Source organism: Novosphingobium sp. NPDC080210 (genome assembly GCF_050281025.1).
Lineage (GTDB): Bacteria > Pseudomonadota > Alphaproteobacteria > Sphingomonadales > Sphingomonadaceae > Novosphingobium.
In genome coordinates, this window is record NZ_JBNNWL010000005.1 from 55,763 (window position 1) to 103,648 (window position 47,886).

The following is a 47,886-nucleotide window of genomic DNA, read 5'->3' on the forward strand; positions in this document are numbered from 1 at the left end:
GCGGAATTGCCGGTGCACAGCACCAGCACGGAAAAAGGACTGGTCATGGATTCTCTCAGCAGCAGCCGGACTTGGCAGGGGCAACTTGCGGCGCGCAGCACGCAGAGGATGCCGCGTTCCCGGACGAAAGCTCCCCGAAATCGGGGCTATCGCCATAGACGGTGCTGTCTCCCGTGGTCAGAAAGGCTTCCCAGACCACGCCATCGGGGTCGGCAATCCAGCTTTTTTCAGACCTGGCGTAGCAGCAGGTCGTCGCGCCTTCTTCCAGCACCGGGCCCTTGGCGGTCTTGAGCCGGCCATAGACCTCGGCCAGTTCGGCCTGATCCTCGACCTGCAAGCCCAGGTGCTCCACGCCCTTGGCCGCGCCATCCTTTTGCGAGATGGCAAAGTTGATCCGTGGATCGTCCAGCATCCACTTGGCATAGTCGTCTTTCACGACAGTCGGGGCAGAGCCGAACAGGCCGGAATAGAAAGCGACCGATGCATCGAGGTCGGCCACGCCGACGTGGACATGAAAACGCTTCATGCGACATCCTTCTCAGGCTTGGAGGTTGGGCTGCATCCTGCATCGGCAGTGCAGGGCACTCCGAGGCAGCAGTTTTCGGTCATGTAGGACATGAGCGCGTTCATCGCCGGATAGTCGGCGGAATAGATGATCGAGCGGCTTTGCCGGCGCTGGATGACCAGCCCCGCATTCGTCAGCTGCGCCAGATGGAAACTCATCGAAGAAGCCGGAACCGCCAGCGCCTCTGCCAGGGCGCCAGCAGCCATGCCTTCCGGCCCGGCCTGAACCAGCAGGCGATAGGCCGCCAGCCGGTGTTCCTGGGCAAGGGCGCCCAATGCCCTGATAACCGCCTGTGCTTCCATTTCGATATTCCCATTATTCGAGAATCATCGAAATAAAGAGACTGCTCACGCTGGTCAAGAGCGCTCCTTGACGCGGCGGCAAAACGCGCATAATCGCGCCATTCCCTGAACAGGGGCGCTTAGCTCAGTTGGTAGAGCATCTCGTTTACACCGAGAGGGTCAGCGGTTCGAGCCCGTTAGCGCCCACCAGGTTCCCTGATTCCCTGACGAGTGAACTCACTTCGCTTCCGCGATCAGGGCGAGGGTTTCCGCATCGCCCCATTCCTTCGGCCCGGCCACGCGCCACACTTCGCGTCCTTGCGAATCGTACATGACCGTAATCGGCAGAGTCTCCGCGCCGAACTGGAATGCCAGGTCGTTCTTGGGGTCCAGCCAGGGTTCAAGCCGCGTCACGCCGCGCTGCTTGAGGAATTCGCCGGCCTTTTCCGGCTGGCCTGAATCCTGGTTGACTGCCAGCACCTTCACCTTGCCGTCCAGCGTCGCGGCCAGCTTGTCCAGCGCGGGCAGTTCCGCCACGCAGGGCGCGCACCAGGTGGCCCAGAGGTTTACCAGCACCGGCTTGCCCTTCAGGCTTTGCATGTTGAGCTGCTTGCTCGCTGGATCGGACAGCACGAAATCGGGTAGTTCATTGCCCTTGCGGCTGCGGTCGACCACGCCGGTTGCGGCGGGGGCTGCATTACCTGGCGCGGCAGTCGATGCTTGCGGTTGCGCCTGCTGCCCGCTTTCCCTATCGCACCCGGCAACCAGCAGGGCAGATCCAAGGATAGCGGCGTTGAGCAAGCGGGAAGACAGCACGGGCGGCTCCAATTCGATGTGGGGCGGGCGGTTCGCCGAAGGACCCGCCGCAATCATGCGCGAGATAAATGCCTCTATCCCCTTCGACAAGGCACTGTGGCGGCAGGACATCGCCGCGTCAAAAGCCCATGTGGACATGTTGGCAGCCCAGGGAATCGTCTCGGCGGATGATGCCGCGCTGATCGCGGGCGGGCTGGATCAGGTTGCCGCCGAGTACGAGGCTAACGGCGTTCCGGAAAACTGGGACCTGGAAGACATCCACATGACCACCGAAAGCCGGCTCGCCGAGCTGATCGGTCCAGCGGCAGGCCGCCTCCACACGGCGCGGAGCCGCAATGACCAGGTAGCGACCGATTTCCGCCTGTGGGTGCGCGATGCGATGGACGCTGCCGATGCCGGGCTGAAGGCACTGCAAGTCGCGCTGGTGACCCGCGCGGGCGAGCACGCCGCCTCGATCATGCCGGGCTTCACCCATTTGCAGACCGCGCAGCCGGTGACTCTGGGCCACCACCTGATGGCCTATTACGAAATGGCGGCGCGGGATCGCTCGCGCTTTGCCGATGCGCGCGCGCGGCTGAACCAGTCGCCGTTGGGGGCTGCGGCTCTGGCCGGAACGGGCTTTCCCATCGACCGCCACCGCACTGCCACAGCGCTTGGCTTTGCCGAGCCGACCCGCAACAGTCTGGATTCCGTTTCGGACCGCGATTTTGCGCTCGATTACCTGATGGCAGCGGCGCAGACCGCGCTGCACCTGTCGCGCCTGGCCGAGGAGTTCATCATCTGGGCCAGCCAGCCGTTCGGCTTCGTCGTCCTGCCCGATAGCCTGTCGACCGGCAGCTCGATCATGCCGCAGAAGAAGAACCCCGACGCGGCAGAGCTGGTGCGCGGCCATTCCGGGCGGATCGTGGGCTGCCTGACCAGCCTGATGATCACGATGAAGGGCCTGCCGCTGGCCTATTCCAAAGACATGCAGGACGACAAGCCTCCGGTGTTCGAAGCGGCCAGCCTCCTGACCCTGTGCCTTGCTGCCATGACGGGCATGGTCGAAGGCGCCAGGTTCCGGACCGAGCGGATGCGCGCGGCGGCGGAACTGGGCTATGCCACGGCGACCGACCTGGCCGACTGGCTGGTCCGTCAGGCCAACATTCCCTTCCGCGAAGCCCACCACATTACCGGCGCGGCGGTCAAGCTGGCCGAAAGCAAGGGCTTGGCGCTGGACCAGCTGGGCCTTGACGATCTTCAGGCCATCGATGCGCGGATCGACGAGCGGGTCTATGCCGCCCTCTCGGTCGAAGCCTCGGTCGCAGCGCGGGCCAGCTATGGCGGAACCGCGCCGGATCAGGTAAGGGCGCGGGTGGCCGAAGCGCGCGTGGCGCTGGGCCTGGAGTAAGCCCTGATGCGCCGCCTTGCCGTTTCAGCCCTGATCCTGCTGCTTGCCGGTTGCGGTGCCTCGGCCCCGCTCAAGCCTGCTGCAGGCAAGGAACTGCCGGTTGCGCCTTATGGCCGCGAAGGGCGGCAGACTGCCGAAACCCTGCTTGAACCCACCCCACAGGCCGCGCCGGAACGCAGCGTCGAACTGCGAAAACGTTCCGAGAAACGTTTGCAAGACCCGTTCGACCTGCCTCCTTCCGACGAAGAGTAAATTCCATGGACCATTTTGAATATCGTGACGGCGTGCTTCATGCCGAAGACCTGCCGCTGACCGCCATTGCCGAAGCCGTTGGCACCCCGGTTTACGTCTATTCGCGCGCCACGCTGGAACGCCATGCCCGCGTGTTCCGCGAAGCCCTGTCGATCCTGCCGCGCGTCCACATCGCCTTTGCGATCAAGGCCAATCCCAACCTGGCCGTGCTGCGCGTGATGAAGCGCGAAGGGCTGGGCGCGGACGTCGTCTCCGGCGGCGAAATGGCGCGCGCCCTGGCGGCGGGCATGCCGGCGCAGGACATCGTCTTTTCCGGCGTGGGCAAGCAGCACCATGAAATGATCGCCGGGCTTGAAGCCGGGATCGGCCAGTTCAACCTGGAGAGCGAGGAAGAAGGCATCGAGCTGGCGGCCCTGGCGGCACAGCGCGGCCTGACCGCGCACTGCGCGCTGCGCGTCAATCCGGACGTCGATGCGCGGACCCACGCCAAGATCTCGACCGGCAAGGCCGAAAACAAGTTCGGCGTGCCGATTGACCGCGCCTGCGAAATCTACAGCCGCCTTGCCGCGCTGCCCGGCATGGATATGCGCGGCGTGGCGGTCCACATCGGCAGCCAGCTGAGCGAGCTGGAGCCGTTCGAGGAAGCCTTTGGCAAGGTCGGCGCGCTCGTCGCCGAACTGCGCGCCAATGGCCAGACGGTCACCCACGTCGACCTCGGCGGCGGGCTGGGCGTGCCTTACAAGGCGGGCGAAGTGTTCCCGACGCCGCAGGCCTATGCCGAAATGGTCGCCCGCGTGACCAAGGACTGGGACGTCACCCTGATGTTCGAACCGGGCCGGGTGATCTGCGGCAATGCCGGGGTGCTGCTGACCAAGGTGGTCCGCGTCAAGCGCAGTTCCAACCAGGTGCCGTTCGTGATCGTCGATGCGGCAATGAACGATCTGGCCCGTCCGGCAATGTACGGCGCATGGCACGATTTCGACGCGGTGAAGCCCACGGGCGAAAAGATGACCGCGCATATCGTCGGCCCGATCTGCGAAACCGGCGATACCTTCGCCATGGACCGCCAAATCGACGCGATCCAGACCGGCGACCTGGCCGTGTTCCGCACGGCGGGTGCCTATGGCGCGACCATGGCCAGTTCGTACAACAGCCGTGGTTTCGTGGCCGAAGTGATGGTCGATGGGGACAAGTGGGCCGTCGTGGCCGACCGTATCCTGCCCGAAGCCATCACGGCGGCGGAACGCGTGCCGGACTTCCTGGACTGAACCGATGCATTCGCTGCCGCTTCTCCATCGCCTGACCGGGACCGCTGTGATCCTGCTGGGCGAAGGAGACGCGGGCGATGCCAAGCGGCGGCTGCTGGATCGCGCCGGGGCGAAGATTGTCGGCGAGGACGATGCTGCCGCGCGGCTCGCCTTCATTGCACTGGACGAGCCGGAAGAGGCGGCGGCGCGGCTGAAAGCGCGCGGGTTGCTGCTCAACGTCACCGACCGGCCCGAACTGTGCGACTTTACCGTGCCGAGCATTCTGGAGCGCGGTCCGGTGCTGATCGCGGTCGGGACCGGCGGCGCTTCTGCTGGCCTGGCCAAGGCGCTGCGGCTGCGGCTGGAGGCTTTGCTGCCCGCCTCGCTGGGAGCCTTGGCGGAGGGGCTTCAGTCAGCGCGGACCGCGATGCGCCAGCGCTTTCCCCAAGGCGCGGATCGGCGCCGGGCGCTGGACCTTGCCCTGGCAGAAGGCGGCGCGCTCGATCCGCTGCGGGCCGAGAGTGCGGGGCGGCTGTCTGCCTGGCTGGAAGGCGCTGCGGCGGGGCAGGAAGGCTTGTTCGAATTTACCGTCCACGGCGACGATCCGGACGACCTGACCCTGCGCCAGGCGCGCTGGCTGGGCGCGGCCGATCTGGTCGCCTATGAAGCGGGCGTTGCTTCCGCAATCCTCTCCCGCGCGCGGGCCGATGCGAGCCGTCTGGAACTGGCGCGTGGGGCTCCGGCTCCGCTCGCGACTGGGCTGACCGTGGTTATTCGGCGGGGCTGAGCAGGATCTTCATCTGGGCCAGCGCAATCGGCTTGGCCCGGTCATCCTGCCAGCATTCGGCATTGACCAGCGCGACGCGGCGTCCGGCGCGGGTCACGCTGCCCATCGCGAAGGTGCGTTGTTCGGTGCCGCCGCGCATGAATTCCACCGCCACGTTGACCGGCTTCAGCTTCATCGTCTCGCCGCGCCGCTCCATTTCGGCGCGCAGCGCTGCCATGCAGGCCATTTCCATCAGCCCGCTCATCGCGCCGCCGTGGAGGAAGCCGGGGCGTCCGGCGACGCGGTCAGAATAGTCGAAGTAGAGGACCGGGTTGCCGTCCTCGTCATGGTCGATGTCGATGCCCAGGGCGTCGGCGTAGGGGGGAAGGCCGTTTCCGATCACAGGTAGGTTCCGTGCGTTGCCATGAAGGTGCCGGTGACGTGGGCGATCGGGTCGTCCTGGTCGCCATCGTAGGCGATGCCGCGAATGAAGCTGATCGTGCGGGTCAGCTTGTAGCATTCGCCGCGCCCGATCACGGTGCGCCCCGGCACGGCGGCGCGCATGTAATCGACCCGCAGGTCCAGCGTGGCATGGGGGACGAACCGCTTGCTCAGCGTCCAGACCGCCATCGAGGTGGCATTGTCCATCAGGCTGATGATCGGGCCAGAGGCCAGCACGCCGGTTTCGGCCACGCCGACCAGCTCCTCGCGCCAGGGCAGGCTGAGTTCGACCCAGTCCGGGCCATGCGCGTGATAGGCGATTCCCAGCCAGCCGCCATGGCCGTGGCGCGTCGTCAGCTTGGAAGCGCGGGCCGGATCGAAGACAAAGTCCGGCGGCAGATCGTGCAGGTTTTTCGGCTTGTCCATGGCGGTTTCTCTGCTGCTGCCGGGGGGCGATTACAATCTTAAAATTCAGAGCGCCTGTTTTCAATCACTTAGCCCATATCAGCGGGAAACATGAATCGAAAGATCGCAATGGTTTGCCGTTTGCCGGGAAACACACCCCAGGAGGCCCGAACAATGACTGAAACCGCAATCCGCGAACTGAATGCAATTCGCCTGCCTGTGAACAACGAACTTGGCGACCAGATCGTAACGGCATGGCTCAAGCAACATCTTGAGTGGGCGCAGGACAGCTTCGACAAGGCGACCACCCGCGAGGACAAGGACGATGCGGAACTGGACCTGATCGCCATGCGCCGGGTGCTGAAATACGCCGGGGGCGGTGATGACTAAGCGTAAGCCATACCCCGCATGGATATGCTCCGACTGCGGCGACAAGTGGGGTCGCAGGGAATGCCACTTCGCAACGTGGCACACCGACCCTTGCGACATATGCGGCAAGACAACGTGGGTCACGGAGCCACGCGACTACGGCCACCTCAAGGAAGGATGGGAGAAGGCATGACTGATCCTAGCAAATTGGGAGCGGCGCTCCTGATATTTGGGAGTGAAGGCGATGACTGACATTCGCATCGAATGGCTAACTGCCAGCACAGACTGCGACCAAGCCGGTTGCAGCGGCGGCTACTCCGAAGGCGCGCGGGTCTGGTTCGACGGTGAACTGGCGCTCGACCTTCCGCCAGAACCATCCTGCTACGGCTCGACATTCTACGATCAAGAGCAAGTGTTCGGCCTGATCCTAGCCAAGCTGGGACATAACCTTGTGGAGACTAGCTATGACTGACGAAGCAAAGGCGCTGGTGGAGCAGCTTCGGCGGTGGGAAGTGACAAGTCAATTGTTCGGCAAAGCCGCCGACCTAATCGAAACCCAAGCCCGCGAGATCGAGCGGTTGCATGGGGCGTTGAAGCAGATCGCCGCTCCCTGCATCGTCCGTGTCGGCACCGACAAGCAGAATTATCAGCGGTGGCGTGACCTTGCCACAGAGCGAGTGGACTTCGCCCGCGCAGCACTAGGAGAGAGCAGTGACCATTGAAATACCCGCTTGGCTGCTCTGGACGCTTGGCCTGTTGGTCGGCGTTCCGGCACTTGTCGCGCTGATCGCTCTGGCATGGTTCGGCTACGTGGCATTGACTGCGGTAGGTAAGGGGATTTGGAGATGACCAGTGAACTACGCCCTGCGGTGGAAGTGGCGACCGAGATTTGCGGATGTGCTTACGCCGATCAACGCAAGCGCGACATTGCCGTGATCGAAGCCGACCGTGAAGCAGTCCGCGCCCCGTTGCTGGCCGAAATTGAGCGGCTGACAATTCAACTTGAGGTGGAAAGCGAACCCTCGCCATATTGCCCAATTTGTGGATCGTGCGGGGAAGATGGCTGCTGCGGACCACAACGCTGCCTGTATCCCACTGCCGAGCAAGCAGCCGAACTCGCCAAGTTCAAGGCGCTGGCCGAGACGCTGGCGGGGGCTTTGGAAGAGATACAAAATCTTCACTACGGCACCGAGGCGTATAGCCGGGTGGTCGCTCGCATAGCCCTGCGCCAAGTTCGCAACCGCTTCGGCCCTTCGTGGCTGGCTGATCAGCACACTTCGGAGTTCCAATCATGACCACCATCAAAGACACCCACCTGTTCACCGCTGCTTGCCTCTGGGAGGCGGCGCTGGATGCCCTCAACGTGGCCCGCCCGGTTGCCAAGGGCGGCTTCGAGGATCGCCTTCGCCAGTACCAAGGGAACTACGGGACCGCCCAGCTACGCGACGATGTGGCCCGCTTGGCTGTCGCTTGCGATGACGCATGGGATGCCCTCGATCCTGATGAGCAGGACGATGCTGGCTCCTTCGACTGGGAATTCTGCCCCAGCTGGCTCGAAGAGAACTTCTTCAAGATGACCGGAGTGTACTGACATGACCCAGTACAACCCAGAGGCAGTCCAGCAGCAGATCGAGCGGGACCGCCGCCGCAAACCTAGCAGATGCAAAGGAACCCACCCCATGACCAACGAAGCGATAGAGGCCGCTGCTTTGCTGCCTTGTCCGTTTTGTGGAGGCGATGCAACGCCTGACTACAGCAATATTGAGGGTGAAGCTGCATACCACTTTCATTGCCAGAATGGCGACTGCCCTGCATGGCCTAATGTTCAAGGCTATACCGAAGCCGAAGCCATCGCCGCATGGAACACCCGCGCCGCAGCCCCGGCGCTCATGGCGGAAGGCGCGAGGTTGGAGCGTGAGCGGATCGTGGATTGGCTGAAAAGCTGTCCGCATCCAGTCGCAATCACCATACGCGCCGCCATCGAAGCAGGCGAACACCTCCCCGCAACCATCGTGAAGGAACACAGGAGCGCAGACGATGCAGGGCATTTGCCGCGAGCGGATTGAATACGGCGACTATGTTCTCTGCCGTAACGGTGAAGTGGTGAAAGCCTCGCCGGACGTTGCGAACGGAATCGCGCCACCCGTCCCAAAGTGGAAGCACCGGACGACACATTACTCGGAAGGCGACCTAATGCGACCGAAGCCGATTGAGGGATTGGGCCTGCGCAACCTACACGCCATCGCTTCTGGACCAATCATGGACGCCTGCCGCATCTATCTGCCTGCGGGCAGGCTTTCCGAAGCTGAGTATCAAGAGCGCCTGAAACTTGATTTCGCGCGGGCTGGCATAGGGAGCGCAGACGATGACCGTGACTGACGAGGATCGTAAGGCGGCAATCCGCTTTCTTGAAAGTGCCTGTCGTAACTGGCGCAACCTTGGGCCGCTTAGCAATGATGACATTGCGGACGTTGCCGGTGCTTTGGCTCGATACACCAAGCCTATGGAGCAAGCCGCCTACGCCGCAGGGCTGGAACGTGCGGCGGTGATTGCGGAAAAGATGCGAGATCGGTGCGACCCAAAAATGAGCCAGCCAGAGGCCATTAGGTATGACGAAGCAAACGTCATCGCCACCGCAATCCGCGCAGAGAAGGAGAAGACTAATGACCTGTAACTGCATCGCAGACTTCAACGAAAAGCTGGGGCCTGAACAAGAGTTAGATGTTTCCCTCGCGTATAGCCGCATCACAAACACGATGACGCTTCAAACCTACACCGGGTTGCTCCGCAAAAGCACGGGAAAGCTAGAAACACGCTCAAAGTTCCCGCGCTTGGCCGCGCACACTTTCTGCCCGTTCTGTGGAACGGCGTATGAAGGAGAGAAGGATAAGACATGACCGAGGATAAGGCGCTGGTGAAGCGGCTGCGGGCTTGGGAGCCACTGGTGTCCACAGGCTATGAAGTTCCCGCCGCTGGTCAAGCTATATACGAAGCCAGCGACCGCATCGAAGCCCTGACTGCCGAGAACGAGCGGCTGCGGGAGGCGTTGAAGGGCGTTCTTGATCTGCAATTCGGTGCAGAGGGTTACGCTAAAGTCATCGCCCGCGCCGCACTGGAGGGGAAGCAATGACCGACCTGTTCGCAATGGCCGTGTGCCTGCTCTACATGGCGATTGGCTATATCTACGGCAGGGGTTGAGCCAGCCCTTCCTTGATAAGCCTATCCCCCCACTCATTCACCGCCTTGAGCCGCAGCGTATTGGCGTTCAAGGTTTCGAAGTCTGACCTTGATACCACGATGGCATCGGCACCGGGTCCGTTACGGCTTTCGGCAACTGCACCTTCGGTGGCGGAACCGGCTTGTCGGGCGATACCTTCACAGACCGAGCGCACCCGGTTGCGGTCAGCATAAGCATTGGCAAGGCGCAGAGCGTCATTAAGCGCGAGAGAGTATTCACGGTCGGTCCTTTCCGCTTCGGCCTTGTATGCGGCCTCTGTGGCTTGATTTAGGGCAATCTGCGCAGCCTTCGCCGCCTTTGACGCGGTTTCCATGTTAGAAATTATGGCCTGTTTTTCTAACAGATCGGCCTTTGCAGAATTGAGCCTATAGGTTTGAATAGCAACGGCAATCAGCAGCGGCAGAGCAAGCATGAGCCAGCGCCATTTTTTGACTAGGGCAATGGCCGCGTCTAGCCCGATGAATAGCGCGCTCATTCTGCGACCCCTTTGACCTTACCCCACTCTCGCACCGCAAAAGCCGCCGTTGCCGCTGTCACGTAAGCCGCCGCTTCCGCCATATTCGGCACCTCCCAGTTAACCAGCGGGATCACGACAAGGTTGACGATAGCGCCGCCCGCAATGCCGATGCACGTGATGGGCCTCCACCACTTCCTAACTGCGCACAATAGCACTTCCTGCCAGCGCAGGATCGTCGCCTTAACGCCCATAGAGTTCAGCCTCCGCAGCACGGCGGCGCGTAAGGCCAGCCAGAACCTTGCCAGCCGCTTTGTTCCAACGCCCGTATTCCGCCTGCGCCCCGGCATAATCCCCGGCGCGGTGCTTGCGCAGCAACGTGGAACGCGCGATTGCCCCGGTGTTGTAGTGGAACGAAACCATCGCATCGAACTGGTTTTGCGTGGTCGGAGCGCCTGCAACCGCTTGTGCCACCTCGCGTTCAAACCGCGCTAAATCGCGCACTAGCTGGGCATCGCATTGCGCCTGCGTCCAGACTGTGCCGGGAACGATTGGCTTGCCTTCTGCATCGGTGGTGCTGCCCCATCCGATAGTCCAAGGCTTGCCGCCTGTGCCGGGGTCGGGATAGGCTTGGAACCGGCCCTGCCCGATTGGCTTGTGACAGCCTTCGAATTGCTTGATGAGCGCAACGCCCGCCGCGCCGGTTTTGGTCGGCGCTTTGACCGGATCAGGCGATTCCGGCACGATCCGCGCTTGCTGGGCCGGTTCGCACTTGGTTTCCGGTTTGCCGCCGAATAGCTTTTTAAGCAGCCCCATTACGTCCTCCGTTGCATCATTACGCCGATCAATTCGACCTCGCGGCCCAAGTCCTCCGGCGCGACCCCGGCAAGCAGCGCGTTGACGATCCGTTCGAGCAGTTCCGCGTTGGCCTGCGCGTGGTCGGTGATCGTTTGCATTTCGTCGGCGGTCATGCTGCTGCCTCCTTTCGCGCTTGATCGAGCATCGACAGGCCGCAGCGAATGCGACTGATCTCGCCATGATCGCGGTGGTAGATGATCGCTTTCATATCGCGGCCCGAGCGATAGCCCTGATGCCGGTGCCAAGCGTCGTTAGCGGCCAGCGTACGGTGCGTTTCGACCGTGCAGCCGGGGTGATCCTTTAGCTGGTCGTGGTGGAAGTGGCCGCAATGCCAAACGCGCCAGGTTGCCGCTGCCCAATCCTCCGGCGCGTCCGCTGCCATGATAAGCGGGAGATCGGCCAGCTTTGCCCCGTCGCCATGCGTCGAGGCAATCAGGGTCTTGCCGAAGCGGTAATAGTAGAAGCTGGCCGGGGTCATTTCGACAAGGACGCGCGGCTCGTTCGAGAACATGGCATCGAGCGCGAGGGACAGCATAAAGGCTTGGTGCGGGTCGTGGTTGCCCCGGTTATTGCGCACGATCACGCGGCCATGCTTTTCGAGCAGGCGGCGAATGCACCGCACCATTGCCCGCAGGCCCACTTGAGCGATCAGTTGAAACCGCCCGTCAACGTCTAGGCTGTTGCCCGATTGCGGGGTGCGGTTGCTGCTGTTGTCCGCATGGTAGAAGTCCCCAAGATTGAGCAGCATAGCCGTCTCACTTGAGGGAGTGAGTGAACAAAGCCGGTCAACTGCCGCGAATGTCAGTTCTTCGGCAATCTTGAGGTCGAAATCCTCGCCGACTTCCTTCGCCCATGTCAGCAAGCCGAAGTGCGGATCGCCCATGGGGATCAGCGTCAACAGGTCCGCGTCGTAAACGGCGGGCGGCGTGGTCGGGATCAGCGCGCCTTTAATGTCCTCGATTGCGTCGGCCATCGCCCCGCGCACGATTTCGAGCGCATCCTCGTTTCCGGGGCTTTGCCGTTCCCATGTCCGCTCAACTTCGCCGGTCGGGCCGCGCTGGACCGTAACCTTGCCCATGCGATAGCCGGGAGCCGTGCCGCTCTCGAAATGGCCTGGCGCGACACCGCGCCGCGCAGCCTCGCGCAAACGGTGTTGAATGGTCGAGCGCGACATTCCGAGCAGCTTTGCCGCCCCTAGTTCCGATCCCGCCTCGCGCTTGGCCTCAACGGCCTGGCGGAGAACGTCGTCGCTTAGTGGCGGCGAGGCCATAGGTTTACCCCTTGCGTCTCGAAAGCCACCCCTGGACGGTCGCGCTTTCGTAAATGCGGATTGCCGTCCAGAGGATCGTAAGCAGCGCTGCAACGTGAGGTAGCATTTCGGCCAGCGTCCCTAACAAGGTGGTGACAGAAAGAGCGTCGGCCAAATGCTTCGCGCCGTTCGGGATTTCGTCCCAAAGTTGCTTGATGGTCATTGCGCTAGACTTGATCGTTATTGTCGCGCTCGATCCGAATACCGGGCCCGCCGCCCTGGCCTTCGGAGTTCTTGCGGATTGAACGAACGACGAAATAGACGAGAACCGCGAGGGCGATCAGGGTAACAAAGAATTCCATTGCACTTCCTCCTTTACGTGTAAGCAAAGATCACGCGGCCAGACCCGCCAGCCGTGCCGCCAAGCCCTCCCGAACCGGGCGAAACGTCGCCGCTACCGCCCGCCGCTGGTGATTGGCCGCTGAAACTGCCGGAGCCTGTCGCACTGTTTGTGCCGCCCTCGGCCAGCACGCCGCTGCCGCCTGTGATATTGAGAACGCCGCCCGACGCTGTACCGCCAGCGCCGACCGTTGAGGTGGCCGACGCCCCGCCCCCCCCGTTCGCGGTCATGGAAACCGAGCCGCCCGAAACGGTGCCAGAGACGCTAGAGTTGCCGCCCGTTCCACCAGCCGAAGGGCTTGTAGTCGCCGGAGCAGCGCCAGCAGCGCCGACCGAATAGGTAAAGGTGTTCCCGCCTACGACCGCGATGGTGCGTTCGGAATAACCCCCGGCACCGCCACCGCGCGGCGTGCTGTTCTGCGTGTTACCGCCGCCGCCGCCGCCCCAAACCTTGATCGTGACTTGGCTGGCCCCGCTTGGCACGGTTTCAGTCGCGGAGGTTCCGCTATTGTAGGTTCGCGTTAGCGGCGCAAACCCCCCTGCGGTTAGAATGGCAAGGACGCCGCCCATTAGGTCAACCCCGACCCGGCGATCCACCAGCGGGTTGCCGTTTTCTTCGACAGGGTAGCGCTACCGCCAGCCGCAAGCGTTCGCGTCCCGGTTGCTAAGGTTGGCGACCATGCAAGGGTGTCGGTCGTGATAGCAATCGACCAGTTTTGATTGCTGTCGTTCGTAATGACAATGACCGTGCCGATCGGGAACGCGACGGAACCGTTCGCGGGGATCGTGACAGTCTGCGCAGCGGTGGTGCCGGAAATATAGATTTCCTTGGCGATATCAGACAGCGCCAGAGTGCGCGATGCGGTGATCGCCACTTGCGGCAAGCCGATATAGCCGGGGTTGGCGGCTGCAGGTGCGGCAGGCGGCGTAACGGTTCCGCCATTGATTACCGGCGCAGTCAGCGTCTTGTTAGCCAGCGTGTCGGTCGTATTGCGCCCGACCAGCGTATCGTTTGCATTCGGTATCGTGATCGTTGCAGTGCCGGCGGCGGCGTCCAGCGTGTTGCCATTGATCTTGAAAACGTTACCGCCCGCCGTGTCGAGCGTCTTATTGGTAAAGGTCTGCGATCCGTCCAGCGTGGCGACTGTGCGCTGTGCCGTGCCATCGCCAAAGGTAAGCGCGCCCGACGAATAGCCAATGCGGCCCGAAACCGTGCCGGATGCCGTTCCAGAAATAACCGGCGTGGTTAGCGTTTTATTGGTCAACGTTTCCGAGCCGGTCAGCGAAACACCGCCGCCAGATACGGCCAGCGAAATTGTCCAAGCCGCCAGCGTGCCGGTCCCGCCGATCGCGGAAACGCTGACGGTCAGCGCGCCGGTTGAATTGTTATGCGCCGTGACCTGGCCATCCATATAGTTCGCCGGGGTCGCGGTCGAGGCGATGCGGACGGATTGGCCGATCTGGAAATTCTTGCCCGTCTCGATCGTAAGCGATTTCGAGCCGGTGCCGATTGCCAACGAAGTCGTCGAGGTGGCCGAATAGTCGGTGCCGGTAATCGTTCCCGGCAGCGCGGCACGGTATGCGTTGAGTTCCTGCTGGAACGTTGGCAGCGCGAACAGGAAGGCATCGGCATTCGCGTTGAACGTTGCCGGAGTGTCATTACGCGACGGCGGGGTCGGCAATGCAGTGATTACGGGAAGCGTCATGTCAGACCCTCGATTTCAATGGTGAGGAAACTTTTTGTCGGATAGGAAATTTCGACAGCCCAATCGCGCGCCCAACCATAGGTCCAGGTCATCGCGTAATCGTCCGAACCGAGCCAAACGACAGGCGTGGCGCGAACTTCTGCAAGCAGGTTAAAAAGCGCATCGACAACGTTGTTTTCGCAAACGATCCGGTAGGTGTTCCGCTTGGCGAATGCGCGTTCGACCAGCGTATAATTGCCGAAATCGTCGGTTTCCTTGCGGCTGTAATCTTGAATGCCGCCCTTCGCGCCGTATGTCGTATCGCCAAGGTCGCGGGTCTGGCCGAGAACAAACGTGCCGCAAGATGTCGCGCCGCTGTCGTTGCTGATCTGCACCGTGACGTTCGGGTTTCCGTAAAGCGGGAGGTCAGTCAGGACCAGTTCGCTATCGAAAACGATTTCCTCGGTAAAATAGGCGTACCAGCTAGTAACGCCGCTATCCGACCGCAGGCTATAGGTCTTGTCATAGACTGTGCCATAAGCACCGGCAGTCATGATAACGCGCACAGAGGTTGCAGTCAGGCCGAACAGCGCCAGGCCATCGACGCGTGAATTGACGCTTACGGTCGTATTGATGCCGCCAGCATTGACCGTCGCTGTGCCATTCTTTGTATCGAACATGGCCCAGCGATTGACCGGGCCAAGATCGAGCCACTTAGATGCATCGTCGAGCGCATTGCCAACGTTGCTTGCAGCTAAACTTTCATATCTGCGATAGGTAGGCGCGACGCCAGCCGTAGACATGACGGTATCGCCAACACCATAGGACGCGCTTGCGCTGTATTCCGGCGCATCGTCTAGCGCGACATTGCTGGTCAGGTTGCCAGGCGTGATTGTGAATGGGCGAAGGAGTTTCATTGCGCGACCACCTGCACCTGGATCGGCTCTGCCGGGTTGGTAATGACGGGCAAGCCATTGACCTCAAACCGCTGCCACATTCGCGCGACAGTCCCGGTATTCTCGACGATCTGCGTTTGCAGGGTCGCCAGTTCTTCCTTGAGGCTTGCAAGAATGTTCGCGCTATTGTTGATCGCGTCGATCTGCGCCTGCGCGTAATCAACCTGCGTTTCAGCGGCGAAGATTCCCTTATCGACCGATGCCAGCACGGTCCCAAGCGCGCGGCGGTATTCGAGATCAGAACCGGCATTAAGGCGCACGGTGTCCATATAGTTCGACGCAGCGCCGCGCAGTTGACCGAGCGCGGTTGCATCGCCGTTTGCTGCTGCCTGCGCGATGGTGCGGAACTGCGAGGCGATATAGCCGAACGATTGTTCACCCTGCCCGCCGAGCAGTTCCTTGCGAAATGCCTTCAAGTCCTCGGCCAGCGGTTCGAACGTAGCGATTACCTTTTGCGCGTCCTCTAGCTGGTAGATCATGGTTTGCAGCGGTTGCAGCGTTCCCTTGAGGCCAGCCAGTTCGAGCAGGCGCGATGCGGCCAGCGCGTCCTCTTCCTTGCCGAGCAGTTCAAGGATGCGGATTTGCATTTCGATGGGATCGCGGACCTTATCGACCAGTGCGGCCTTTGCATCGTCCTGCGCTTCCTTGCGCTTGATCGCCAAAAGCTGCTCAAGCTGCGCGTAATCCTCGGCGCTTGCTCCGGCTTCGGCAAAGATCGTGCGCAGATCGGCAAATTGCTTGTTCAGCTTGTCCAGCGCAGCACCGAGCGGGTCGGTGTTTGCTTTGAGTTCGTTGAATACGTTTTCGAACTTGAGCGCCTTGGCAACTGCGGCTTCAAGTTCACCGCCAGTCCTAAGCAACCGCTGCGTCCCCTCGCGCACGCCTTGGATCGCCCCGTCGGCGATTGCATTGGCGATGGCCCAGCGGATCGCGCCTTCCTGGTCCTTCTTGAAGTCGATCGTGTCTTTCTGCCAATCAGTACCGATCCGGCCTTTGACCGTGCCCGGGTTGACGTTCCAGTTGCCATTGGTGAGGCCGATCGAGACGGCATAGTTGCCGACCGATCCGCCAAGCTGCGAGGCAATGTTTTCCAGCGTTCCGGCTATACCGTTCGCCGCAGTATTGGATGCAGCCCCGTATTCGCTGCTATTTTTTGCCGAGACGATCTTGCCGTTTTGGATTGAGGCCGCGCCATATTTAGTGCCATTGAATAGCGAACCAATGGTCGAACCGATCAAAGAGCCGATAAATTTGCCGATTTCACCGCCAGCGGGTCCAGCGAAAGCATAGCCGATGGCATAACCGCCAGCGCCGCCAATTGCGCCGCCGATCTGCGATCCTTTTTTGTCTTTCCCATATAGGATTTGACCGATCGCGAGGCCCGTTCCGGCACCTTCAAGCAGTTTTATGAATGACCCATCGCGTCCGAACACTTTATCAAGCGCGTTTGAGAACGTTTCGCCAAGCGTGCGGCTTATCCGGTCGCCGTTCTTGTCGGTTCCTGTCCATGAAATCCGGCTCAACTGCGAGAGGATCATCCCGGTCGGGCCGCGCACGCCCGAATAATCGCCGGTCTTTATCGCATCATAGACCGAACCAATATCACCAAGCACTGACCCCATGCCGCCAAGGCGATCAAGTCCGTCGATGACGCCGCGCAATTCATCGCTTAGGCGCTTGTTTGCCTCGGCCTCGTCGATGGCCGCTTGCGTGCGCTCGCGCTGGTTCTTGATTAGTTCATCCTGCACCCCGCGCAGGGCTTCGGCATCATTCGAGGCCCATGTCTTTTGGGCCTCTTCCATGGTCTTGAATAGACCATTCATCGCAGCCGTAGAGAACTTTTCGTATTCCTTGGCGAACTCTTCGGCAGCGTCCTTGCCCGCCTTGCCAGCAGCTTTTTTCGTGCGTTCGCCGATGATCTCGCCAGCTTTCTTGCCGAGGCGATCCTTGGCTGCGTCGATGGTGTTCTTTTCCCAGGTCTGGATAAATTTGTCGGCGGCACCTAATGCGTCGTTAAAACCCTCTTTGAAGCCGCCCGCGAATGCCTTGCCTGCGTCCGCGCCTGATCCGGCATATGGATTGTTGAGACGAGCGAGCGAGACCTTCCCGATCGCGCCGACGTTTATGCCCGCCATTTTAGCCGCAGCCATAAGCGGATTGGCAAAACTGATTAGGGAATTAAGCGCGTCAATCGAGCGGTTGATAAGACCTTCAACCGCCGAGATCGCTAGGTTCGCAGCGCCGATTGCAGCCTCGCCGAGAACGCTAGGCAGCTTATCCCAAACAGCAGTTATCCCGCGATAAGCCCCAAAGAACGATCCATATATCGTTGCCGCAGCGAGTTTGCCGAAATTGAGAATATTCTTGAACGCTTTGCTTGCGAATTCGGCGATCGACGAAAACACTTTGTCGAGGCCGAGGCCGTCGCTGATCGTTTTCCAAAGCCCCTTGATCGCATCGCCTGCCGTGATCCCGACCGGGCCGAGTTCCTTCATCTCCTTTTGGGTCAGCCCTAGCCCCTTCACGAATTCGTCCAGCTTGGCAGTCTTTTCGATCTCGTTTGTGAATAGCGCCAGACCGCCCGCCGCAGCGCCGACAGCGGCAGTGACAGCCAAAAGGATCGGGTGCGCGCGGGCGAATGAAGTTGCGCCCGATGCCATGTTCTTCGCCAGATCACCCGCCGACATTCCGGCTTCTTTCATAATCGAGGTTATCTGCGGTCCCTGCATAGCCAGCGCCATGAGGGTCATTTTCAGCGGTGAGCCAGACTGCGCAGCCATCGCCATTTGCACGCCGAGGTCTTGGAACTGGAATGCCATGTTCCGCGCCTGGAACGCAGTCATTTTGCCGGTCTGGCCGATCGAGCGAAGGTTATCATTCGCCGCCTTGGCGCTAATCGCAATATCGCCCGACGCGGCCTTGACCGCGCGCTTTGCCTTGTCCAGATCGGCCTGCAGACGCGCAATCTCCGCGACAATCTCGATTTCCAGCCGCCCAGCTTGAACCCCTGCCATTGGCGCTATCCTTTCAATCAAGATTTTGCGTGTTGCGCGCCGCAATCATGGCCGCGAACTGCGAAGTCACGCGGTCACGAACAACCGCGACGGTTTCGGTATTGTATGGCGCGGGCCGATCCGGTGCCTTGGCTTGGTGGCGTTCCGAAACGAACGCGACCGACATGGCGCGAATGGCCCGCGCCTCCCAAGGCTCTAGATCAACCCCGACCATTGCCTGCCAAGCGGCAATTTCCTGCCAACTTAGCCCGACCTCGCCCATTCCGCCCGCTTGCGTCGGGCCGATCTCAAGCCACCATTCGACTAGATGGATTGCGAGGCAGTCAGGCATTCGCACAACCTCGCCGCGTGCCAGCATGGCTTCGCGGCGGGTTGGCGTTTCTGGACGCTTCCCTTGGCCCTTGTGTTCGACTTCCGGGGTAGCGTTAAGCCAAGCTAGTTGGCGTGCGTAAAGGCAGCACTCGGCTTCGAGGCTTGCGTAAAATTTTCCCAATTGTCCGCAGCATCGGAAAGCTGATCGCGGATATAGCCAAGCTGGTCGTGGCTGTAGATCGCGCGGACCTGATCGGCCTCTCCGGGAATTTCCAGCCCGTTAAAGCGCTTGGTGATCGCGCAGAGGAATTCAATCACATCATCGCTATCGTCGGCAACCGCTTCCAGTTTGCCGCCGTTCTCGCGCACCTTGCGCATCGCCTTGCGCTTCCGGGCCTGCCGCGCGACCTGATAGATTTTCGAGGCCGGGCTGAACATGGTTGCGGTTACTGGCTCGTTGTTTTCGTCCAGCATGGGCGAGCCGTCCATTTCCTTAAGCGGAATGTCGGACAGTTCGGCGGCGAGTTTAGTAAGGGCGTTGACTGCCATTGATTTAGCCTTTCACGGTAAGGTGTCCCTGCCCGCTCCGTGACGCGGACAGGGACATAAAAAACCCCGCAAAAAGCGAGGTTAAATCAACTCACGGGTTGAAGCCGAATTAGGCCGGATCGACGAACACAATGCCGTCGGAAGTCTGGCTAACGATCGTGTATTCCAGCGTAATCTGGCGGGTCGCAATGGTGTTTACGTCGCCGTAAGACTTCGGCCCGCCCATGATCAGGGCGCGGGCATAGATCGTGCCAAGATTGGTATTGGCGATCTTGACCGAATAAACGGTGTCGGAACTGGTGGCGGTGTCGAGCAAGGTCTGGCCTGCATCGTCCGGGTCAATGCCGATCGTAATGGTCTGCGAGCCGATCTGATAACCGCCCTTGGCCTTGCGCATCCCGCGCTCGTTGATCGGCTGCCAGGTAACGAGTTCGTAAATCCGCGAAGGAATTTCGCCAAGGTCGCTGATCTCGCCAACCGTGGTGAAGGTCAGGGCGGCATAACCCGTCGAGTCATAGGTCGCCGGGGCGGAAGCCGAGATGCCGAAGGTGGTCCCGGCGCTGGTGAAAACTGCCATTTACTTTGCCTTTCGATTATGCCCGGAAGGGCGGTTATTGCCGGGATCGGCAATGTCTTTCGCCTTGAGGGCGATTGCCACAAGGCCCGCGCCCTCCAAGTCTGCGAACTGGTTGTCGGAAAGGGCGAGCGCGTCACCCTGCGCATATGCAGCGCCGTCCAGCGTAAACCGCCGCGCCGCGATGGCTTCGATCATTAGCGTTGCTCCAAGTAAGTTATGCGAAAGTCGATGCTGCCAAGGTAAATGCTGGCATCCTCGTTCATAAAATCAGGGCCATCGGACAGCGCGTGGATCGTCACCGCAGACAGGCCCGCGACGGTTGGGAACTTGTCTGCCGCCGCCTTGGTCACTGCCGCCATGATCGCCTTTTGCGCCGGGTAATTGGCTGCAAGAACGGTTGCCTGCACCCGCTCCGAAACGTGCCGGTTTGCGCCGGGATCGGCCAGGTTGCGATTGTTCGCGCCAACGCTGGTGATCGACACTGCCGGAAGCGCCGTGCCTTGCGGCATAACGCCCGCGACAATCCGCGGTGCAGGGACAAGCGCGGTCAAGGCCGCGTCAGCCGCCAAAACCTGCCGAAGCGCCGCAACCCCGTTCATGCCGCGTCTGCCATCGCCGCACCCGCATCAAAGCCGGTCTTTTTCTCGATATAGGCCCGGATGCGCTCGGCAAATGCCTGCACCGCCTCGCCTGCCTTGGCTTCAAGCGCTGGCCGGAAAAATGGCCGCGCCGGAATGCCAGGATGGAACACCGAACCGCTTATGAACTTGTCGCCAATTTTCATGGCCCCGGTTACAATATCGCCGGTCACATCGCCGCGCTTTGACGCTTTGGTCAGCACCCGCGCCGATTTGCCACTATCGCCCGCCTTGATGAAGTGCGGGGCAACGCCGTATTCGATGAACAGGCCGAGAAAGGCGTGGTTATTGCCGCCGCGATCGGTCTTGCCGTTGAAGCGCACCTTGACCGAAAACGAACCGTCCGAATTTTGCCGCGCGCTGCCGGTCTGGATCGACCGCGCCATAAGCCCGGTTTGCTTTGGTGCGCGCATCCGGGCCTCGTCACGAATGACCGAAGCCGCTGCAGTCAGGGCCGCGCGATACGCGCCCTTTTGCAGATTGGCGGGCAGATGGGTCAGAACCGCGTCGAGTTCTTTCAGCCCCTTGACCGGAAATGCCGCGCTCATGGCTCTTGCCCTTCCGTTGTCAGATGTTCCGCCACGATTTCGATGCCTTCGCGGTTGCCGAGTTCGACAGGCCCGGCGATAATCCGCATCATTTGCCCGCGCGCCTCGATCCGCATGGTCATGTCAATGTCACTGCGCCAGCGCATCCGAATGCGTGCCGGTCGCCGTGCAATGTCGATCCCGTTTGCCGCGTTTTCCGCGCGGCTCGGCAATATGTCCTGCACCTCGGCCCAAACCGTCGCCAGCGCCGACCATGCGACAGTTTTGGTGCCGTAAGTCGCCTCTTGCGTTTCGCTGCGCTGGTAGATCGTCACGCGATCCCGAAGCCGTCCCGCGTCCATGATCAGAATCCAAACGCGCGGTAATTGGCGAGCAATGCCGTTACCGCGTGCGGCATTTCGCTCGGTTGATTACTGCCAAGCGCGGTGTTTTCACGGCTGCGGAACCAATCCCCTACCAGCAGCAAGATCGCTTGCTTGATAGCGGCGGGAGTTTGTGAATAGCCTGCGACATAGGTAATCGAAACAGCATTGATCGCATCAAGCGTTTCGGGCCATGCACTACCGGAATTGCGCACAATCCAAGCCGGATCGCTTGCGTCCAGCGTGTAGAATTCCGGCAACAGGGTTGTTTCCACCCCTTCCGCGTTGAAGTATTGGACCGCGCTAATCGACTGCACCGGCCCCTTGGGTAGCAGGATGCTGTCGCTGAAAGCGTCTAGGGTCAGCTTCCAGGTTTGCGCCATGATCGCGCGGCCCGTGTATTGTTCGACGTAATCCGTTGCCGCCGCGATATAGCCATTAAGGGCGGTATCGTCGGCAGTTCCGTCAACGCGGCATTGCGCCTTTACCTCGTCCAGCGTGACGGGGTATGCGGTCGGCGCTGTGATCAATGAAATGCCCACTTAACTTCTCCGCATCTGACTGACCGCACGCGGGCGGATTGCATTCGAAAGCGCCGCATCCCGCGAAGGGGAGAAAATAAACAGCGGCCTGCGCGTTGAGCGGAACCGCCGCCCAGCGAGGTCGCCAACGCCGGTCCCGCTGGCGTTCGCCGCCGACAAGCCCGCCGCATCGATGATGGCCGAAGCCCCGCCGACCACAACGCCAAAGCCCGCCGACAAGCCGGTTGCGCCCGCCGTAGCTGCTCCCATTGCCTGTCCCTGCGCGCCTGCCGTTGCCGTTCCGGTCGCTTGCCGCGCTGCCGTGCCGTTGCCGGTTCCCACCGCACTTGCCGTGGCTGAACCCGCCCCGATTGATAGCGCCGCGCCAATCGCCGTGACGTTTGCGCCTGCCGCTGCCGAGCCTGCCCCCGCCGCGACCGACCGCCCAACGCCGCCGACCGAAGCCGATGCCGCCGAACTACCGCTTGCCGCCGCGTTTGCCTGCCCGATCCCGCCTGCCGCGCTGGTTGCGCTTGCGGTGCCGGTTGCGCTTGCGATGGAACCCGCCGCGCTAAGGCCGCTTGCCGTAGCGTTGGCCGAAGCCGTGCCGGTTGCCGCCGCGATGCTTGCGCCAGTTGCGTTTGCGGTCGAGGTCGCAGCCGAATTGCCCGCGCCGCTGCCGATCCCTTGGCCGGTTGCCGAGGTCGCCGCCGCTGCCGACGAATTGCCCGCACCGGTTGCGATTGCCGCGCCCGTTGCCGAGGCGCTTGAGGTCGCGCTCGACGATCCCGCCCCTTGCGCAACCGATGAACTGCCAGAAAATGCCGTAGCGCTGGCCGTAGAAAGCGAGGAACCCGCCGCCGCACGGATAGACCCGCCAACGCCGTTCGTGGTCGCTACGGCGCTCGCTGCGCCGATTGCGGCATAATTCGCATTGCCCGCGCCTAGCGTGGTTGCCGTAGCGCTGGCCGTGCCTTGTGCCGCCGCGATCCGCGCGCCCGTTGCCGCAGCCGTTGCCGAAGCGCTGGATGTGCCGGTGCCAGGGAATGCCGCTGCACCAACCCCGCTTGCCGTTGTCGCTGCCGTGGCGGTGCCGGTTCCCGCAAAGTTCGCGTTGCCGATTGCCGTTGCGGTGGCGGTTGCACTTGCCGAACCTGCGCCCGCGTCAATCGCCGCGCCAACCCCGTTGACCGTAGCCGCTGCACTTGCCGCGCCTTGTCCTGCGATCAGGACGCTGGACGTTGCACTAGCCGCGCTGGTCGCATTGGCCGAACCTTGCGCCGCGATAGCCGCAACGCCAATCCCGCTTGCCGCGCCTGTTGCGCTTGCGGTGCCGTCCGTTTGGATCGCTGCCGAGCCTAGCGCGGTTGCCGTGGCGCTGGCCGTGGCGCTGCCTTGCGTGGCTGCGGTTGACGCGCCCGTTCCGCTTGCGCTTGCGGTGGCGCTTGCTACGCCCGCGCGCGGTGCATCGCCGCTGGCTGCGACTTCGTAAACGGAGAGGAAAATTGCTGCACTGTCATTGCCTGAAGAGTTGCGGCTCAAGCCTAGATTGCTGCCGCCCGCGTCCGTAATGATGCCATAAGCACCACTGACCGACATATTTGATGCCGAGCCGCCGCCTGTGGTGTTTGTCCCGCTTAGAACTGCCGCTGGAGCAGTTGCAGCTGTTATACCTGTTACCGATCCTTCATCGCCATTGATGTAAAGGTAAAGGTGTTCGCGGTTCGTCAGGGTTGGGGCGGTTGAACTGATCCCAGCCGGAGCAGTAACAAATTCGGTACTGCTAAGGGTACCCGAACCCATCGTAAAGCGATGCGCAGCGATTGCCTTTGCTGCGGTGCTTGCATTGAAATTGATAGTAATCGTACTACCGCTTGAAAGCGAGTTAGTCAGCTTGCAGGCGTAGATGCCAACTGTAACCCCCGCGCCAGAGCTTGTTGATGCTGCGTTCGTATATTCAGCAAGTTTGATGTAAATATTGCTCGCGCTATCGCCAACGCCAGGTATTTCGTCGTTTGAACCAGTGAGAGAGGCGCTATCCTTCGCAATCAGGATAATCACAAGATCGCCCGCGTTCGCTGCCGCCGAAGTGGTCAGCGTTGCGGTGGTTGCGCCAGTCTTGTTCTGGACGGTCCCGAGAGAGTCGACATAGCCAAACGCCATGACTATCTCGCCCGAATAACGAGCGCGGTTTCTCCATCGCGCAAGGTGGGCGAAATCGTCTTATGGGTCGGCGCGTCTCCGCTATCGACCAGCCGCTCACCATTCGGCCCGACCGCGTAAACGTCATAGCCAGCGGGTGTGTTGCAAAAGACCTCCCATTCGCCGGGTTGGCCGGGGCGAACCCATTGCACGACAGGAACTTCGCCGCCGATGCCGAGCGTGTAGGAAGTCATAGCCGCGCCCCCATGAGTTGCCGCCAGGTGCGGTCTTTGACTTCGGCCATGCGCGCCTTGATGAAGCCTGCATCGGTGCGCCCGTCCGCGTATGCCTCTTCAACCGCATCGGCCATTGCCCGCTCGACTTCGCGCGCGAGGGGCTTGAGCATTTCGGAACGCGCGTTGACGCTGATCCCGACCGCCTCAACAACGCGCGGATAAATCCGTTCGGCGCGCGGCTTGAGATTGTCCGGCAAGCCCGAAGGCAAGCCACGGTCGCAAAGCCAGCGATGCGAGTAGGCCCGCTTGTCGATTGGCAGGCTTTCCGCCTCGGTGCGCGCGCGGTGCATCACGATTTCCGCCTGTTCGCGGCTTTCGGGCTGCGGCAAGTGCGGGGATGCGTTGCGCCAGAACGCGCGCAAGCCTTCCACATCGCCTGCGGAGAGGAGATTGCGGAAGGACATTGCGCTCATTCTTATTTCCTAACTTATTGTAAAGTAACGGAAATCAATCGAGGCTGATGGTCGTGGCTGTGGTCAACTGGGGCGTAACTCCCGAGCCGGTCACAATCGACGGCGAAACGGTGCCGCGATTGAGAACGTCCGTCGCGCCGCCGCCCGTCTTGCCGGTCGAGAAGTACGAAGCCGTGCCAGATCCGCCGGTGCCAGCCGGGAACGAAATCGTTGCAGCCGGTGAAACCACGCCCGCCGATACCGACCAGCCGCCAGAGTTGCGGTTGACGTTGACGCGCGCGTAGCTGGTGTACGCGATTTCGCTGGTGGTCTGCGTGCCTGCTTCGCCGGGGTCAGCCGTATGCAAAGCAACCGCGACTTGCGTCTGCGGCGAGGTTGCGGCGTTGTCGGCGTAGTTGGCCCAAGCCGTCGCGTTGTAGATCAGCGCCATGATGGCCTGTTCTGCGGTGTTGGAGAATGACATTAGTTAGCCTTTCTTTTCTCGCGCGCAGGCGATTTGACAGCGCGCTCGATGACAGGCCCAGCAGCCGGAACGGCATAACCCGCATTCACAAGCCGCAATGCTTCCGCATCGCCAAAGCGTTCTGTTTCCTGCCCCGCGTCTAGTGCGAAGTCTGCGCCAGCCATGCTGACAAGCATTTTGATTTTCATGGGTCGCCCCTAGTTGAAGGGGCGGGAGCCGAAGCCCCCGCCCGCATCAATTAAACGCCGTCGTTGCAGAGCAGGTGCTTGACTGCACCGGTCTGGATCAGGTCGCCGTCGAGGCGAACGATCCCGGCGAGGCCAATGTCCGGCCAGTAGTATTCGCGGCGAACGCCGACGACCGGAGCGCCGACCTTGCGGACGTAATACTTCGAAAAGTCACCGAACAGGACGACCTTCTTGCCAACGCCGATCGAGTCCATCGCCTGATTGACGCTGTAAGCCTGGCCGAGCAGCGTGCCGGGTGCGCCCGTGCGAACGTCACCCATCTGCCACAGGTAGTTATTCTGGCCGTCTTTCAGCTTGCGGATCGCGGCAAGGGTGCTGTCATTGAACATGAAGCGAGCCTTGGGCGACATACGATAAGCCGGATCAACCGAGTGCAGCAGGTCGATCAGTTCGTCGGCGGTGATCGCCGTGCCGCTGGCGGACTCCTTGCCCTGCGTCGAGGCGGTGACAATGCCGTTCGGATCGCCGTTGCCGTCGCCCGTGGTCAGTTCGGTATTGACGCGGCGGGCAAGACGTTCGCCCAGCAGTTCGCCAATAAACGCTTCGATATTGACCGCGCTATCCTGCAGCAGTTCCATCGAAACTTGGACCCATTCGGTGTCAAACGCATAAGCGTTAAGGGTCATCTTGCCGAAGGTTGCATCAACACCGCCGTCGTCGGTCATGGCCGCGCCTTCGGTGTGTTTGGCAACCGCAACCGCAGTGTCATCGACGGTCGGGAAATCAATTGCGTTGCCCGATGCGGTGGTCAGGACGGTGCAAATGTCCTCGTCATACATCGGACCCCACATCTTGAGGGTCTTGTCGATGGCGGTGGCAAGATCGGTCGGGACCGTATAGCCGCCAGCGGTTGCCGAAGTCGACTGGCTGCGGAATTCCGCAACGCCTGCCTTGATCACGGCACGCGCCTCTGCCGAAATGGCTTGAACGTCAAAACCGTTGCGGGCCAGTTCAATGAAGGCTTCGCGGTATTCCGGCTTGGCCGGTTCTTCGCTGCCGCGTGCTTCGCCTTCCATATTCGGGCGATTAGCGGCGCGGATTTCTTCGGCGCGGGCTTCGGCGGCAGCAAGGCGCTGTTCGCGCGCAATGTTGGCTTCCACCTTGTCGAATTCGGCCATGATCGCGTCGTGACGGGTTTCCAGTTCAGCGGCACGGCTTTCGTCGGTGTTCGCCTTGATTTCGTCGAGCGCTTCGCGGGCCTGGGTAACGAGGCGACCGCGCTGCTCCTGTAGGGCAGTCAGAGACATAATCTCACCTTTCGGATATGAAAAAACCCGCCGAAATGGCGGGTCTGCAATGCGAGGAAAAAGCCCCCCGCTGGCCTCCGGTGGTCGCCGGGAAACTGGTCAGATGCGGCGGAAACGCTGCTCTTGTTCAGCCTTGCGCTTCAAATAGCCTTCCTGATTATGCTGCTTGCGTTCCTCGCTCTTTTCCCGCTCTTTGCGGGCCTCGTCGCGCGAACGCAGGGCAATCGACGTATCGCCATAAGCCGGGAACGCCACCGCCGAGACTTCGAACAGTTCGACCGCGTGGATCGTGCGCAGCGGAATATCGCCGGTTTCGTCCCATTCGTCATGCGTCACCGCAAAGCCGAACGACATTCCCGAAATATCGCCGCGCTCAAGCTGAACCGCCAGATCGCGCCCGTCGGTCGTGTCGGGCAGGTCGATTTCGACGAACAGACCCTTTTCGTCCTCGCTCAAGCGCAATGTGCCGGATGCCGAGCGGCCAATCACGCGGCCAGTGTCGTGGTCGATCAGTGCGCGAATATCGCCGCCGATTGCATCCTTGAACGCGCCGGGTGCGATCTTTTCGCGGAAATAGCCGCCAATATCGGTTTCGGAATTGAACAGCGCGGCATAACCTCGCGCGACCTTTGCGCCGCCGTCCGCACGCAATTCCGGCGCGGCTGTCAGGGCGCGACGTTCCATTGTCATGCGCTTTCGTCCTCATTGTCAGGCGTCACGGCATCCCCGGTTGAATTGTCGTCCTCGGTGGTATCTTCCGGCGAATTATCATCTTGCGAGCCGAGCCGAACCGTTGCCCCCTGGATCATCAGATCGTCGCCATTCGCCATCGCCGGCCGGTTTTCGAGCGCGCGGGCTTCATTCGGGGTCAGGATCGCCGTTTGCACCGCCTGCGCAAGCCCGTTCATTCGCGTGACGAAATCGCCGCGCATGAGGCCGTCGAGGTTGTGATCGACAAACCGCCCACCATTGCGCTGTCCGAATAGCTTGAGATTGAACTCCTGCTCCAACGCCCGCGCCCATTGGGCAATCAGGTGCTTGACCAGGTGCAAGTCCTGCTGCTCTGAATTACTATAAGTTCCGTGCGTCAAGTCCTGCAGGAACACAGGCGGGATTTGATAGACCCGCGCGATTTCCTCGACCGCGAACCGCCGCGCTTCGGTCATTTGTCCCTTGTCGGGATCAAAGCCGACTTGCGTTAGCTTATGGCCAGGCGGCATCGGAAAAATAGGCTTTTCCTGCGCCTTTGCGCTTTCGATCGCGCGGTTAATATCGGCCATCGCGCGTTTCATCGCTTCCGGCCCCTGCGGCAATGGCCCTTCCAGCGCCAAGGGCGGAACCCCGCCGCCAGCAAAGAACCGGCTACCGTAGTTGTTCATCGCAAGGGCAAGCTGGATTGCGGGCGCACCCATGACGACCGGGCCGTAATGCGCAACGCCATCGGCTTTGAGCATAAAGGGAACGTCGATAATATCCGCAGCCGGATAAACCTTGCCGCCGATCTCATAGAACGACCGGCCCATGCTATCGCGCGAAATTTTCGCCTTGGTCGGGTTGACCGGATAAAGCCCCGTAATGTTGCTGCCGCTGCGCTCGATCCAGAGCAGCCCGCGCCCGGTCGTGAATACCTGTTGCCAGAAATGTTGCCGCAGCTTGAAGCTGGTCCATTCCCGGTTCGGCGCTTCGTGGATCAGCGTTTGCAGCCCGCCGCTAATCCGTTCCGCACCGCGCGCCGTATTGCGGTAAACGTGCAAGGGCAGCGCGGCCAGCGAACGCGACAGGAAAGAAACCGCCGCCAGCACTGCCGGAACCGTCAAGGCGCTATCAACCGTCACGCTTGGCAATTCGACATTGCCGAGGCCATAGACCTGCAGCAAGTTCGCGCCAGGCCGTTCGATTCCCGGTATTTCGGTAATCATTCGCTTTTCAGCCACCGGGTCGCGGGGCCAGCCGATCATGTCGAGAAAGCCCATTATGCCCCCACCAAGCTAAAGCAGAAAAAGCCGCTTGTCCGACTTTCTGATATTGTCATCTGCCCAGAGAGGCCGGAGATTTGTAAGCGCCCAACAGGCCTTAAAATCTGGATCATCTGGACTGTCAAAATTAAACGAAGCCACTGGCAAGATGTGGTCAACGTGCCACTCGCCGTAGTTTTCCCAAGTCATGCCGCGCGTGAACTGGCGCTCTATGTGGGCGCGAAGTTCGCTAATTGAGTAACCTAAAAGTTGCTCAACCTTCTTTCCGCCCTTTTCCTTGCGCAGACAAAAATAGACATATGACGAAACAGACGCCCGCAACCGATAAACTGGATCATCGCGCCTTTTCTGGTTGTGCCATGCAAGCCAAGCTGCGCGCCTAATGTCCCTGTTTTCTCTAGCGTATTCTCGCGCCCGCTTCCGCCTTGCATCTGCATTGCGATAATAAGATTGAGCGTCTAATTCAGCTTTTCGCTCTGGGTTAGCCTTATTCCAAGCGTATTGACGTTTAGCCAATCGATCTGCGTTGGCCGCGTAATACTCTCGGTCTTTCCGTCTAGTTTCATCATCGCGCGACAAGCGGCGCTTTTCATTTATTGAGGCTGCATTCGCTGCCCAAGCGGCCCTTTTGCTTGCCCGTAAGCATGGCTTGCATTGAGCAGTCAACTTGCCCAGTTTGCGCACAAAATTATCATTATTGGCAGGCTTTTCCCCGCGACACTTGGTGCAAACCTTGGTTTGCGTTATACCGGCATCAGCCATGCGAACTCACCCTTCGCTTTGGTTAGGGCCGCGTGGTGTTGGTAGCACCGCTGCGGCCCGTTTTTATTAGCAAATCACGCAACTAGAGTAAAGTTCGGATCGTCCCAAGGTGAATAAACGGGCGCTTCTTTACTTGTTGCCTCTACGCCACAAGCCATGGCGAGGGCGACCATCCCGTCTATTCGTCCAGTTGCTTTATCTTTCGCCAACTTCCTATTATTTGCAGGATCAGGCACCGCCACCGCATTAGCCGCGCACATGGCAAGCACCGGATGCCCGCCGTGGCGCACAACGCCATTCAATAGGTCCGCTTCCAGCGCATCGAGCGCCGGGGACATTGAGACATAACCCTGCCCGAACGGCTCAAGCGGCAATTCAACCCCCTGCCGCTCAAGCGCCCCCTTCATTCGGTCCATGCGCCAGCGGTCAAAGCCGATCTTTCCAATCGTTAGCCCCGCCGTGATTGCCCCAATGTCCCGCGCGACGAAATCGTAATCAATAACCTTGCCCGGTGTGGTCCGCATGAAGCCTTCGCGGACCCAAACGTCATAGGGCGCGCGGTCGCGGCGCGATGCCTCTGCGACCATATCCTGCGGCATCCAGAAGTGAGGCTGCACCATGAGCAGCCCATCCTTGCGGCAAGTCAGGACAAGCGCGGTCAAGTCAGTTGTTGCCGACAGGTCAAGCCCGCCATTTACCAGCCCGTCCAGTTCCGAAGGCGCCGCATTGCCTTGTTTCCACACGGTCGGCGAAACGAACGCCGCAACCATGTTGACCCGCTGGTTCAGCGTAAGCACGCGAAATGTGTTCTCTTGCGCTGGCATCCGTTTGGCCTGCGCGGCCTGTTCTTCAACGTCGCGGATCGAACGAAACAAGCCCAAGGCTGGGTTTGCCGCTTGCCATGCCGCCGGATCGTCGACCGCGCAACCTTCCGGTGCGCTATAAACGTGGCTGACAATCGAAGGATCTTGCGACCGTTCCGCATCGTCCAGCCACCGGCTGAACAAATCCGAATCGGTCGGAGCCTGCGTCGAGATTGCCACCAGCAAAGGCTCGTCATGCGCGCCCTGCGAGGTGGTTATCGCGTCAATGAAATCGTCTTGCGGCCCTTTGACCTGCCCAACTTCGTCCAAAATGGCGAAAACTGGCGAAAGCCCGTGCGCCGTGGTTCCGTCTGCGGCCAGCGCCTTGAACTCGGTGTTCATCGGCAGGCCGATCAGCTTCTTGCCAGAAGGCACGATCCTGACCACCTTCGACAGTTCAGGCGATAACTGCACCATTTTACTCGCCAGCGCGAATACGAGCGATGCCTGATCGCGCGACCGAGCGCCGCTGACCAATTGGCTATTCAACTTTGCCTCCGGCCCAACTAGGTGAGCCAAAAGCAGGCAGGCAATAATTGCCGATTTTCCGTTCTTTCGCGCAATCGCCAAATAAGCCCGGCGCGTTCCGTGCGGATTGTCGTAAACAGCGAGGATAAACCGGCGCTGGAAATCGGCAAGCTGGATCGGCTCGCCAACCTTCGCCCCTTCCGGGACGCGACAAAACCGCTCGATAAAGGCAATAACCTTCTCGCCGCGCGTCACTGTAGCGACGGCCTCGCCAAAAGATCATCGTCCAGCGGGTTGTTAGCCGCAATACCCGCCGCCACTTCCCGCCGCTTGGTTACGTCCCGCGCCTCGCCTTGCGCTGCACGCCCATGCTGTTGCAGAACCCGCAGATAACCCATTTCAAGCCGCTGCAAGTCCGAAACCCGCTGCACCGCCTTGGCATCCGGCAAAGGATCGTTCTCAATCTCACCGCGCAGCTTCGAAACCTGCCACTGCGTCCAGGCAAGGCTTGCCGCCGTGGCCATGAGCGCCGGAGTGCCTTCCCATTCTTCGCGCGCGCGCCCGCGAATAATCGCCCGCCAGAATGGCATTGCTGCTTCGTTCAAATTTGAGTGTTCCGGCGGCATCAATTCATTTGCCACCGCGCCTTGCATGACCGCTACCGCAGCGGTCGCACTGTCAATGCGCTGCCTGCGACCTGCCATGAGAAAAATTCCTGTAATAGCGTTGAAAGAATGGGCGATAGGCGGTCCGACGCCCACAGGGCTGTAAGAAATTACCCGCCCCCGCAATAATATTACGCGACCGGCCAGCCATCAACCCCGATCACCAGCCTGACCATGCCGCCATTCTCGCGCGTAGTCTTGGCTTCGTGGCATTCGGCGCAGAGGCATTGCAGGTTGTCGAGGTCGTCCGTTCCGCCTTTGGCCTTCGGGTTGATGTGATCGACGTGATTACCTTGAGTAACGCGGCCATTCTTTAGGCAGGCTTGGCAAAGGAACTTGTCCCGCGCCAATACGACCTTGCGCAGCTTGTCCCATGCGGTGCCGTAGCCGCGCTCATGCCTGGACTGCTTTGACCAAGCCATAACCGCGCCCGATGTAACCGGCACTCTCGCGCAACCTTCATGCCCCCAAGTGATCGGGCTGGACGTTAGTTGAAGGTGGGGAGTGCCGGGGCCTTGCGGCCAACTGATACAGAAAAGCCCGCAAACCTTCACAGGCTGCGGGTTCAATCGATTCCTAGCCTCTGACGCAAAGCAATCCTGCGTTCGCTATCATAAGGCTCATGCCGCTTGGCCCTGTTGTAATTATCCGGCGTGACGACAAGCCCACGCATTGCATCGGCTAACGGCTTCGGATCAAGACCCTTCAAGGCCATTGCCGTCACAACAAACTCAACAGCCTTTAGCGGCTCAAGATCAAACCATTCACCGCGTATCCTGTGACGATCCGCAAGCGCGTGGGCAACCTTTTCAATTACCACTCGCGGCCCACAAGGGACGACTGCCCTCAAATACAGTTGCTGCCAGTTGGAGGTTTGTAACTCTTGAAGGCGCTCACTAGGCTTTTGGGCTGAACCAATCTTGACCGGGCCATCCTTACCCGCCTGAATCACATAGACGTAGGAGGGAAATTCGCTCTCTAGAACGAAATATTGCCACGGTTCTTCTTCAATGAAGAAAGCGCGGCAATCACAATCAACGTCAAATGGACGGAAATTCCGCATCGTGGTCATAAATACACCCGAAATGTTCCGCCGTCAACGCCGTTTTGTTCCCAAGTGAGCACACAGGCAATCCAAGGCTGATCTGACGCGATCAAGAGTTCTGAACCTTTCGCGGTGGTGTAGCCTGGGCCATCGGTTGTGGAGTAGTAACCCATCCATAAAACCGACCATATCACGCGGGAAAGCCATTCTCGCATTGCGCCACCTATCGCGCGCATCTTGGGTCAAATCGCTTGTGCTTACCACAACCCCGCCCTGGACCCGGTAGAGGTTGCTCATTTTCGGCTGATCAAAGCGCCCGCGCTCATGCTGATCCCGATACCATACGCCAGCTTCATATTGTTCATCGGTAAACTGCCCAGCCTTGTGCAGCCGGTCAAAGTGGCGAGACTTGAATAAGCGGCCATTCTGCTCAAAGCCGCGATTGATATGGACTTGCGCCTGCCGATTGCCGCCATCGGGGTTCGGCATGGTCAAGCGGGCATAGCCGCCCTTAGCCATCTGCTCCGGGGTCGGGCCGTCGAGTTCTTCAATGATCTGGACATTCTTGCGCTTTGCCTTAGCCATTTCTAACCCCTAACTGTTCAAACTTGGGTTGCACTGCCCAGTCAGGCAGCCCATCCCTTTGCCGCGCAAAGCTGGTCAAACTGCGACTTGATGGATTCAACCTTGGCAGCAGCATCGGCCAACTGCTTGCGCATCGCGGTCAATTCGTCCGGTTCTTTCAGCGGCCCGAACTCATCCTCCCGGCGATGCTTGACCCAATCCACTCCAATGCCGGTTTCCTTGGCAATACGTTCGTCGGAATAGCCATCGTTGTATTGCCCGGTCGGAATGTTGAACGTCATGGCGATCAGGTCGTGCGCTTCACGGCGCGCTGCCTTTGCGTCGAAGGTCGGTGCCGGTTCAGGCTTGGGCTTAATCATGATTGGCTTTTCCTTTTTCTTAGCTTGGCAGGAAGGGCACACCGGGCGGCGATGCAGATTCCACCCTTTATTTGCGAAATGGCGCGGGATGATTTCTGCAGGCGGTTTGTTGCCATTGATCCGCCATTCATCGTTCGCCCCGCAAGAAGCGCATGCCATGCGCGAGATGATCGCTCCGCAATGGATAGATAGGCTCGCAGGGGATGCGCGTCGGATATAGTCATCAGCAAATATCGCCATGAAGCCCTCCTCGGTAATGTTCCCGCCGATGCGCCTTCGCAGTCTTGCCAAAGCGCGCCAGCCCGGTTCGCAGCACCTGCTTGCGGAAATGGTCAGGCGGCAGGATCGTGGTTATGGTGTAATCGGCCAGGGCGATGCGATGCCCCGACGCGATCCGAACAAAGCGCGCCCCGATTGCCGCAGCGGTCATGACAGCCGGGGTAATCAGGGCCGCGCGGATTTCATCGTCGCTTAGGTTGGCGATGCGTTCGCGGTAACGGTCGAGCGCGTGCTGGCTGACGTGGATCATAAGCCGCCCTTTTCCCAAAGCGGCTTGCGAGTGGTCTGGATCGTTCCGCCGTATCTGACATAGGCGCGAGGGATATTGTGCCACTCATAGCGGTGATGGGTTTCACACCAGACTAGGGCAAGCTGGCCGTCGCCATCGATCTCGTCGAGGTCGTCGATCTCATAGCAGTTGAGCAGGTGCGTCATGCCAAAGCCCCCGCAATTCTAGTTGCTGCTAGATGCTGCTTGCGTGCGCGAGGCGTAAAAACGTGCTGCCAATAGGAGAAAGAGAGAAAATGCATTTTATGTCTCACGCACGCAAGCAGCAACTGACAGCAACTGGCGCCAATCCTAAGCAGCAACTGCCAGCAACTAGACGCGTCATTCAGGAAAGTGCGCGTTTTTATGAACGGCGAAAAACGCATTAAGCTTGCTCCCGAACCATGTTTTCGAGACGCGAATACTCACCGCCGTATCTATTGATGTTTCTGGCTTGGCTCATATCGAGCGGCTTTTTTCGCCACAGCTTAGACAGGGCGACCGCAATGGACTTTTGAAGAGCGGATTGTTCGCTATCGCCTTTCGACAAAGCGAGGCTATAAAGGCGAGACGCCTCTCGGACGATGCGCGGTTCGGTAAGGCTGGAATATGCCACTACTGATCTCCCATCAAAGCGTTGCGCAGAGCGTTGCGGGCGGCTTCTCGGCGGCTCATTTCCTGCGCAGCCCGTTCCGCAAACAGGTCATGCACCTTCGGATTGACCAGCCAGCGCGGGGTGTTCGACTTCGGTTTAGGTTCGCCGCGTTCCAGCCATCCGAACGCTTCCATCTTCTCGGCAAGCTGCCGGAACTGGTCGGCGGTGATGTGGCGCAGGGTCTGACCGGCGCTTTGGGCATCCCGTGCGCCGACCTCGGTTAGTCCCTTGGCAATGACGATCGAGGCCAGCGCGACAAGTTCCTCATGGCCTGCAGACATACCCAGGATGCCCGCGTAGAAAGCGATGGCGCTTGGCCGAATGAACTCATGCATAAAGGCAGCAACACGGCGCGCGGTGTCCTCGCTGATCTCGCTCGGCAAGTCACGATAGGCGCATTCGATGCAGTGCCAGATCAGGCACAGGCGGGCGAAAATGCCGTCGTATTTACCATAGTGCGCGGCCAGCTTTGGTGAGACAGTTTCAAGCGCCATCGACAGTTCGAGGTGTTCGCGCTCTAGCTGGTCACGAACCGCCCGCGCGCCATCGCTGAAATGGATCAGCTTGTGACCCTGCTTGCGCAGCCCGTAGAGGTCGGAGACGAGGTGTTCGTATTCAGTCGCGGACTGATCCTGCGCAATGTCCTGGCCGACCGTTGACGGACGCAGAATGACCGGGATCATGCGCTGCAACAGGCCATCATCGACGCTTTCCGAGGCGAACTTGCGCATCGGTTCAGGCTGAATGCCGCCAAGCAGCGAAATCGACAGGTTGCTGATCTGCTTTGCGCCGCGTCCGATGCGGTTGAGGTTGTAGGTTCCGCCGTTGAACGCCTTGAGCCAGAATGCCCGGTCGCCGCCGCCCTTGGTGTTGTAGCGGTCCATCGATCCGAACCAGCCCGAAAGTTCGTCCTGCTCCGACAGGATGCCATCGGGGCTGTCCATCATGACTTCCTGCGCGGCCTCGATCGTCGTGTCGGAAATGATCAAGCGGCGCTGTTTGGGCTTCGGCGTGGCTTTCTTCTCGTCCTTGTCGAGCGCTTCCCACTCCTCGCAGGCTTGCAGGTAAGCGCGCATCAACTGGTTATCAATCGCGCGCAGCGGTCCCATTGCGGCCTTAAAGACCGGGGTTTTCTTGCGGGATGGCGGGCCGACAAGAGCAGTCCAGAGCCGCGCGTGTTCGCGCCAGGTCGGATCGTTGCGTTTGACTTGCAGTTCGACGCTATCAGGGATCGCAGTCGCGCAAACAGTCATGACGGCCATTGCCATGCCAGCAGCGTCCGCGCCCATAATCGCGGCTTGCTTGCGCGCGAAAACCTCGACGGTCAGCGGCAGCAAGCCTTGCGGGAGTTCCGGCTCCTCGAACCGCTGCCAAAGGTTGACGGGTTCCGGCCAGCGGTCGCCGTAATCAACGCCAGCGGCTGCGGCGAACGCTTCCTCGTCGATCTCGCGGTGTTCTTCGCATTCCGCCCATTCCGGCGCTTCATCGGGCAGCGGTGCGGCGGAAAGCCATTCGGGCGGCTCGGCATGGAACTGCGGCGGGTAGGTCACATTCCCCTGTGCCGCGCGCTTCTCGGCCCCGATCTGGCGATATGCCGCCTTGTGGTCGCCGCCGTGCTTGTAATGGACGAACAGGTCGTAAGCATCGCCATAGCAGCCCGCAGAGCATTTTTGCCCCAACCCGCTTTCGGCATCGCTGGCCGACAGGCTAACCCATTTGCTGCCGATTACGCGGGTCGCATAGGTTTCGCCGGTCTGGTGCGGTGAGCGCCAATCCTCGGCATTGCGCGGGGATTGCTCATAGCCGCAGATTTCCAGCATGGTCGCAACGCTGTTCTCGGCATTGAAATCCTCGATCAGCGAGGCGTTGTCACCGCGCGGGGCATTGGCGCGGCGCTGTTCGGCCTCGCGCCGGATGCGTTCGCGGGTTTGCTCGTCCTCGATCCGCTGCCGACGCAATGCGGCAATGCCTTGCGCGATCAGGCCGGTTTCAAGGTCCAGCCCCGGCGCGGTCAGGTCCGAGCCTTCGCGTTCGAAATAGAGCGGTTCGCCCTTTTCATCGCGCAGCGGGGTTTCGGACTTGGCATGAACGGCGGGAACGTTCGGCAGATAGACCGGCTGTGCAGCGCGGGCCAAAGCATGATCGCAGGCAATCCCGCGCGCCTCAAGAAAGGCATAAAGCGCAAGCTGCGCATCGTGCCATGCCTCGAACGGCTGCTCGGTTTCCAGTGGCAGGATAATGCGCCACCGCTGATCGTCGGGCCGGGAATGCGGGCTGGAATATATCAGCCAGGCCGCGCCATCGGTTACTTGCTCGATCGCCGCGCGGACGGTTGCCAGCGGGTGATTGCCCTTGTCAATGTCGGCGGTCAGCGCAATGAACTTGCCGCGCTCGCGCTGTGCCGCGTGTTCCCGCGCGTCGAAGTCGCAATAGGTCGAAGGGATGCAAGCCAGACCCGCGCCCTTCGGTTTGCTGCCGGGCTTCATCGTCCAGATTTTCGCAAGGGCTTGGCTTGGGTAGTCCTCGCCGGTTGCGATATGGGAGTCGAATTGCCCCTTAAAATAGACAAAGCGGCGCGCGGTCCAAGGCGCGGAGGTGGGAACGGGTGCGAGGCTCATGCGCTTTGCACTCCCCAAACATTAATCAGAAAAGCCGTTTCCTCGTCGTCGAGATGGCCGTGTTCGCGGGCTGTCATGATGCAATCTTTCAGCAGCGCATCGTCGCCTTGCTGCGCGATCGTGCGGAGGATTTGGCGGATCGCGCGCTTGGTGAAGTCGCGCAGGTCCAGCGGGTCGGAAATGGGCGAGAAGTGCCTCATGCGGCGATCCTTCCACGGATAGGCGCGCCAAGTTCGGCCAGCCATTCAATCACGGACTTCGCGGAGAAAAAGCAGGCAACCTTGTGGCCGCGCTGGTGCATGGCATTGCCCCAATCAATCTGCGCCGGGGTTAGCGAACCGGCGCGACCGCTGGCATCGTAACCCTTCATTTCCGCCCAACAGACGGTAACGTCGGCATCACTGTGCTTAATGTCCCACGCGAATGTCAGGTCGAATACGCCAGCAAGCAGCCCTTCCTTTTTCGCCTGGCGCTGCGCAGAGAAACCGCGCTTGGCCGCGTTCGGGGTCGCGTAAACAATGATGTTCGGCTGCGACTTGCGAATGTAGTTGACGACCCATGATTGCCGGTCGAGTTCGGTCAAATCCTTGCGGCCATCGGGTGCCTGCACCGGGAACAGCGGCACCGGCCTAAGCGAACTTTCAAGGTCCGCAAACGTGACGTAATCTTTGCTCATGCAGCCAGCGCCTTTCGGTTAGCAACGACCTCGCGGAGATCGGCGTGCAGCTTGTCGAAAGCGGGAGTGCCGCGCCGGGCATGGCTGGCAGCAATGCTTTCGATCATCGCGTCGGTGAGGGTTTCCAGCGGCGCAGTCCCGACCTTCGAAAAGGCGGCGACGTGGTTGAACTGCCGCGTCATGGTCTGCTTTTTCTGGATCGGGCGTCGGCGCATCGGTCAGCCCCTCAAAACGGAATGTCGTCGTCGAGATCGTCGCGGAACGATCCGGCGTTGTTTGCAGGCTGTTGCGCTGGCTGGCTGGATTGTTCGCGGCGCTCGCCTGAACCGCCCTGCGCGCCGTCAAGCATGGTCAGGATGCCGCCGAAGCCGCCGACAACTATCTCGGTCGAATAGCGGTCTGCGCCTGATTGATCCTGCCATTTGCGGGTGCGGAACTGGCCTTGAACAAAGACCCGAGAGCCTTTCTTGAGGTAGCGCTCTGCAACCCCGACCAAGCCATCGCTTTGCAGGGTAACGCCAATCCATTCGGTGCGCTCTTTGCGCTCGCCGGTCTGCTTGTCTTTCCAGCTTTCGGAACAGGCAAGGCGCAGGTTGGCAATGCGCCCACCGTTCGAGAAAGACTTAATTTCAGGATCGGCACCGAGCCGTCCGATGAATTGGCACTGGTTTAGATCAGCCATTATCCCTGCTCCACAAGATCACGGAGGCCAAGGCGCACCGCTTGGTTTTCAAGTTGGCGCACCCGGTTGCGGGCGCGTTCGAGTTGTTCGGGAAGGCGCTTGACCAGACGATAAAGCGCGTCGTCTTTGTCCTTGGCGCGGGTCATGCGTAAACCCTCGCAATCGCCTCAAGCAAAGCCTGCGATCCCTTGCGCATCATCTTGCAGTGCTGGTCGAATTCGCGGTTGCCGATCGGCGGACCCAAACGGCGGCGGCTAAAGAGCGAATGGTCGGAGAGCATTTTCTTTTCCGACTTCATGCGACCGCCCTCACGCTTGCCAGACGGGTGCAAAGTTCCTCGTCCTCGCCTTCGGAAATCTCGCGGCCATCGGGGCTGTCGGGATGGTGTGCGTGCTGCTTGGCGGTCAGATATTCCGCCATCGCCTCGGCAAGCTGGTCGTGGTCAACGTCCTCTGGCGCCCGAACGACTTGGAACCCATCCGGCAGAAGCAGGCTCAACAGGTCGGCAGGCAGAACACCGCAGAGCGAATAGAGCGCCGCGCCGGAAATGGTCGCCGGTTCGCCCTCGCCGGGAAAGTAGGAGAGCAACGTCGGGTAAGGAATGCCAGCGTCATAGGCGATAACCTTTAGGCTGATCCCGCGACGGTCGAGTTCCCGCCTGATCGTAAGCTGCCGACCGCGCACGATCGTATAATTATTAGCCATGATCCTGTTGATCTCCTGCGCTAGAAGGGTTGACATGGACGTTTTGAGAAAAATCCCCGGCCCGAACGAACTGGTCAGTCAGGCCGGGGAAGTGTTCGCGGGCGAGCAGGGAAGCCAGGGAGTTGGCCCGCGAGTTCTGGTGAGCCGCCATCGGTCAGATGCCGAAGTTGTCGGGGTTGCTGTGTTCGTCGTCGCCCGCGTCGATCGGCAGGGAGACGAACGCCCAAAGCATCGCGCCAAGGGCAGCGAATACGGCGGTAAAGATGATTGCCCCCACCAGCATGGCTATGCGGCCTGTGGTTCGGACGAGGGCAAAAACTGCGAGAGGTTCAATTCCGTCCCGCGCGCAGCAGCCGCGTCGATAATCCTCGGCCAGTATTTAGCCGGGATGTTTCCGCGATTGCGCCATTGTCGGACGGTCACGCCGAGTTCGCCAATGTCCGAAGCCATCGCTTCGGCGTTGTCGTTCCAGACAGCGTAAATGGGGATTAGGTGTGACATGCCCGCCTCAATACGCTCTGTATCGATGCAGGTCAATACCCTGCGTATTGATCGGCTATGTAAAAGACCAGTGATGGGCAATAATAGATCAGAGCGCCTTCGGGAGGCGCGGCAGCGGGCGGGGTATGCTTCGGCAACGGAAGCCGCAGAGGCTTTTGGCTGGGGTGTAGCTGGCTATCGGCACCACGAAAACGGCACGCGGTCATTCGGCCTCGATGCCGCGAAAAAATATGCGCGCGCATTTCGTGTCAAACCGGGATGGCTTTTAGGGATGGATGGGGTTGACGGAGCGGCCCCTTCTCAAAATACTGCCAATTCGGTTCTAATTGTTGGGGGCAGTGTGGCAGCAGGTGTATGGCGAGAGGCCAGGGAAGTATTTGACCCATTCGAGATAGACGCACCCCCTCCGGTGCCAGATTGTGAGCGTTTTGGGCTAGTTGTCGAAGGCTATTCGATGGACCTGTGCTATGAGCCGGGGACAGTGCTTGACTGTATTTCTATCTATACGAACGGCGTCGAACCGGAGCCGGGCGATCATGTCATTGTGGAACGAATCAAGCCCGATGGCCTGCGCGAACGCACGGTGAAAGAATTAACCATCCGCGACGGGCGCTATTTTCTTGTCCCGCGTTCGACCAGGCCGGAATTTTCAGCCGAAATCGAAATCGGCTCGCCTAGCCATGACATGCTCGAAAGCGACGGCGAAATCCGCGTGATTGGTTTTGTGGTCAGCGCAATTCCGCCGCGCGCCTTGAAATTGCTGGATCGCTTGGGCAAAGTCCGCAGAAATCACTAGGGGATAACAAATGGCGCTTTCTACGGCACAATTGCAGCTAATCGAGCAGCGCGTCGCCAATGACACGCAAAGCATTGGCGCTGCTTATTTCCTCTGGTTCTTTCTCGGCCTGATCGGCGCGCATCGGTTCTATCTGCGCCGCCCTGGCAGCGGGATCGCCATGCTTTTGACGATCGGCGGGTTTGGCATTTGGTGGCTGATCGACATTTTCCTGATCCCCGGCATGGTCCGCCAGAGCCGCGAAACGCTGCGGCAAAGGTTAACGACCGACATGCTGGCAACCGGCGCGGTTGAACCTCTAGCGGCATAAAAAGCGCCAAACCGATACAAGCTGTATTGACATATACAATACGAGGCGTATTGAAGGCTCCAAGGCACAAGCCGAGGAGACGACGATGCGCAAACATTGGAACGACCGCAGCGCAGTAGCAGCTTGCGGGACTTGCGACGGGGAAGGCCGCGTTCATTCGCACCGCCTGCCGTCCACATGGGATCCTTACCCGACGAATGTTTGCCCTGACTGCGACGGGCCGCACTTGGCAGAATGCCCGGTTTGCGGTTTCGGCCAGTCGATCAAGGGCGCTGACTGCCTCGCCTGCGAAACCGTGGCGCTGCTGTTCGACGACGAACTGGCCGCGTTTAATCCGGCCAAGTTTGCCGAGGCGATCAAGGCTGCGCACGCCGCAGCCCTTTCCGATCAGCGGAGGGCCGCAGCATGAGCCGCCGCCCGTATATGCCGAGCGAAAGCGAAATCCTCGCCAACGACTTTGCCGAGCGCGAGTTCGACGAGGGGTTCTTTGCCGCCGACGATGATGGCTGGCAGCGCGAAAGCGACATAGCCGTCGATCAAGTCGATGCCCTGCGCTTGATGCGGAGGGACGCGGAATGAGCCAGAGCCGCACCCGCACTGAATATGCCTGCCTGAAATCAGCGCTGGCATGGCGACCAGACCCGACCGCTGGAACCGTCGCGGGCAGCTTTACCCTCGACCGCAAGATCGAACAGGCCCGCAAGGAAATGGGCGAGGATCGGTGGGCGCAATTGCAGGCCGAATGGAGCGCGAAATGACCCTGCGCCTGCGGAACCTTGCATGGGCTGTTCTGGCGCTCGCCGCAGTCCTGACCTTCGACAGCGCGATGCGGGCCGACAAGGCGCGGCTCTGCTCGAACGATGCAACTGCCTACAAGGAGTGCAGCAAATGATTAAAATTCACGACGATGTAATCCAAGGGTCGGACGAGTGGCTTCAAATGCGCTGCGGACTGATTACCGCGTCGGAGGTCAAGCTTCTTCTGACCCCGACCCTAAAGCGCGCGGACAACGACAAGAGCCGCGCCCACATTTGGGAACTCGCGGCGCAGCGGATCAGCAATTATGTCGAGCCGACCTTTGTAACCGACGATATGCTGCGCGGGCATGAAGAGGAATTCTACGCCCGCCAGCTTTACAGCGAGAAATACGCGCCCGTCGAGGAAGTCGGGTTCGTAACCAACGACGGTTTTGGCTTCACGATTGGCTGCTCACCGGACGGGCTGGTCGGCGCAGACGGCATGGTCGAAATCAAGAGCCGCCGCCAGAAATACCAAATCCAGACGATCGTGGAACACTGGCGCGATGGCACCCCGCCGAGCGATTACTTGTTGCAGGTGCAAACCGCCATGCTCGTTACTGATCGTGCCTGGTGCGACCTGATTAGCTATTCGGGCGGCTTGCCGATGATCCCCATGCGGATCGAGCGCGACCACAAGATCGGCGCAGCAATCCTTGAAGCCTGCGAAGCCGCCGAGGCCAAGATTTCCGAAATCATCGAGGACTTTTTCGCCGCCGTCGAGGCGAGGAAGCTGCACCCGACCGAGCGACGGATTGAACAGGAGATGTTCGCGTGACCGAAGGACATAACAGCAAAGCCAGCGATGACCGCCTGCGCCTGCTAATCGAGCGCATCGAGCGCCTTGAGGAAGAAAAGAAGGGCATCGCGGACGATATTAAGGACGTTTACGCCGAGGCCAAGGCGGTCGGTTACGACGCAAAGATCATGCGCCAGATCGTGCGCCTGCGCAAAATGAGGCCCGACGACCGCGCTGAAATGGAGGCGCTTCTCGACACCTACAAGGCGGCGCTTGGCCTGCTTGTCGGAACTCCGCTTGGCGACGCCGCACTTGCCAGAATTGGAGCCTAAACCATGAACGATATGACCGCAGTTATTCAGCCTCGCAGCGACCAAGTGAACGCCGACGACTTCATCGGCGGTCCGAAGTCCTACACGATCGAGGCCGTTCACATTAACCCCGGCTCCGAACAGCCGGTGCAAATCCAGCTTATTGGCGAGCCGCGCGTCTGGCGTCCCTGCAAGTCGATGAGCCGCGTTCTTGTCGCCGCATGGGGACCGGATGCAAAGGTTTACGCTGGCCGCTCCGTCACGCTTTACCGCGACCCGAAGGTCAAGTGGGGCGGCATGGAAGTCGGCGGCATTCGGATCAGCCACATGAGCCACATCGAGCGCGATCTCATGATCCAGCTTACCGCGACCAAGGGCAAGCGCGCGCCTCATGTTGTGAAGCCGCTTGCTGCCGAGGTTAAGCCCCTTGCCGCCAAGTCACGCCAGACCGCCGAGGAATGGGCGGCGGAACATATCGCGGCGGTTCAGATCGCCGCCGATCCCGATGCGCTGGCCGAAGTTATGGCGAAAGGTTCGCGCCCGATGGCGAAGCTGCAGGCCGAAAAGCCGGAACTGTGGGCCGAGGTTAACGCCGCTTATGCCGCACGCCGCGCCGATCTGGAACGCGAAGGCAAGCCCGAAACCGAAATGGACGAAGGCTTTGCCGACGACGACGGGTTCGAGGACTGATCGCAAATGCACTGGCGCGAGTTCCTAAAGCCGCATGAGGCCGAACTGATCGAAGCGGCGGAACATCATTTGAAATGCGCGCGCGAAACGGCGGAGGCGACCCGAAGGCTTATTCGGGATCGCTGCCGCAAGCGCCGGGACAAGATGAAGGAGGCAGCATGACCGACCAAGCCGAAATTATGGCCCGCGCCCGCGAACTGGCGATCGCCCATTTCAAGCCGTCGCTGGTCCGCGAACGGGCCTTTCGCAACGGCGCTTATGACCAAGGCACCGATGTAACCCGCTTTATCCCCCAAGCCGAGGCGGAACTGATCCGCGACCGGCAAGAGAATACGGAGGTGGAGTGATGCACACTAAAGTCACAATCGAAAACAACGGCCTAAAGTCAGTCTTTGAATGGAATGGTTTGATTGGCTTGGATATGGCCGACGCGCTTAATGCAGCCATTGTGACTGCAATGGGCGAAAAGCACGAACTCGACCTTCTTTGGACTATTGCAAAAATACGGCAGGCAACTGGTCTTAATGAAAAGCCGATGCTTTCGGAATTGCCAGAAGCAATCGCGGGCGTGATGCAAAAAGCAGATGCCAAGATTGTTTTATTGGAAACCGCCCTGCGGCAAATCGAGGTGGATGCGACCGAACAACACGCCGACTGGTGCAACTTTGAGCCAGAAGTTGCGGAGGCCCGCAGGTTTGCTTTTGATGTAGCCGAATACTGCCGCGCCGCTTTGAAGGGTGAAGCATGATGCAAAAAGACCTTCGCGTAATCCGCAGCAACGGACAGCCCGCCAATGCCATCCGCCGCAGCGGCTTTGTCACTGGAGCGATGATTAGGCAGCACGGCAGCTTCGCCAAGGCGCTTGAGGCGCTGAACGGGAGGGAGGCATAATGGAACGGTGGCCCAGGATGCTAAAGCGCCAGACCGCCGCGCAATACTGCGATATGTCGGTGGGCGCATTCGAGCGCGAGATTGTCGCAGGCCGCTTGCCATCGCCGGTAATGCTTGGCGGGCGCGAACACTGGTGCAAGAACGCGCTGGACAAGGCTCTAGACCGGATTGCGGGCAATATCGCCACGGATGGACCGGAGCCGACCTATCGCCAGCAATTGAGGCAACGCTATGAAAAAGCCGCCTAGCCTTCCTAACGTCAAATACGTCAAGCGCGGGCTGCGCTGGTATGCCTATTTTAACACCGGGCAGAAGCGCGATGGCAAGCCGATCTATGCGCCGATGCCGCAGCCGGGGACGATTGGCTTTCACGATAGCTATGCCTCGTTTATGGCTGGCCGAACCAAGCGCAAGCCGCAACAGCAAGCCACCGTTGCCGGGCTAGTGCAGGAATACCGGCAATCGGATGCCTTCACCAAGCGGGCCGAGAACACCCGCAAGCTATACAACGCGCAGCTTAAAAAGGTGGTCGAGTTTTGGGGCGATTACCCGATTGACGATTTGCAGCCCGCCGATGTGCGCATGGTGCTGGATAACGAAGGCTGGAACGCCGGAACCCGCAACATGGTGGTTGCGGTGTTGGCCGTGCTTTACAAGTGGGGCAGGCAGCGCAGCAAGGCGACGATCGAGCCGACGAAAGACATTGAACGCGAGAAGGGCGGGGAGCATGAGCCTTGGCCGGAACATATCCTGCGCGCCGCGCTGGAATGCGATGATCCGACGATCCGCCTTGCCGTTCATGTTCTCTATTTCACCGGCTTGCGGATCAGCGACGCAATGCGCCTGACCTGGAATGACGTGAGGGGCGGTTCGATCCTTATCACGCCGCAAAAGACGCGCCGGTTCAAAAAGACGCTTGATATTCCAATTCACCGCGATCTGCGCGCCGAACTGGACCGCACGCCAAAAGCCGGGATTGCGATTTTTCACGGCATTAAACAGCGCTGGCTGCGGACCAAGCTGCAAGCCTTCACGCGGGCGCTTGGCGCAGAAACCGTGCCGCATGGCCTGCGCAAGAATGCGGTTATCGCGCTGCTAGAGGAAGGCTGCACCGTGGCGGAAGTCGCGTCGATCACCGGGCAGACTTTCCAGGTCGTCGAACACTACGCCGCACAGGTCAACAAGCGCCGTTTGAGCAAGGCCGCGATGCTGAAATTCGAGGCGCGGGGCAGGGCGGAATGAAAGCGGAACAGGAAACAAAGTGGAAAACTTCCCCGCAAGTCATTGGAATCGCTAGGGTGAAAATTACAATCTTTTAATTTCAAATCCGGCCGCCGATGGTCCCGATAGGGCAGGTCCGAAGGGCATGGTGCCCTTACGGCATAATGGGAAAATGCCATGAACCTGCCGACCATTGATATTTCCGCTCTGCCCGATCTCGACACCCTGACCGGCCTGTTCGGAAGCGTCGCCAACCCCGCCCAGGCGATGAGCTCTGACGATACGATCTTCTTCCTGATGGTCTTCCTCGCCGAAGTCCTCGGTTACTGAGCGGAGAGTTCCGGATGCTGATCCGCCCGGAACTGCAAGCGCTGCGGAGCAATGACGCTCCGCAGCGCGATGCGCAGCGCGCCATGAGCCGCATTCACCAGCATTGGCGTGAAGCGCATTGCGGCGCAATCGAGCCGCAATTGGCCAGGCTCGCAGCGGGCGAGGCGCTCGACCAACTGCCCGCTCTCGCTGCCCTGTTCGATCCTGCCAGTGACGCGCTCCAGCGCCTGCTCGGCCCGATCCTTCAGTCCGTGCTGGCGCAGATGGCGGCGGAGCCGATCAGCCTGTCCCCGCTGCGATCCTCTGTCAGCGAGGTTCAGGCCGCGATCGTTCTGGCCCGCTCCGGCACCACGGCCCTGATCCTTCAGCACTTTGACGGCGCGGCGCTGGCCCGCAAGGCCAGGCCGGCTTCTACCAGCTTTCTGGCGACGGAAACGTGGGAGCGGGTCCTGGCCGGGTCCGGCACGGCGCTCCGCGTGCGCATGCTGGGCGAGGGGCACAACCGCGCCGAGCTTGAATGCAGCCAGATCGGCCTGACGCCTGGCCAGGTGCTGCACCGCTTGGGCCGCAGCGAAAGTGTGATCCTCACCGCCGTTCCGGGCAGCCTGGTCCAGCTGAAACTCCAGCGCCGGATCGACTGCATCGAGCCGGTGCGCGAATACCGGCTGGTGGATGGCGCCTTGCTCCACCAATCGGCGGCCAACCTGCGCGACAGCCGCCTGGAAATGACCGCCACCCTGCTGGGCCGGATGAAGCGGCGCGATGCCGCGCCCTTGCTGGCGGCCATGGCGGAAGAGCGCGGCGCCGCCTCGCTGCGCTGGCAGGCCCTGCGCGAATGCCTGGGGCTGGACACGGCAATCGGGTTCCGCACGCTCTGCGACATTGCCGCGCGGGCGGGCGATCCGCTGCAAGCACCCGCCGCAGCCCTGCCTGCAATTGACGAAGATGCACCCCGAACTGAACGGACTTGCCCCATGCCCCGCGTGATTGAACTGGAAGACAGCCGCACCGCCAGCCTGGCCGAATGCGTCGATGCCTTGTCAGCAAAGGGCTTCGATCCGGGTGAGGAGGACAGCCTGCTCCACGCGGCGGGCTGGCTGCGCCGCCTGGGCAACGATGATGCGTTCCTCGGCGATATCCTGATCGAGGAACTGGCCCACCGGCACCGCGAGGACGTGCTGGACAATGTCTATGGCCCGCAGGTCGTCATGCTGGCACTGCGGGGTGGCGAGTTCTTTGTCCGCGCCAATATCTGGCCAGCGGCGGAGGATCATCTGGTCCGCGCGAGCGGCGGGCCTTCCTTCGTGCTGGGAACGCCGCACGACCACAATTTCAGCTTCCTGACGCTCGGCTATTTCGGACCGGGATACTGGAGCGACTATTACGAGTTCGACTATGGCGATGTCGCGGGGTACCGGGGAGAGCCCGTGCCCTCGCTGCGGTTCGTCGAGCGTTCGCGGCTGGAGCCGGGCAAGCTGATGCTCTACCGCGCTCATGTCGACGTCCACTCGCAATTGCCCGCCGATGCGCTTTCGGTTTCGCTGAACATCGTGCAGTCGACCGCCGCGCAGCATTGGCTGGACCAGTACCGCTTTGACCTCGACCAGCGCTCTATCGCCGCGATCCTCTCTCCGGGGCCGAGCGAGGCCTTCCTGAAAGTCGCGGTCGGGCTGGGCAGCGACGAGGCGCTTGATCTGGCCCACCGCTTTGCCCGCCGCCATCCCAGTGACCGGATGCGGCTGGCGGCCTGGGACGCGCTGGCCGCGCAGGCCGGGGACGTAGCGGACCGCGATGCGCTGTGGCGCGATGCCGAGCAATCGGGCAGCCGCCTGGTCGCCATGGAGGCAAAGGCGCGCCGCGCCGAACTGGCGGTTAATAGGTCCTGACCCTAAGCGAAGCCGCCAGCCAAGGCGTCGATGGCCGCTTGCAGGATCACGGCGGCAGCGGCTGAATCGATCCGCTCGGCGCGCTTGGCGCGGCTCATGTCCTGGCCG

At 60.7% G+C, this 47,886-nt stretch carries 85 protein-coding genes and 1 tRNA gene (2 of these 86 only partly in view); 34 read left to right on the plus strand and 52 right to left on the minus strand.

The window, feature by feature from the left end:
• The 3 genes in view from ACQKOE_RS13630 to ACQKOE_RS13640 are tightly spaced (at most 8 nt apart) and all read right to left on the minus strand, a layout consistent with a single transcriptional unit that may run on beyond the window.
• Positions 1-47 carry the 5' end (the start) of an arsenate reductase ArsC gene (locus ACQKOE_RS13630; RefSeq protein ID WP_427513263.1) on the minus strand. It extends 457 nt beyond the left edge of the window, so 47 of the gene's 504 nt are visible here — the first part of the coding sequence; the start codon lies at positions 45-47; the stop codon falls past the left edge of the window.
• An 8-nt stretch (positions 48-55) separates the two neighbouring features.
• Positions 56-526 carry an ArsI/CadI family heavy metal resistance metalloenzyme gene (locus ACQKOE_RS13635; RefSeq protein ID WP_427513264.1) on the minus strand — a complete coding sequence of 157 codons (471 nt, stop codon included), beginning with the start codon at positions 524-526 and terminating at the stop codon, positions 56-58.
• Complete coding sequence (locus ACQKOE_RS13640) at positions 523-867, minus strand: ArsR/SmtB family transcription factor (protein WP_427513265.1); 345 nt, start codon at positions 865-867, stop codon at positions 523-525. Before ACQKOE_RS13640 ends, ACQKOE_RS13635 begins: the two co-directional genes overlap by 4 nt.
• A 113-nt stretch (positions 868-980) precedes the next feature.
• Between ACQKOE_RS13640 and ACQKOE_RS13645 the strand changes: the two genes are divergently transcribed.
• Positions 981-1,056: transfer RNA gene (locus ACQKOE_RS13645), tRNA-Val, on the plus strand.
• Between the two features lie 27 nt (positions 1,057-1,083).
• On the opposite strand, the gene ACQKOE_RS13650 is transcribed toward ACQKOE_RS13645, so the two are convergent.
• Entirely contained in the window at positions 1,084-1,662 is a 579-nt protein-coding gene (locus ACQKOE_RS13650; protein ID WP_427513266.1) for a TlpA family protein disulfide reductase, read from the minus strand.
• A 16-nt stretch (positions 1,663-1,678) separates the two neighbouring features.
• Here ACQKOE_RS13650 and argH point away from each other — a divergent pair, with 16 nt between their 5' ends.
• From argH to ACQKOE_RS13670, 4 genes are read left to right on the plus strand one after another with little or no spacing between them, the layout of a single operon-like run.
• Complete coding sequence (gene argH / locus ACQKOE_RS13655) at positions 1,679-3,052, plus strand: argininosuccinate lyase (protein ID WP_427513377.1); 1,374 nt, start codon at positions 1,679-1,681, stop codon at positions 3,050-3,052.
• A gap of 6 nt (positions 3,053-3,058) precedes the next feature.
• The gene (locus ACQKOE_RS13660) at positions 3,059-3,304 is read left to right on the plus strand and encodes a hypothetical protein (RefSeq protein ID WP_374591657.1); all 246 of its coding nucleotides are present in this window, start codon (positions 3,059-3,061) and stop codon (positions 3,302-3,304) included.
• Positions 3,305-3,309: 5 nt separating this feature from the next.
• Positions 3,310-4,572, plus strand: coding sequence for a diaminopimelate decarboxylase (lysA, locus tag ACQKOE_RS13665; RefSeq protein ID WP_427513267.1), 1,263 nt, complete (start codon positions 3,310-3,312; stop codon positions 4,570-4,572).
• A 4-nt stretch (positions 4,573-4,576) separates the two neighbouring features.
• Positions 4,577-5,338, plus strand: coding sequence for a siroheme synthase (locus tag ACQKOE_RS13670; protein ID WP_427513268.1), 762 nt, complete (start codon positions 4,577-4,579; stop codon positions 5,336-5,338).
• Here ACQKOE_RS13670 and ACQKOE_RS13675 read toward each other — a convergent pair.
• Together ACQKOE_RS13675 and ACQKOE_RS13680 are read right to left on the minus strand one after the other, a co-directional pair.
• The gene (locus tag ACQKOE_RS13675) at positions 5,322-5,720 is read right to left on the minus strand and encodes a PaaI family thioesterase (RefSeq protein WP_427513269.1); all 399 of its coding nucleotides are present in this window, start codon (positions 5,718-5,720) and stop codon (positions 5,322-5,324) included. The genes ACQKOE_RS13670 and ACQKOE_RS13675 overlap by 17 nt on opposite strands.
• On the minus strand, positions 5,717-6,184 hold the full coding sequence (locus ACQKOE_RS13680) for a PaaI family thioesterase (RefSeq protein WP_427513270.1): 468 nt from the start codon (positions 6,182-6,184) through the stop codon (positions 5,717-5,719). Before ACQKOE_RS13680 ends, ACQKOE_RS13675 begins: the two co-directional genes overlap by 4 nt.
• A 153-nt stretch (positions 6,185-6,337) precedes the next feature.
• On the opposite strand from ACQKOE_RS13680, the gene ACQKOE_RS13685 reads away from it, so the two are divergent.
• From ACQKOE_RS13685 to ACQKOE_RS13735, 11 genes are all read left to right on the plus strand, one after another.
• Complete coding sequence (locus ACQKOE_RS13685; RefSeq protein ID WP_427513271.1) at positions 6,338-6,553, plus strand: hypothetical protein; 216 nt, start codon at positions 6,338-6,340, stop codon at positions 6,551-6,553.
• A 223-nt stretch (positions 6,554-6,776) separates the two neighbouring features.
• Positions 6,777-7,004, plus strand: coding sequence for a hypothetical protein (locus ACQKOE_RS13690; protein WP_427513272.1), 228 nt, complete (start codon positions 6,777-6,779; stop codon positions 7,002-7,004).
• Positions 6,997-7,254 carry a hypothetical protein gene (locus tag ACQKOE_RS13695; RefSeq protein ID WP_427513273.1) on the plus strand — a complete coding sequence of 86 codons (258 nt, stop codon included), beginning with the start codon at positions 6,997-6,999 and terminating at the stop codon, positions 7,252-7,254. The genes ACQKOE_RS13690 and ACQKOE_RS13695 overlap by 8 nt, the downstream gene beginning before the upstream one ends.
• Entirely contained in the window at positions 7,244-7,381 is a 138-nt protein-coding gene (locus tag ACQKOE_RS13700; protein ID WP_427513274.1) for a hypothetical protein, read from the plus strand. The genes ACQKOE_RS13695 and ACQKOE_RS13700 overlap by 11 nt, the downstream gene beginning before the upstream one ends.
• Entirely contained in the window at positions 7,378-7,827 is a 450-nt protein-coding gene (locus ACQKOE_RS13705; RefSeq protein ID WP_427513275.1) for a hypothetical protein, read from the plus strand. Before ACQKOE_RS13700 ends, ACQKOE_RS13705 begins: the two co-directional genes overlap by 4 nt.
• The gene (locus ACQKOE_RS13710; RefSeq protein WP_427513276.1) at positions 7,824-8,123 is read left to right on the plus strand and encodes a hypothetical protein; all 300 of its coding nucleotides are present in this window, start codon (positions 7,824-7,826) and stop codon (positions 8,121-8,123) included. The genes ACQKOE_RS13705 and ACQKOE_RS13710 overlap by 4 nt, the downstream gene beginning before the upstream one ends.
• Before the next feature lie 88 nt (positions 8,124-8,211).
• Positions 8,212-8,598, plus strand: coding sequence for a Lar family restriction alleviation protein (locus ACQKOE_RS13715; RefSeq protein WP_427513277.1), 387 nt, complete (start codon positions 8,212-8,214; stop codon positions 8,596-8,598).
• Positions 8,570-8,911, plus strand: a complete 342-nt coding sequence (locus ACQKOE_RS13720) for a hypothetical protein (protein ID WP_427513278.1) — start codon at positions 8,570-8,572, stop codon at positions 8,909-8,911. The genes ACQKOE_RS13715 and ACQKOE_RS13720 overlap by 29 nt, the downstream gene beginning before the upstream one ends.
• Positions 8,898-9,206, plus strand: coding sequence for a hypothetical protein (locus tag ACQKOE_RS13725; RefSeq protein ID WP_427513279.1), 309 nt, complete (start codon positions 8,898-8,900; stop codon positions 9,204-9,206). The genes ACQKOE_RS13720 and ACQKOE_RS13725 overlap by 14 nt, the downstream gene beginning before the upstream one ends.
• Complete coding sequence (locus tag ACQKOE_RS13730; protein WP_427513280.1) at positions 9,196-9,429, plus strand: hypothetical protein; 234 nt, start codon at positions 9,196-9,198, stop codon at positions 9,427-9,429. The genes ACQKOE_RS13725 and ACQKOE_RS13730 overlap by 11 nt, the downstream gene beginning before the upstream one ends.
• On the plus strand, positions 9,426-9,662 hold the full coding sequence (locus ACQKOE_RS13735) for a hypothetical protein (RefSeq protein ID WP_427513281.1): 237 nt from the start codon (positions 9,426-9,428) through the stop codon (positions 9,660-9,662). The genes ACQKOE_RS13730 and ACQKOE_RS13735 overlap by 4 nt, the downstream gene beginning before the upstream one ends.
• 52 nt (positions 9,663-9,714) lie before the next feature.
• On the opposite strand, the gene ACQKOE_RS13740 is transcribed toward ACQKOE_RS13735, so the two are convergent.
• The 19 genes from ACQKOE_RS13740 to ACQKOE_RS13830 all read right to left on the minus strand — a co-directional run bounded on the left by ACQKOE_RS13740 (position 9,715) and on the right by ACQKOE_RS13830 (position 21,913).
• Positions 9,715-10,245 (minus strand): hypothetical protein, encoded by a 531-nt coding sequence (locus ACQKOE_RS13740; RefSeq protein ID WP_427513282.1) that lies wholly within the window; start codon positions 10,243-10,245, stop codon positions 9,715-9,717.
• Positions 10,242-10,478 carry a hypothetical protein gene (locus ACQKOE_RS13745; RefSeq protein ID WP_427513283.1) on the minus strand — a complete coding sequence of 79 codons (237 nt, stop codon included), beginning with the start codon at positions 10,476-10,478 and terminating at the stop codon, positions 10,242-10,244. Before ACQKOE_RS13745 ends, ACQKOE_RS13740 begins: the two co-directional genes overlap by 4 nt.
• Complete coding sequence (locus ACQKOE_RS13750) at positions 10,468-11,040, minus strand: lysozyme (RefSeq protein ID WP_427513284.1); 573 nt, start codon at positions 11,038-11,040, stop codon at positions 10,468-10,470. Before ACQKOE_RS13750 ends, ACQKOE_RS13745 begins: the two co-directional genes overlap by 11 nt.
• Positions 11,040-11,195 carry a hypothetical protein gene (locus ACQKOE_RS13755; protein ID WP_427513285.1) on the minus strand — a complete coding sequence of 52 codons (156 nt, stop codon included), beginning with the start codon at positions 11,193-11,195 and terminating at the stop codon, positions 11,040-11,042. Before ACQKOE_RS13755 ends, ACQKOE_RS13750 begins: the two co-directional genes overlap by 1 nt.
• Positions 11,192-12,352, minus strand: a complete 1,161-nt coding sequence (locus tag ACQKOE_RS13760) for a hypothetical protein (protein ID WP_427513286.1) — start codon at positions 12,350-12,352, stop codon at positions 11,192-11,194. The genes ACQKOE_RS13755 and ACQKOE_RS13760 overlap by 4 nt, the downstream gene beginning before the upstream one ends.
• A 4-nt stretch (positions 12,353-12,356) precedes the next feature.
• Positions 12,357-12,554 (minus strand): hypothetical protein, encoded by a 198-nt coding sequence (locus tag ACQKOE_RS13765; RefSeq protein ID WP_427513287.1) that lies wholly within the window; start codon positions 12,552-12,554, stop codon positions 12,357-12,359.
• A 4-nt stretch (positions 12,555-12,558) separates the two neighbouring features.
• Positions 12,559-12,693 (minus strand): hypothetical protein, encoded by a 135-nt coding sequence (locus ACQKOE_RS13770; protein WP_427513288.1) that lies wholly within the window; start codon positions 12,691-12,693, stop codon positions 12,559-12,561.
• Positions 12,694-12,706: 13 nt separating this feature from the next.
• Positions 12,707-13,213 (minus strand): hypothetical protein, encoded by a 507-nt coding sequence (locus tag ACQKOE_RS13775; protein WP_427513289.1) that lies wholly within the window; start codon positions 13,211-13,213, stop codon positions 12,707-12,709.
• 86 nt (positions 13,214-13,299) lie between these two features.
• A complete protein-coding gene (locus ACQKOE_RS13780) occupies positions 13,300-14,436 on the minus strand; it encodes a hypothetical protein (protein ID WP_427513290.1) in 1,137 nt (378 codons plus the stop codon).
• The gene (locus ACQKOE_RS13785; protein WP_427513291.1) at positions 14,433-15,332 is read right to left on the minus strand and encodes a hypothetical protein; all 900 of its coding nucleotides are present in this window, start codon (positions 15,330-15,332) and stop codon (positions 14,433-14,435) included. The genes ACQKOE_RS13780 and ACQKOE_RS13785 overlap by 4 nt, the downstream gene beginning before the upstream one ends.
• Entirely contained in the window at positions 15,329-18,385 is a 3,057-nt protein-coding gene (locus ACQKOE_RS13790) for a hypothetical protein (RefSeq protein WP_427513292.1), read from the minus strand. The genes ACQKOE_RS13785 and ACQKOE_RS13790 overlap by 4 nt, the downstream gene beginning before the upstream one ends.
• Before the next feature lie 13 nt (positions 18,386-18,398).
• Positions 18,399-18,716, minus strand: a complete 318-nt coding sequence (locus ACQKOE_RS13795; RefSeq protein ID WP_427513293.1) for a phage tail assembly chaperone — start codon at positions 18,714-18,716, stop codon at positions 18,399-18,401.
• A gap of 104 nt (positions 18,717-18,820) precedes the next feature.
• Positions 18,821-19,246, minus strand: coding sequence for a hypothetical protein (locus ACQKOE_RS13800; protein WP_427513294.1), 426 nt, complete (start codon positions 19,244-19,246; stop codon positions 18,821-18,823).
• A gap of 109 nt (positions 19,247-19,355) precedes the next feature.
• The gene (locus tag ACQKOE_RS13805) at positions 19,356-19,823 is read right to left on the minus strand and encodes a hypothetical protein (RefSeq protein WP_427513295.1); all 468 of its coding nucleotides are present in this window, start codon (positions 19,821-19,823) and stop codon (positions 19,356-19,358) included.
• The gene (locus tag ACQKOE_RS13810) at positions 19,824-20,018 is read right to left on the minus strand and encodes a hypothetical protein (RefSeq protein ID WP_427513296.1); all 195 of its coding nucleotides are present in this window, start codon (positions 20,016-20,018) and stop codon (positions 19,824-19,826) included.
• The gene (gp17, locus tag ACQKOE_RS13815) at positions 20,018-20,422 is read right to left on the minus strand and encodes a tail completion protein gp17 (RefSeq protein WP_427513297.1); all 405 of its coding nucleotides are present in this window, start codon (positions 20,420-20,422) and stop codon (positions 20,018-20,020) included. Before gp17 ends, ACQKOE_RS13810 begins: the two co-directional genes overlap by 1 nt.
• Positions 20,419-21,009, minus strand: coding sequence for an HK97-gp10 family putative phage morphogenesis protein (locus ACQKOE_RS13820; RefSeq protein ID WP_427513298.1), 591 nt, complete (start codon positions 21,007-21,009; stop codon positions 20,419-20,421). The genes gp17 and ACQKOE_RS13820 overlap by 4 nt, the downstream gene beginning before the upstream one ends.
• Entirely contained in the window at positions 21,006-21,350 is a 345-nt protein-coding gene (locus ACQKOE_RS13825; protein WP_427513299.1) for a phage head closure protein, read from the minus strand. Before ACQKOE_RS13825 ends, ACQKOE_RS13820 begins: the two co-directional genes overlap by 4 nt.
• A 2-nt stretch (positions 21,351-21,352) precedes the next feature.
• The gene (locus ACQKOE_RS13830) at positions 21,353-21,913 is read right to left on the minus strand and encodes a head-tail connector protein (protein WP_427513300.1); all 561 of its coding nucleotides are present in this window, start codon (positions 21,911-21,913) and stop codon (positions 21,353-21,355) included.
• Positions 21,914-22,088: 175 nt separating this feature from the next.
• On the opposite strand from ACQKOE_RS13830, the gene ACQKOE_RS13835 reads away from it, so the two are divergent.
• Together ACQKOE_RS13835 and ACQKOE_RS13840 are read left to right on the plus strand one after the other, a co-directional pair.
• Positions 22,089-22,820: a hypothetical protein gene (locus ACQKOE_RS13835; protein WP_427513301.1), complete on the plus strand. Its 732-nt coding sequence runs from the start codon at positions 22,089-22,091 to the stop codon at positions 22,818-22,820.
• Between the two features lie 6 nt (positions 22,821-22,826).
• A complete protein-coding gene (locus ACQKOE_RS13840; RefSeq protein ID WP_427513302.1) occupies positions 22,827-23,384 on the plus strand; it encodes a hypothetical protein in 558 nt (185 codons plus the stop codon).
• Between the two features lie 673 nt (positions 23,385-24,057).
• On the opposite strand, the gene ACQKOE_RS13845 is transcribed toward ACQKOE_RS13840, so the two are convergent.
• From ACQKOE_RS13845 to ACQKOE_RS13970, 26 genes are all read right to left on the minus strand, one after another.
• Complete coding sequence (locus ACQKOE_RS13845; protein WP_427513303.1) at positions 24,058-24,288, minus strand: hypothetical protein; 231 nt, start codon at positions 24,286-24,288, stop codon at positions 24,058-24,060.
• Positions 24,285-24,743 carry a hypothetical protein gene (locus ACQKOE_RS13850; RefSeq protein ID WP_427513304.1) on the minus strand — a complete coding sequence of 153 codons (459 nt, stop codon included), beginning with the start codon at positions 24,741-24,743 and terminating at the stop codon, positions 24,285-24,287. Before ACQKOE_RS13850 ends, ACQKOE_RS13845 begins: the two co-directional genes overlap by 4 nt.
• 34 nt (positions 24,744-24,777) lie before the next feature.
• Entirely contained in the window at positions 24,778-25,206 is a 429-nt protein-coding gene (locus tag ACQKOE_RS13855) for a phage tail fiber protein (RefSeq protein ID WP_427513305.1), read from the minus strand.
• Positions 25,206-25,394: a hypothetical protein gene (locus ACQKOE_RS13860; protein ID WP_427513306.1), complete on the minus strand. Its 189-nt coding sequence runs from the start codon at positions 25,392-25,394 to the stop codon at positions 25,206-25,208. Before ACQKOE_RS13860 ends, ACQKOE_RS13855 begins: the two co-directional genes overlap by 1 nt.
• A gap of 50 nt (positions 25,395-25,444) precedes the next feature.
• Positions 25,445-26,701: a phage major capsid protein gene (locus tag ACQKOE_RS13865; RefSeq protein ID WP_427513307.1), complete on the minus strand. Its 1,257-nt coding sequence runs from the start codon at positions 26,699-26,701 to the stop codon at positions 25,445-25,447.
• Positions 26,702-26,800: 99 nt separating this feature from the next.
• A complete protein-coding gene (locus ACQKOE_RS13870; RefSeq protein ID WP_427513308.1) occupies positions 26,801-27,391 on the minus strand; it encodes an HK97 family phage prohead protease in 591 nt (196 codons plus the stop codon).
• Complete coding sequence (locus ACQKOE_RS13875) at positions 27,388-28,674, minus strand: phage portal protein (RefSeq protein WP_427513309.1); 1,287 nt, start codon at positions 28,672-28,674, stop codon at positions 27,388-27,390. The genes ACQKOE_RS13870 and ACQKOE_RS13875 overlap by 4 nt, the downstream gene beginning before the upstream one ends.
• Positions 28,675-28,689: 15 nt before the next feature.
• On the minus strand, positions 28,690-29,439 hold the full coding sequence (locus ACQKOE_RS13880) for a hypothetical protein (RefSeq protein ID WP_427513310.1): 750 nt from the start codon (positions 29,437-29,439) through the stop codon (positions 28,690-28,692).
• 74 nt (positions 29,440-29,513) lie between these two features.
• Positions 29,514-31,025, minus strand: coding sequence for a terminase large subunit (locus ACQKOE_RS13885; RefSeq protein WP_427513311.1), 1,512 nt, complete (start codon positions 31,023-31,025; stop codon positions 29,514-29,516).
• Positions 31,022-31,423, minus strand: a complete 402-nt coding sequence (locus tag ACQKOE_RS13890) for a hypothetical protein (RefSeq protein WP_427513312.1) — start codon at positions 31,421-31,423, stop codon at positions 31,022-31,024. The genes ACQKOE_RS13885 and ACQKOE_RS13890 overlap by 4 nt, the downstream gene beginning before the upstream one ends.
• A 143-nt stretch (positions 31,424-31,566) precedes the next feature.
• Complete coding sequence (locus ACQKOE_RS13895) at positions 31,567-31,857, minus strand: HNH endonuclease (protein ID WP_427513313.1); 291 nt, start codon at positions 31,855-31,857, stop codon at positions 31,567-31,569.
• Positions 31,858-32,000: 143 nt separating this feature from the next.
• Positions 32,001-32,507 carry a GIY-YIG nuclease family protein gene (locus tag ACQKOE_RS13900; RefSeq protein WP_427513314.1) on the minus strand — a complete coding sequence of 169 codons (507 nt, stop codon included), beginning with the start codon at positions 32,505-32,507 and terminating at the stop codon, positions 32,001-32,003.
• Between the two features lie 24 nt (positions 32,508-32,531).
• Positions 32,532-33,065 carry a hypothetical protein gene (locus tag ACQKOE_RS13905; protein WP_427513315.1) on the minus strand — a complete coding sequence of 178 codons (534 nt, stop codon included), beginning with the start codon at positions 33,063-33,065 and terminating at the stop codon, positions 32,532-32,534.
• 41 nt (positions 33,066-33,106) lie between these two features.
• Positions 33,107-33,664 (minus strand): hypothetical protein, encoded by a 558-nt coding sequence (locus tag ACQKOE_RS13910; RefSeq protein WP_427513316.1) that lies wholly within the window; start codon positions 33,662-33,664, stop codon positions 33,107-33,109.
• Positions 33,648-33,953 carry a hypothetical protein gene (locus tag ACQKOE_RS13915; RefSeq protein WP_427513317.1) on the minus strand — a complete coding sequence of 102 codons (306 nt, stop codon included), beginning with the start codon at positions 33,951-33,953 and terminating at the stop codon, positions 33,648-33,650. The genes ACQKOE_RS13910 and ACQKOE_RS13915 overlap by 17 nt, the downstream gene beginning before the upstream one ends.
• Positions 33,950-34,138 carry a hypothetical protein gene (locus tag ACQKOE_RS13920; protein ID WP_427513318.1) on the minus strand — a complete coding sequence of 63 codons (189 nt, stop codon included), beginning with the start codon at positions 34,136-34,138 and terminating at the stop codon, positions 33,950-33,952. Before ACQKOE_RS13920 ends, ACQKOE_RS13915 begins: the two co-directional genes overlap by 4 nt.
• Positions 34,139-34,585: 447 nt before the next feature.
• Positions 34,586-37,111, minus strand: a complete 2,526-nt coding sequence (locus tag ACQKOE_RS13925; protein ID WP_427513319.1) for a DUF3987 domain-containing protein — start codon at positions 37,109-37,111, stop codon at positions 34,586-34,588.
• A gap of 128 nt (positions 37,112-37,239) precedes the next feature.
• Positions 37,240-37,443, minus strand: a complete 204-nt coding sequence (locus ACQKOE_RS13930; RefSeq protein WP_427513320.1) for a hypothetical protein — start codon at positions 37,441-37,443, stop codon at positions 37,240-37,242.
• Positions 37,440-37,868: a hypothetical protein gene (locus ACQKOE_RS13935; RefSeq protein WP_427513321.1), complete on the minus strand. Its 429-nt coding sequence runs from the start codon at positions 37,866-37,868 to the stop codon at positions 37,440-37,442. The genes ACQKOE_RS13930 and ACQKOE_RS13935 overlap by 4 nt, the downstream gene beginning before the upstream one ends.
• 47 nt (positions 37,869-37,915) lie before the next feature.
• Positions 37,916-38,134 (minus strand): hypothetical protein, encoded by a 219-nt coding sequence (locus ACQKOE_RS13940; protein WP_427513322.1) that lies wholly within the window; start codon positions 38,132-38,134, stop codon positions 37,916-37,918.
• Positions 38,135-38,145: 11 nt separating this feature from the next.
• A complete protein-coding gene (gene ssb / locus ACQKOE_RS13945; RefSeq protein WP_427513323.1) occupies positions 38,146-38,601 on the minus strand; it encodes a single-stranded DNA-binding protein in 456 nt (151 codons plus the stop codon).
• Entirely contained in the window at positions 38,601-38,747 is a 147-nt protein-coding gene (locus tag ACQKOE_RS13950; RefSeq protein ID WP_427513324.1) for a hypothetical protein, read from the minus strand. The genes ssb and ACQKOE_RS13950 overlap by 1 nt, the downstream gene beginning before the upstream one ends.
• On the minus strand, positions 38,744-38,899 hold the full coding sequence (locus tag ACQKOE_RS13955; RefSeq protein ID WP_427513325.1) for a hypothetical protein: 156 nt from the start codon (positions 38,897-38,899) through the stop codon (positions 38,744-38,746). The genes ACQKOE_RS13950 and ACQKOE_RS13955 overlap by 4 nt, the downstream gene beginning before the upstream one ends.
• Positions 38,896-39,306, minus strand: a complete 411-nt coding sequence (locus tag ACQKOE_RS13960; protein ID WP_427513326.1) for a hypothetical protein — start codon at positions 39,304-39,306, stop codon at positions 38,896-38,898. Before ACQKOE_RS13960 ends, ACQKOE_RS13955 begins: the two co-directional genes overlap by 4 nt.
• 154 nt (positions 39,307-39,460) lie before the next feature.
• Positions 39,461-39,589 (minus strand): hypothetical protein, encoded by a 129-nt coding sequence (locus ACQKOE_RS13965; RefSeq protein WP_427513327.1) that lies wholly within the window; start codon positions 39,587-39,589, stop codon positions 39,461-39,463.
• A 2-nt stretch (positions 39,590-39,591) separates the two neighbouring features.
• Entirely contained in the window at positions 39,592-39,807 is a 216-nt protein-coding gene (locus ACQKOE_RS13970) for a carph-isopro domain-containing protein (RefSeq protein ID WP_427513328.1), read from the minus strand.
• 25 nt (positions 39,808-39,832) lie between these two features.
• Between ACQKOE_RS13970 and ACQKOE_RS13975 the strand changes: the two genes are divergently transcribed.
• From ACQKOE_RS13975 to ACQKOE_RS14050, 16 genes are all read left to right on the plus strand, one after another.
• Positions 39,833-40,603, plus strand: a complete 771-nt coding sequence (locus tag ACQKOE_RS13975) for a LexA family transcriptional regulator (protein WP_427513329.1) — start codon at positions 39,833-39,835, stop codon at positions 40,601-40,603.
• 10 nt (positions 40,604-40,613) lie between these two features.
• Positions 40,614-40,913, plus strand: coding sequence for a TM2 domain-containing protein (locus ACQKOE_RS13980; RefSeq protein ID WP_427513330.1), 300 nt, complete (start codon positions 40,614-40,616; stop codon positions 40,911-40,913).
• A gap of 226 nt (positions 40,914-41,139) precedes the next feature.
• A complete protein-coding gene (locus ACQKOE_RS13985; protein WP_427513331.1) occupies positions 41,140-41,322 on the plus strand; it encodes a hypothetical protein in 183 nt (60 codons plus the stop codon).
• The gene (locus tag ACQKOE_RS13990; protein ID WP_427513332.1) at positions 41,319-41,492 is read left to right on the plus strand and encodes a hypothetical protein; all 174 of its coding nucleotides are present in this window, start codon (positions 41,319-41,321) and stop codon (positions 41,490-41,492) included. The genes ACQKOE_RS13985 and ACQKOE_RS13990 overlap by 4 nt, the downstream gene beginning before the upstream one ends.
• Complete coding sequence (locus tag ACQKOE_RS13995) at positions 41,489-41,671, plus strand: hypothetical protein (RefSeq protein WP_427513333.1); 183 nt, start codon at positions 41,489-41,491, stop codon at positions 41,669-41,671. The genes ACQKOE_RS13990 and ACQKOE_RS13995 overlap by 4 nt, the downstream gene beginning before the upstream one ends.
• Positions 41,668-41,805 (plus strand): hypothetical protein, encoded by a 138-nt coding sequence (locus ACQKOE_RS14000; protein WP_427513334.1) that lies wholly within the window; start codon positions 41,668-41,670, stop codon positions 41,803-41,805. Before ACQKOE_RS13995 ends, ACQKOE_RS14000 begins: the two co-directional genes overlap by 4 nt.
• Positions 41,802-42,488 carry a lambda exonuclease family protein gene (locus ACQKOE_RS14005; protein WP_427513378.1) on the plus strand — a complete coding sequence of 229 codons (687 nt, stop codon included), beginning with the start codon at positions 41,802-41,804 and terminating at the stop codon, positions 42,486-42,488. Before ACQKOE_RS14000 ends, ACQKOE_RS14005 begins: the two co-directional genes overlap by 4 nt.
• Positions 42,485-42,781, plus strand: a complete 297-nt coding sequence (locus ACQKOE_RS14010; protein ID WP_427513335.1) for a DUF2312 domain-containing protein — start codon at positions 42,485-42,487, stop codon at positions 42,779-42,781. Before ACQKOE_RS14005 ends, ACQKOE_RS14010 begins: the two co-directional genes overlap by 4 nt.
• A gap of 3 nt (positions 42,782-42,784) precedes the next feature.
• Positions 42,785-43,450, plus strand: coding sequence for a hypothetical protein (locus ACQKOE_RS14015; RefSeq protein ID WP_427513336.1), 666 nt, complete (start codon positions 42,785-42,787; stop codon positions 43,448-43,450).
• Positions 43,451-43,608: 158 nt separating this feature from the next.
• A complete protein-coding gene (locus ACQKOE_RS14020; RefSeq protein WP_427513337.1) occupies positions 43,609-43,797 on the plus strand; it encodes a hypothetical protein in 189 nt (62 codons plus the stop codon).
• Complete coding sequence (locus ACQKOE_RS14025; protein ID WP_427513338.1) at positions 43,797-44,198, plus strand: hypothetical protein; 402 nt, start codon at positions 43,797-43,799, stop codon at positions 44,196-44,198. The genes ACQKOE_RS14020 and ACQKOE_RS14025 overlap by 1 nt, the downstream gene beginning before the upstream one ends.
• A complete protein-coding gene (locus ACQKOE_RS14030) occupies positions 44,198-44,341 on the plus strand; it encodes a hypothetical protein (protein ID WP_427513339.1) in 144 nt (47 codons plus the stop codon). The genes ACQKOE_RS14025 and ACQKOE_RS14030 overlap by 1 nt, the downstream gene beginning before the upstream one ends.
• Positions 44,342-44,358: 17 nt before the next feature.
• Positions 44,359-44,589 carry a hypothetical protein gene (locus ACQKOE_RS14035; protein WP_427513340.1) on the plus strand — a complete coding sequence of 77 codons (231 nt, stop codon included), beginning with the start codon at positions 44,359-44,361 and terminating at the stop codon, positions 44,587-44,589.
• Entirely contained in the window at positions 44,573-45,583 is a 1,011-nt protein-coding gene (locus ACQKOE_RS14040) for a tyrosine-type recombinase/integrase (protein WP_427513341.1), read from the plus strand. Before ACQKOE_RS14035 ends, ACQKOE_RS14040 begins: the two co-directional genes overlap by 17 nt.
• Positions 45,584-45,739: 156 nt before the next feature.
• A complete protein-coding gene (locus ACQKOE_RS14045) occupies positions 45,740-45,892 on the plus strand; it encodes a hypothetical protein (RefSeq protein ID WP_374591648.1) in 153 nt (50 codons plus the stop codon).
• Positions 45,893-45,906: 14 nt separating this feature from the next.
• On the plus strand, positions 45,907-47,778 hold the full coding sequence (locus tag ACQKOE_RS14050; protein WP_427513342.1) for a hypothetical protein: 1,872 nt from the start codon (positions 45,907-45,909) through the stop codon (positions 47,776-47,778).
• 2 nt (positions 47,779-47,780) lie between these two features.
• Here ACQKOE_RS14050 and ruvX read toward each other — a convergent pair whose 3' ends face one another.
• Positions 47,781-47,886, minus strand: partial view of a Holliday junction resolvase RuvX gene (gene ruvX, locus ACQKOE_RS14055; protein WP_374591642.1) — the end only. It continues 380 nt past the right edge of the window; only the last 106 of its 486 coding nucleotides appear in the window; the start codon falls outside the window, past its right edge; it ends in the stop codon at positions 47,781-47,783.

What these genes read in the sequence shown, in the direction of transcription:
- ACQKOE_RS13635 (WP_427513264.1), bottom strand. Translation starts at nt 526, where the DNA reads ATGAAGCGTTTTCATGTCCACGTCGGCGTGGCCGACCTCGATGCATCG.
- ACQKOE_RS13640 (WP_427513265.1), bottom strand. Translation starts at nt 867, where the DNA reads ATGGAAGCACAGGCGGTTATCAGGGCATTGGGCGCCCTTGCCCAGGAA.
- argH (WP_427513377.1), top strand. Translation starts at nt 1,679, where the DNA reads ATGTGGGGCGGGCGGTTCGCCGAAGGACCCGCCGCAATCATGCGCGAG.
- ACQKOE_RS13660 (WP_374591657.1), top strand. Translation starts at nt 3,059, where the DNA reads ATGCGCCGCCTTGCCGTTTCAGCCCTGATCCTGCTGCTTGCCGGTTGC.
- lysA (WP_427513267.1), top strand. Translation starts at nt 3,310, where the DNA reads ATGGACCATTTTGAATATCGTGACGGCGTGCTTCATGCCGAAGACCTG.
- ACQKOE_RS13670 (WP_427513268.1), top strand. Translation starts at nt 4,577, where the DNA reads ATGCATTCGCTGCCGCTTCTCCATCGCCTGACCGGGACCGCTGTGATC.
- ACQKOE_RS13680 (WP_427513270.1), bottom strand. Translation starts at nt 6,184, where the DNA reads ATGGACAAGCCGAAAAACCTGCACGATCTGCCGCCGGACTTTGTCTTC.
- ACQKOE_RS13685 (WP_427513271.1), top strand. Translation starts at nt 6,338, where the DNA reads ATGACTGAAACCGCAATCCGCGAACTGAATGCAATTCGCCTGCCTGTG.
- ACQKOE_RS13690 (WP_427513272.1), top strand. Translation starts at nt 6,777, where the DNA reads ATGACTGACATTCGCATCGAATGGCTAACTGCCAGCACAGACTGCGAC.
- ACQKOE_RS13695 (WP_427513273.1), top strand. Translation starts at nt 6,997, where the DNA reads ATGACTGACGAAGCAAAGGCGCTGGTGGAGCAGCTTCGGCGGTGGGAA.
- ACQKOE_RS13705 (WP_427513275.1), top strand. Translation starts at nt 7,378, where the DNA reads ATGACCAGTGAACTACGCCCTGCGGTGGAAGTGGCGACCGAGATTTGC.
- ACQKOE_RS13710 (WP_427513276.1), top strand. Translation starts at nt 7,824, where the DNA reads ATGACCACCATCAAAGACACCCACCTGTTCACCGCTGCTTGCCTCTGG.
- ACQKOE_RS13715 (WP_427513277.1), top strand. Translation starts at nt 8,212, where the DNA reads ATGACCAACGAAGCGATAGAGGCCGCTGCTTTGCTGCCTTGTCCGTTT.
- ACQKOE_RS13720 (WP_427513278.1), top strand. Translation starts at nt 8,570, where the DNA reads ATGCAGGGCATTTGCCGCGAGCGGATTGAATACGGCGACTATGTTCTC.
- ACQKOE_RS13725 (WP_427513279.1), top strand. Translation starts at nt 8,898, where the DNA reads ATGACCGTGACTGACGAGGATCGTAAGGCGGCAATCCGCTTTCTTGAA.
- ACQKOE_RS13730 (WP_427513280.1), top strand. Translation starts at nt 9,196, where the DNA reads ATGACCTGTAACTGCATCGCAGACTTCAACGAAAAGCTGGGGCCTGAA.
- ACQKOE_RS13735 (WP_427513281.1), top strand. Translation starts at nt 9,426, where the DNA reads ATGACCGAGGATAAGGCGCTGGTGAAGCGGCTGCGGGCTTGGGAGCCA.
- ACQKOE_RS13740 (WP_427513282.1), bottom strand. Translation starts at nt 10,245, where the DNA reads ATGAGCGCGCTATTCATCGGGCTAGACGCGGCCATTGCCCTAGTCAAA.
- ACQKOE_RS13745 (WP_427513283.1), bottom strand. Translation starts at nt 10,478, where the DNA reads ATGGGCGTTAAGGCGACGATCCTGCGCTGGCAGGAAGTGCTATTGTGC.
- ACQKOE_RS13750 (WP_427513284.1), bottom strand. Translation starts at nt 11,040, where the DNA reads ATGGGGCTGCTTAAAAAGCTATTCGGCGGCAAACCGGAAACCAAGTGC.
- ACQKOE_RS13755 (WP_427513285.1), bottom strand. Translation starts at nt 11,195, where the DNA reads ATGACCGCCGACGAAATGCAAACGATCACCGACCACGCGCAGGCCAAC.
- ACQKOE_RS13760 (WP_427513286.1), bottom strand. Translation starts at nt 12,352, where the DNA reads ATGGCCTCGCCGCCACTAAGCGACGACGTTCTCCGCCAGGCCGTTGAG.
- ACQKOE_RS13765 (WP_427513287.1), bottom strand. Translation starts at nt 12,554, where the DNA reads ATGACCATCAAGCAACTTTGGGACGAAATCCCGAACGGCGCGAAGCAT.
- ACQKOE_RS13770 (WP_427513288.1), bottom strand. Translation starts at nt 12,693, where the DNA reads ATGGAATTCTTTGTTACCCTGATCGCCCTCGCGGTTCTCGTCTATTTC.
- ACQKOE_RS13780 (WP_427513290.1), bottom strand. Translation starts at nt 14,436, where the DNA reads ATGACGCTTCCCGTAATCACTGCATTGCCGACCCCGCCGTCGCGTAAT.
- ACQKOE_RS13785 (WP_427513291.1), bottom strand. Translation starts at nt 15,332, where the DNA reads ATGAAACTCCTTCGCCCATTCACAATCACGCCTGGCAACCTGACCAGC.
- ACQKOE_RS13790 (WP_427513292.1), bottom strand. Translation starts at nt 18,385, where the DNA reads ATGGCAGGGGTTCAAGCTGGGCGGCTGGAAATCGAGATTGTCGCGGAG.
- ACQKOE_RS13795 (WP_427513293.1), bottom strand. Translation starts at nt 18,716, where the DNA reads ATGCCTGACTGCCTCGCAATCCATCTAGTCGAATGGTGGCTTGAGATC.
- ACQKOE_RS13800 (WP_427513294.1), bottom strand. Translation starts at nt 19,246, where the DNA reads ATGGCAGTCAACGCCCTTACTAAACTCGCCGCCGAACTGTCCGACATT.
- ACQKOE_RS13805 (WP_427513295.1), bottom strand. Translation starts at nt 19,823, where the DNA reads ATGGCAGTTTTCACCAGCGCCGGGACCACCTTCGGCATCTCGGCTTCC.
- ACQKOE_RS13810 (WP_427513296.1), bottom strand. Translation starts at nt 20,018, where the DNA reads ATGATCGAAGCCATCGCGGCGCGGCGGTTTACGCTGGACGGCGCTGCA.
- gp17 (WP_427513297.1), bottom strand. Translation starts at nt 20,422, where the DNA reads ATGAACGGGGTTGCGGCGCTTCGGCAGGTTTTGGCGGCTGACGCGGCC.
- ACQKOE_RS13820 (WP_427513298.1), bottom strand. Translation starts at nt 21,009, where the DNA reads ATGAGCGCGGCATTTCCGGTCAAGGGGCTGAAAGAACTCGACGCGGTT.
- ACQKOE_RS13825 (WP_427513299.1), bottom strand. Translation starts at nt 21,350, where the DNA reads ATGGACGCGGGACGGCTTCGGGATCGCGTGACGATCTACCAGCGCAGC.
- ACQKOE_RS13835 (WP_427513301.1), top strand. Translation starts at nt 22,089, where the DNA reads ATGGCCGAAGCCCCGCCGACCACAACGCCAAAGCCCGCCGACAAGCCG.
- ACQKOE_RS13845 (WP_427513303.1), bottom strand. Translation starts at nt 24,288, where the DNA reads ATGACTTCCTACACGCTCGGCATCGGCGGCGAAGTTCCTGTCGTGCAA.
- ACQKOE_RS13850 (WP_427513304.1), bottom strand. Translation starts at nt 24,743, where the DNA reads ATGAGCGCAATGTCCTTCCGCAATCTCCTCTCCGCAGGCGATGTGGAA.
- ACQKOE_RS13855 (WP_427513305.1), bottom strand. Translation starts at nt 25,206, where the DNA reads ATGTCATTCTCCAACACCGCAGAACAGGCCATCATGGCGCTGATCTAC.
- ACQKOE_RS13860 (WP_427513306.1), bottom strand. Translation starts at nt 25,394, where the DNA reads ATGAAAATCAAAATGCTTGTCAGCATGGCTGGCGCAGACTTCGCACTA.
- ACQKOE_RS13865 (WP_427513307.1), bottom strand. Translation starts at nt 26,701, where the DNA reads ATGTCTCTGACTGCCCTACAGGAGCAGCGCGGTCGCCTCGTTACCCAG.
- ACQKOE_RS13870 (WP_427513308.1), bottom strand. Translation starts at nt 27,391, where the DNA reads ATGACAATGGAACGTCGCGCCCTGACAGCCGCGCCGGAATTGCGTGCG.
- ACQKOE_RS13875 (WP_427513309.1), bottom strand. Translation starts at nt 28,674, where the DNA reads ATGGGCTTTCTCGACATGATCGGCTGGCCCCGCGACCCGGTGGCTGAA.
- ACQKOE_RS13880 (WP_427513310.1), bottom strand. Translation starts at nt 29,439, where the DNA reads ATGGCTGATGCCGGTATAACGCAAACCAAGGTTTGCACCAAGTGTCGC.
- ACQKOE_RS13890 (WP_427513312.1), bottom strand. Translation starts at nt 31,423, where the DNA reads ATGCAAGGCGCGGTGGCAAATGAATTGATGCCGCCGGAACACTCAAAT.
- ACQKOE_RS13895 (WP_427513313.1), bottom strand. Translation starts at nt 31,857, where the DNA reads ATGGCTTGGTCAAAGCAGTCCAGGCATGAGCGCGGCTACGGCACCGCA.
- ACQKOE_RS13900 (WP_427513314.1), bottom strand. Translation starts at nt 32,507, where the DNA reads ATGACCACGATGCGGAATTTCCGTCCATTTGACGTTGATTGTGATTGC.
- ACQKOE_RS13905 (WP_427513315.1), bottom strand. Translation starts at nt 33,065, where the DNA reads ATGGCTAAGGCAAAGCGCAAGAATGTCCAGATCATTGAAGAACTCGAC.
- ACQKOE_RS13910 (WP_427513316.1), bottom strand. Translation starts at nt 33,664, where the DNA reads ATGGCGATATTTGCTGATGACTATATCCGACGCGCATCCCCTGCGAGC.
- ACQKOE_RS13915 (WP_427513317.1), bottom strand. Translation starts at nt 33,953, where the DNA reads ATGATCCACGTCAGCCAGCACGCGCTCGACCGTTACCGCGAACGCATC.
- ACQKOE_RS13920 (WP_427513318.1), bottom strand. Translation starts at nt 34,138, where the DNA reads ATGACGCACCTGCTCAACTGCTATGAGATCGACGACCTCGACGAGATC.
- ACQKOE_RS13925 (WP_427513319.1), bottom strand. Translation starts at nt 37,111, where the DNA reads ATGAAGCCCGGCAGCAAACCGAAGGGCGCGGGTCTGGCTTGCATCCCT.
- ACQKOE_RS13930 (WP_427513320.1), bottom strand. Translation starts at nt 37,443, where the DNA reads ATGAGGCACTTCTCGCCCATTTCCGACCCGCTGGACCTGCGCGACTTC.
- ACQKOE_RS13940 (WP_427513322.1), bottom strand. Translation starts at nt 38,134, where the DNA reads ATGCGCCGACGCCCGATCCAGAAAAAGCAGACCATGACGCGGCAGTTC.
- ssb (WP_427513323.1), bottom strand. Translation starts at nt 38,601, where the DNA reads ATGGCTGATCTAAACCAGTGCCAATTCATCGGACGGCTCGGTGCCGAT.
- ACQKOE_RS13950 (WP_427513324.1), bottom strand. Translation starts at nt 38,747, where the DNA reads ATGACCCGCGCCAAGGACAAAGACGACGCGCTTTATCGTCTGGTCAAG.
- ACQKOE_RS13955 (WP_427513325.1), bottom strand. Translation starts at nt 38,899, where the DNA reads ATGAAGTCGGAAAAGAAAATGCTCTCCGACCATTCGCTCTTTAGCCGC.
- ACQKOE_RS13960 (WP_427513326.1), bottom strand. Translation starts at nt 39,306, where the DNA reads ATGGCTAATAATTATACGATCGTGCGCGGTCGGCAGCTTACGATCAGG.
- ACQKOE_RS13965 (WP_427513327.1), bottom strand. Translation starts at nt 39,589, where the DNA reads ATGCTGGTGGGGGCAATCATCTTTACCGCCGTATTCGCTGCCCTTGGC.
- ACQKOE_RS13970 (WP_427513328.1), bottom strand. Translation starts at nt 39,807, where the DNA reads ATGTCACACCTAATCCCCATTTACGCTGTCTGGAACGACAACGCCGAA.
- ACQKOE_RS13975 (WP_427513329.1), top strand. Translation starts at nt 39,833, where the DNA reads ATGCAGGTCAATACCCTGCGTATTGATCGGCTATGTAAAAGACCAGTG.
- ACQKOE_RS13980 (WP_427513330.1), top strand. Translation starts at nt 40,614, where the DNA reads ATGGCGCTTTCTACGGCACAATTGCAGCTAATCGAGCAGCGCGTCGCC.
- ACQKOE_RS13990 (WP_427513332.1), top strand. Translation starts at nt 41,319, where the DNA reads ATGAGCCGCCGCCCGTATATGCCGAGCGAAAGCGAAATCCTCGCCAAC.
- ACQKOE_RS13995 (WP_427513333.1), top strand. Translation starts at nt 41,489, where the DNA reads ATGAGCCAGAGCCGCACCCGCACTGAATATGCCTGCCTGAAATCAGCG.
- ACQKOE_RS14000 (WP_427513334.1), top strand. Translation starts at nt 41,668, where the DNA reads ATGACCCTGCGCCTGCGGAACCTTGCATGGGCTGTTCTGGCGCTCGCC.
- ACQKOE_RS14005 (WP_427513378.1), top strand. Translation starts at nt 41,802, where the DNA reads ATGATTAAAATTCACGACGATGTAATCCAAGGGTCGGACGAGTGGCTT.
- ACQKOE_RS14015 (WP_427513336.1), top strand. Translation starts at nt 42,785, where the DNA reads ATGAACGATATGACCGCAGTTATTCAGCCTCGCAGCGACCAAGTGAAC.
- ACQKOE_RS14020 (WP_427513337.1), top strand. Translation starts at nt 43,609, where the DNA reads ATGACCGACCAAGCCGAAATTATGGCCCGCGCCCGCGAACTGGCGATC.
- ACQKOE_RS14025 (WP_427513338.1), top strand. Translation starts at nt 43,797, where the DNA reads ATGCACACTAAAGTCACAATCGAAAACAACGGCCTAAAGTCAGTCTTT.
- ACQKOE_RS14030 (WP_427513339.1), top strand. Translation starts at nt 44,198, where the DNA reads ATGCAAAAAGACCTTCGCGTAATCCGCAGCAACGGACAGCCCGCCAAT.
- ACQKOE_RS14035 (WP_427513340.1), top strand. Translation starts at nt 44,359, where the DNA reads ATGCTAAAGCGCCAGACCGCCGCGCAATACTGCGATATGTCGGTGGGC.
- ACQKOE_RS14040 (WP_427513341.1), top strand. Translation starts at nt 44,573, where the DNA reads ATGAAAAAGCCGCCTAGCCTTCCTAACGTCAAATACGTCAAGCGCGGG.
- ACQKOE_RS14045 (WP_374591648.1), top strand. Translation starts at nt 45,740, where the DNA reads ATGAACCTGCCGACCATTGATATTTCCGCTCTGCCCGATCTCGACACC.
- ACQKOE_RS14050 (WP_427513342.1), top strand. Translation starts at nt 45,907, where the DNA reads ATGCTGATCCGCCCGGAACTGCAAGCGCTGCGGAGCAATGACGCTCCG.